The following is a 57531-nucleotide window of genomic DNA, read 5'->3' as shown; positions in this document are numbered from 1 at the left end:
GGCATTGACGTGGACGTACAGGCGCAGGGTCCCGCCGCCGGGCCCGTCCGCGCCGACATCGGTGAACTCCCGCAGGCGACCGTCCAACCCGCCGGACCGGTTACCGAAGATGTTGGCATCGCCCGCGTTGACGTCGGCCACCGTGGTGACGTCGACGTTCGGCGGTACGACAACCGTCGCCTGGCCGAAGTTGATGGCGACGGTGACCTGGGTGTCCCGCTTCGCGAAGTCGATACCGCGTAGGTCGAGCACGGCGTCACCGAAGCTGTTCTCGTACCGGTCGGCGAGGTCGCGATAGTCGGTGGGCGCCCAGGTCACCGCGCCGTCGACCCCTCGGATCCGGTCGTAGGACTCGGCGATCGTCGCCGTGCCCAGTGCCGCGGCGGTCACCAGGCCGAGCGCGATGAGCCAGCGGGCCCGACCGAACCAGGTGCCGACCAGCAACCCCAGCGCGATCGTCGCCAACGCCGCCGCGAAGTACGCCGAGGCGCTGATGGCGAAGACGTCGAGCAGGTCGAGCAGGGCGACCATGCCGAGGACCAGGAAGATCAGGGAGAAGGTCACCGCGCCGAGCGGTGAACGCTCCTTCGGGCGCTTCGGCGGCTTCGGTGGCTTTGGCGGGGGCGGCGTCGGGGTCGGCGAGGCGTACGGGCCGTGCGGAGCGAACGGCTGGCGGTACGCGGACGGCGGCGTGGCGGTCGGATAGCCCGACGGAGCCGTGGGCGCCCCGGTCACCGGCGCGGACGGCCAACCGACGCTCGGTGCGGCGGTGCTCGGCCAACCCGTGGGCGGTGCCGGCCAGCCGGGGTGGACAGCCGTCGTCCCGGCCGGCTGCCCGGACACCGGGCCCGCGCCGGAGACCGGCTGCCCGGTGGTGGGCGGCTGCGGACCACCGGTCGGCGGTACGTCGTACGCCACGGTGGGTGTCCCTCCCGTCGTCGCGGTGGCGTAGGCGGGGTCGCCGCTCGCCCCCGGGGCCGCTGTGGTGGTGAGTGGACCGGTCGACGGGGCCGCGCCGAACGACGGCGCCGGCCAGGTCACCGGTGGGACCGGACCGGGTGGGGTGCCGGTCGGTGCGGCGGGCATCGGCCCGCCCGCGGTGCCGGCCTGCGGGTTGCGGCTGTCCCGGTTGAGCAGGAGCGCGCCGGCGACCAGGATGGCCGCGCCGAGCAGCACCGCGCGGAAGGCGTCGGTGACGATGTAGCCGAAGCTGGCCGCGACCAGGATGCTCAGGATGATCACGGTCACCGGCGACATGCTGGAACGGCCGCGCCCGAGCATCGACTCGACCGGGGAGGCGGTGTCGCCCTCGTTCGGGATGATCAGCCAGGCGGCGACGTACACCAGGATGCCGATGCCCCCGAAGAACCCGAGCACCGCGAGCAACACCCGCCACAGCACCGGGTCGGTGTTGGTGGCCCGTCCGATCGCCGCGCAGACACCGGCGAGATACCGCCCCTCGCGGGGCCGGACCAACCCGTACCGCGAGGTGAAACCGGTGCCACCCAGTGGCGGTGGTGGCGCGGACGGACCGGGACCACCGCCCGGGCCGGGAGGCCCGTAACCGGTGCCGGCCGCGAACTGCGGGCCGTGGCTCGCGCCGCCGGGCGGCGGGTAGCCGCCGGACGGATCGGTAGGCGTGGTGCCCGGGTGCGGGCCGGGCGCGCTGGGTTCGGTCCCGGCGCCGGGCGTCGCGGCCGGTGGGGGCGGTGACGCGCCCTCCGGCGGTGCCGACCCCGGGCGGGGTGGCGGGGCAGCTTCCTCGGTCATGCCTCGATCCTGCTGCCCCGTGCACCCGAACGACCTCAGGACCCGACCCTGACCCCACCCTGAGATCCGAGGGCCGGAATGTCGGGGGCGTCCCCGTGGTCGTGGAAGCCGCAGCGTGTGACGATCGAGTCACCGACCTCGACCCGCCCGCCACCGTGACCAGGGAGCCTCCGATCAGCACCGTGAGCACCCCCCCGCGCCTCTACCGGGCCCCGGAGCACCGGATGGCCGCCGGTGTCGCCGCCGGTATCGCCGACCATCTGGGCATCTCGGTGCTGCGGGTGCGCGTCGCGTTCATGGTGCTGCTCGGGCTGAGCGGGCTCGGCCTGCTGCTCTACGCGGCCTTCTGGGCCGTGGTGCCGCTGCGGCCCGGAGACAACGCGGTGCCGCCCCGGCGCGACGTGGCGCAGCTCCTGCCGTTCGTGGGGATCGGGCTCGGTGTCCTGCTGATCCAGGTGATGGTCTTCGACTCGGTCGGCGCAGCGGGCACCGCCGGCTGGCTGGTGGCCATCATCGCGGTCGGCGCCGGGGTCATCTGGCACCAGTCCGCACCCGAGCGGCGGCGGCAGTGGGGCGAGACGATGCCGGTGCCCTGGCTCGGGGCGGTCGTCGAGGAGAGCGACCGGCGGGCCTTCGTGCTGCGGTTCATCGGCGGGGGAGTGCTGGTCGCGGTCGGCATCATCGGCGTCGCGGCGGTCTACTCGCCGGCCCAGAACTTCGACGCGGTGATCAACGGGGTGATCTTCGCGTTGGTCGGGTTGGCCGGGGTCGGGGTGGTCGCCGCACCGGTGCTCTGGCGGACGTACAGTCAGCTCCGCTCGGAGCGCGAGGGCCGCATCCGCGAGCAGGAGCGGGCCGAGCTGGCCGCGATGGTGCACGACCAGGTGCTGCACACGTTGGCGCTGATCCAGCGCAACGCCGGCGACGTCAAGATGGTGCAGCGGCTGGCCCGGGGGCAGGAGCGTTCCCTGCGCAACTGGCTCTACAAACCCACCGCGTCGCCGAGCGAGCGTTTCGCCGCCGCGCTGGAGCAGGCCGCCGCCGAGGTCGAGGACACCTTCGCGATCACGGTGGAGGCGGTGGTGGTCGGTGACCGGGAGACCGACGAGAAGGTCGGGGCGCTGGTCGCGGCCGCGCGGGAGGCGCTGGTGAACGCGGCTCGGCACGCCGGAGTGCAGACGGTGTCCCTCTACGCGGAGGTGGAGCCCGATCAGGTCAGCGTCTTCGTCCGGGACCGGGGCAAGGGCTTCGATCCGGATACCGTGGAGGATCACCGGCACGGCGTACGCGGCTCGATCATCGGGCGGATGAAGCGGCACGGCGGACGGGCCGAAATCCGGTCCGGTCCGGGGGAGGGGACCGAGGTTCGGTTGATCCTGCCGATCTCCCGGGACTCGTCCGCAGCGGAGAGGAACAGATGACCATGGCCGAGCAGTCGACCGAGCACCTCGACCCGGATGCCCGCCCCGAGCGGCTGCGGGTGTTCCTGGTGGACGATCACGCCATGTTCCGGGCCGGGGTGCGCGCGGAGTTGGGCGCGCACGTCGAGGTGGTGGGCGAGGCGAGCACGGTGGCTGAGGCGGTCACCCGGATCGCCGCCATCGGGCCGGACGTGGTGCTGCTCGACGTGCACATGCCCGACGGAGGTGGTCGTGCGGTGCTGGAGGCGATGCGGCGTACACACCCGCAGGTCAAGTTCCTCGCGTTGAGCGTCTCCGACGCGGCGGAGGACGTGATCGGGTTGATCCGGGCCGGCGCCCGGGGGTATGTCACCAAGACCATCTCCCCGGACGAGCTGGCCGCGGCGATCCGACGGGTGGCCGACGGGGACGCGGTCTTCAGTCCGCGGTTGGCCGGCTTCGTGCTGGACGCCTTCGCGGCCCGACCGGACGCCCCGGTGGCCGATCCCGAGCTGGACCAGCTGACCAACCGTGAGCGCGAGGTGCTGCGGCTGCTGGCCCGGGGGTACGCGTACAAGGAGATCGCCAAGGAGCTGTTCATCTCCATCAAGACGGTGGAGACGCACGTGTCGAACGTGCTCCGCAAGCTGCAGATGTCCAACCGCTACGAACTGTCCCGCTGGGCGGCGGACCGCCGCCTCGTCTGACCCGGTGCCGCACCCGGCGCTGGCGCTGAGGATCAGAGAAACGATCTCGGCGCCCTCGTCCACCCAGCCGATGATCGTGTCCGTGCAGCCGAAGTCGACCTAGTCCGGACGGGTCGAAAAGTGGGTAATGACCGACGTCCTATCGGTCACCGTTCGCTCCGGGCTGGCGCGCGGGCCGGGACCCGATGCGCGGGTGACGCAACGTATTTCCTGCTCAACGCTGCCCGAGCCGACCGTTTTATGATCATTTTTCAAGTATCGGCAACGTGCCGGGCAACTAACGGCTTGATAACGGCACCTTCACGGAAGCGGCCAGTGGGTGTCACAGTGGCAGCACCTCACCATCGGTGTGTGGCACTCCGTACGGCCCACGACCATGTCCTCGCCGCTCGCGGCGGTTCGTGGCTGTGTCTCCTGCGTCGTGTCGCGCCTCGGTGGCGGGGGAGCCCGGCGGATCGGTACATCAGGGGTGTCCCCAACTTCCCTGTGGTCCCGGCGACCCGCGCCCCGGGGTGGTCGGGCGGTGTCACCCCCAAACGTGCGTGAAACCCACGACGGAACCTGGTTAGAAAGAGGAGGCCCCTCGGAATGAGAGTCTCGAAGCGGGCGACGAGCGCGATCGCGCTCAGCGCGGCTGCCGCGCTTGTCGCGAGCGGTTGCTCGAGCAGCGACGGCGACGGCGACGCTGCCGCCAGCAAGGACGGCTCGATCGTTGTCCACGGCGTCCAGCCGGAGAACCCGCTGGTCCCGTCGAACACCACGGAGACCGGCGGCGGAAAGATCATCGACTGGCTGTGGACCGGCCTGGTCGAGTACCCGAACGACGGTGGGGCCCCGCGTAACGCGCTGGCGGAGTCCATCAACACCACGGACTCCAAGGTCTTCACGATCAAGATCAAGGCCGGCACCAAGTTCCACGACGGCACCGAGGTCAAGGCGAAGAACTTCGTCGACGCCTGGAACTGGGCCGCCTACTCGCCGAACGGCGCGCAGAACGGCACCTTCTTCGCGGACATCGCGGGCTTCGACCAGACCTACACCTCGGACCCGGACGGCCCGGACGGCCCGAAGAAGGCCCCGGCGCCGACCGCTGAAAAGATGTCCGGCCTGAAGGTCATCGACGACCAGACCTTCGAGGTCACCCTGTCGGCGCCGACCGCGGTCTTCCCGACCAAGCTCGGCTACAGCGCCTTCATGCCGCTGCCGGACGTCTTCTTCACCATGAAGCCCGAGGAGTTCGGCCGCAAGCCGATCGCCAACGGCCCGGTGAAGTTCGTGTCGTGGGACGACAACGCCCTCATCAAGCTGACGCGCTTCGACGACTACAACCTTCGCGACAAGATGAAGGTCAAGGACGTCGACGTCAAGCTGTACCAGGACGACAACGCCGCCTACGCCGACCTGCTGGCGAACAACCTCGACTTCATGGAGGTCGTTCCCACCTCGGCGCTCGCCGGTGACAAGTGGAAGACCGACCTCGGTGACCGGGGCCGCAACACCGTCACGCCGACGACCGCGTTCATCGCGTTCCCGATGTACGACAAGCGCTTCCAGAACCCGAAGCTGCGTCGTGCCGTGTCGCTCGCCGTCAACCGGCAGGAGATCTCGGACAAGATCTTCTTCGGTACCCGCAAGCCGGCCGACAGCTGGGCGAACCCGCTGACCCCGGGCGCCAAGCCGGGCAACTGCACCGCCTGCAAGTTCGACCCGGAGACGGCCAAGACGCTGCTCGCCGAGGCCGGTGGCTTCACCGGTGAGATGGTCTTCTACTACAACGCGGACTCCGCCCACAAGGACTGGATGGACGCCGTCGCGCAGCAGATCAAGACCAACCTGGGCATCAACGCTCGGGCCGAGGGCGTGCCGACCTTCGCGGTCTTCCGCCAGAACATCAACGCCCACAAGATGACCGGCCCGTACCGTGCTGCCTGGCAGCAGGACTACCCGGACGTGGAGAACTGGGTCAACCCGCTGTTCGTCACGAACGGTTCCTCCAACGACGGTCTGTACAGCAACCCCGAGGTCGACGCTCTGGCCAAGCAGGCCAGCGCCGCGCCGAGCCTGGAGGCCTCGCACGAGGCGTTCGCCAAGGCCGTCGAGAAGGTCGACCAGGACGTTCCGAGCATCCCGGTCTACTTCTACGGCCAGCAGTCCGGCCACTCGGAGAAGATCAAGAAGCTCGAGCTGAACAACGTCGGCGAGATCGACATCACCTCGGTCGAGCTCTGATCCGAACGGTCTGACCCCGGGTCGGGCTCGCCACATCCGGTGAGCCCGACCCGGGGCCGTTCCGCGAGTGGGTGTTACAACACTCCATTCGCACGTTGTCACCACCGTGTCGGCCGTCCGACGCGCCCCCTGTCTGGAGGACCACCCCATGGGCCGTTATCTGTTGAGACGGCTGCTCCAACTCGTGCCGGTCTTCATCGGTACGACGTTCCTGATCTACTGGCTCGTCTGGGCCGTTCCGGGCGACCCGTTCGCCGGCAAGTGCGGTGAGCGCCGCTGCCCGGACCAGTACATCGCCTTCATGACCGAGAAGTACCACCTCGACCAGAACGTCTTCGTGCAGTACGCGAACTACATGAAGAACCTGCTCCAGGGTGACTTCGGTCAGACGTTCTCCCAGCGCGACATCAGCGACATCATCCTGACCTCGTACCCGAACACCCTGAAGCTGGCCGTCGTGGCGCTCGCCATCGAGGCGGTCATCGGCCTCGGTGCCGGCGTGCTGACCGGTCTGCGGCGCAACGGTTTCCTGGACAACCTGGTCCTGGTCTCCACCCTCTTCCTGATCGCGCTGCCGGTGTTCGTCGTCGGCTTCGTGCTGCAGTGGCTGCTGGGCGTGCAGTGGGGCATCATCAAGCCGACCGTCTCCTCCGAGATGCGGTGGTCCGAGCTGATCGTGCCGGGCTTCGTGCTCGGCAGCGCGTCAGTGGCGTACATCGCCCGGGTGGCCAGAACGAGCATCGCGGAGAACCGTCGCGCCGACTACGTGCGTACCGCGATCGCCAAGGGCCTGCCGATGCGCCGGGTGGTGGGTGTGCACCTGCTGCGCAACTCGCTGATCCCGGTGGTGACCCTGCTCGGCACCGACCTCGGCGCCCTGATGGGCGGCGCGATCGTCACCGAGGGGATCTTCGGCATCAACGGAATCGGCCGCCAGGTCTTCCGGGCGATCATCACCAAGGAAAGCGCCACGGTGGTAGGAATCGTGGTCGTCCTGGTGCTGGTCTATCTCGTGATGAACCTGCTGGTTGACCTGCTCTACGCCGCCCTGGACCCGAGGATCCGTTATGAGTGACCCCAGTACCGCATCGATCGTCAGCACCCCTGGCGCACACTCGACCGACTCCGCCGCCCCCGCCACCGCGGGCCAGCCGCAGAGCAACGAAAAGCCGCGCGGTCTGCTCGGTGACGCCTGGCGGGACCTGCGGCGCAAGCCGCTGTTCTGGATCTCGGCCACGCTGATCGTCATCTTCCTGCTGATGGCTGCCTTCCCGCAGCTGTTCGCGCCGGGCGGAGACCCGGTCAACGGCTCGCTGTCCCGCAGCCTCAACAAGCCGGGCGCCGATGGCTGGTTCGGGTACGACGTGCAGGGCCGTGACGTCTACGCCCGGGTCATCTACGGCGCACGGGCCTCCGTCGTGGTCGCCGTGCTGTCCGTGATGGGCACCCTGCTCATCGGCGGGACGATGGGCATCATCTCCGGCTACCGCGGTGGCTGGGTGGACGCGCTGCTCAGCCGGATCGCCGACGTCTTCTTCGGTCTGCCCTTCGTGCTCGGCGCGATCGTCATTCTGACGACCTTCAACGGCTCCGGCTCCGGCAACAGCAAGGCCCAGATCATGGGCCTGGTGATCGCGTCGCTGATCGTGCTGAGCTGGCCGGTCGTGATGCGGCTGATGCGCTCGTCGGTGCTCGCCACCAAGGAGGCCGACTACATCGTGGCGGCCCGCGCGCTGGGCGCCGGCACCGGCCGGATCATCCTCAAGCACCTGCTGCCGAACTGCCTGGCTCCGCTGCTGGTCTACGGCACGATCATGGTCGGCTCCTTCATCGGCGCCGAGGCCACCCTGTCGTTCCTGGGCGTCGGTCTGAAGTCGCCGGTGGTGTCCTGGGGCATCATGATCAGCGACGGGCAGCAGTTCGTCCGGGTCGCGCCGGGGCTGGTCTTCTTCCCCGCCGCGTTCCTCGTCACCGCAGTGCTGAGCTTCGTGATGCTCGGTGAGTCGGTCCGCGAGGCCCTCGATCCGAAACTCCGCTAGGGGATATCCAGTGTCCGACATTCTCGTGTCCGAGCAGTCCGCGCCGGGACCCGGCGGGTCCGGGCGTCCCTCCGGCCGGCTGCTCGAGGTCGACGACCTGCGGGTGGAGTTCCGCACCCGGGACGGCGTCGCAAAGGTCATCAACGGGGTCACGTACCACGTCGACGCGGGGGAGACCCTCGCCGTGCTCGGCGAGTCCGGCTCCGGTAAGAGCGTCACGGCGCAGACCATCATGGGCATCCTCGACACGCCACCCGGTTTCGTGACCGGTGGGCAGGTCCGCTTCCACGGCAAGGACATGCTCCGCATGTCCAACGAGGAGCGCCGTCGCATCCGCGGCGAGGGCATCGCGATGATCTTCCAGGACGCGCTCTCCGCACTGAACCCCGTCTTCACCGTCGGGTTCCAGATCGCCGAACAGTTCCGGGTCCGGCGGGGCATGGGTCGCGCCGAGGCCAAGAAGCGCGCGATCGACATGCTCGACCAGGTCAAGATCCCGAACGCCAAGGGTCGGTTCAACAACTACCCACACCAGTTCTCCGGTGGTATGCGGCAGCGCGCGATGATCGCGATGTCGCTGGCGCTCGACCCGGAGGTGCTGATCGCGGACGAGCCGACCACGGCACTCGACGTGACCGTGCAGGCCCAGATCATGGACCTGCTGGCGGAGCTTCAGCGTGAGCGGCAGATGGGCATGATCCTGATCACCCACGACCTCGGCGTGGTCGCCGACGTCGCGGACCGGATCGCCGTCATGTACGCGGGCCGGATCGTCGAGGAAGCGAATGTGTACGACCTGTACGCCAAGCCGGCGCACCCGTACACGATCGGTCTGATCGACTCGATCCCGCGCATGGACGAGAAGGGGCAGCAGCTCCGGACGATCAAGGGCCTCCCGCCGAACCTGATGAACATCCCGCCGGGCTGCCCGTTCAACCCGCGCTGCCCCATGGCTCAGCCGGTGTGCCGGGAGAAGGTCCCGCCGCTGCTGCAGGTGGGTGCCGGCCGGGCCAGCGCCTGCCACTTCGCCGAGGAGCTGGTGAACCGTGTCTGAGAACATCCTCGAGGTCCGTGACCTGGTCAAGCACTACCCCGTCACCCAGGGCGTGGTGTTCAAGAAGACCGTCGGTCAGGTCAAGGCGGTCGACGGGGTCTCATTCGGTCTGCGCGCCGGTGAGACGCTCGGCGTGGTCGGCGAGTCCGGCTGCGGCAAGTCGACCCTCGCCCGGGTGCTGATGAACCTGGAGAAGCCGACCGCCGGCAGCGTGGTTTACAAGGGCCAGGACATCTCCAAGCTGTCCGGTACGGCGCTGCGACGCCTCCGCCGGCAGATCCAGCTGGTGATGCAGGACCCGTACACCTCGCTGAACCCGCGAATGACGGTCGGTGACCTGCTGGGTGAGCCGTTCGAGATCCACCCGGAGGTGGCGCCCAAGGGCAGCCGCCGGGCCAAGGTCCGCGAGCTGCTCGACCTGGTCGGGCTCAACCCGGAGCACATCAACCGGTACCCGCACCAGTTCTCCGGCGGTCAGCGTCAGCGCATCGGCATCGCCCGGGCGCTCGCGTTGCGGCCCGAGATCATCGTCTGTGACGAGCCGGTGTCGGCGCTGGACGTCTCCATCCAGGCTCAGGTGATGAACCTGCTGGAGCAGCTCCAGGGCGAGTTCGGGCTGTCGTACGTCTTCATCGCGCACGACCTGTCGGTGGTTCGTCACCTCTCGGACCGGGTCGCGGTCATGTACCTCGGCAAGATCGTGGAGATCGGCACCGAGGACGAGATCTACGAGCGTCCGACCCACCCGTACACCCAGGCTCTGCTCTCCGCGGTGCCGGTGCCGGACCCCACCCAGCGGAGCAACAAGACGATCATCCGGTTGACGGGTGACGTGCCGTCGCCGATCAGCCCGCCCTCGGGCTGCCGGTTCCGGACCCGCTGCTGGAAGGCGCAGGACGTCTGCGCCGAGCAGGTCCCGCTGCTGGAGATCCGTCAGGGCTCGGACCACCCGACTGCCTGCCACTTCGCGGAGCGGCGCGAGATCGTCGCCACCCACGAGGCGTGAGTCACCGAAACCGCCTGCCGCCGTCCGCACGACGGCGGCAGGCGGTTTCGTCTGTCCGGTGATCGGACGGACCGGTGGCAGCCTCGGTGCACGCGGGATGGACCACCGACCGGGCGGGCGAAGACGTGCCCGCCCGGCGTCGGCGCGCCGAGTGATCAACCACGGACCGGGGCGCGGGCTACAGCGGCCCGCGACCCGCGCGGAGCAGCAGCAGCGCCAGCTGGGTGCCGTCCGATCCGAGCGCGACGCGGAACCGCTCCAGGATCGCCTGTTCCCGGGAGAGCACCAGGCGGGTCCCGCCGGACGCCATCCGGGTGACCCCGACCTCCTGGGACAACGCGGCCCGCTCCTGCCAGAGCGCGATCAACGCGTGGTCGATCTCGTCGATCCGCTCCCTGATCTGCACGATCCGCGCGGCTGCCGACGGCTCCTCGGTGCCGGTCTGCGCCTCGGCCTGCTCGGTGTTCTCGGCCGTCGACGAGGGCACCGTCGTCTCGTGCCCGTCGACCGCCGGCTGCCCGGCCTCCGGTCGGGTCGGGCCGCCGCTCTGCTCCATCACGTCTGTCATCATCGGGTACCTCTCGCACGGTGGTGCCCGGTGCCCGGAACCCGGGACGGAAAAGCCCCGGACTCCAGGAGCCCGGGGCTTTCGTAGGTCTGAATCGATCAGGCGCGACCTACGGCAGCCGGACTCCCGGTGCCGTAGTAAAAGTAGTAGCGCGCAGCGATCACGCCGTCGAGTATGCCCACGTCGGCGGCGGGTGCGCAAGCATTCGGCGGTGCGCCGGGGAGCTTTCTTCGCCCGGGCGCCCCGTGCGGTGGCAGCACGCGGCCGGGCACGAGCTGCTGAGCGCTACAGGCCACGAGCTGCCGAGCGCCAGAGGCCACGAGCTGCCGAGCGCCAGAGGCCACGAGCTGCCGAGCGCCAGAGGCCACGAGCTGCCGAGCGCCAGAGGCGCGGTGTCCGACCGGCGGCATAGACTTGTCCGGCGATGCATCCTCTCTTCGACATCCCCGCGTCCCCGCCTGCGCCGGAGTCCGCGCCGGCCCGCCCGGACCGGCCCCGGCCCGCCGTCCGCCTCGATCCGCAGGAACTGCTCGACGGGCTCAACGGGCCACAGCGCGACGCGGTCAGCCATGCCGGTTCGCCGCTGCTGATCGTGGCCGGCGCCGGGTCGGGCAAGACCCGGGTGCTCACGCACCGGATCGCCTACCTGCTCGCCGCACGCGACGTGCACCCCGGCGAGATCATCGCGATCACCTTCACCAACAAGGCGGCCGGCGAGATGAAGGAACGCGTCGCCGCGCTGGTGGGCCCCCGGGCCCGGCTGATGTGGGTGTCGACGTTCCACTCCGCGTGTGTCCGGATCCTGCGCGCCGAGCACGAGCACGCCGGCCTCAAGTCGACGTTCTCGATCTACGACGCGGACGACTCGCGCCGCCTGATGCAGCTGGTCACGCGCGAGCTCGATCTCGACCCGAAGCGCTACCCGGCCCGAGGGCTGGCCGCCCAGGTCTCCAACCTCAAGAACGAACTGGTCGACCCGGAGCAGTTCGCCGCTCGAGCGACCGGGCCCAACGAGCGGGCCCTCGCGGAGGCGTACACGCTCTACCAGCGTCGGCTGCGCGAGGCGCACGCACTGGACTTCGACGACCTGATCATGACCACGGTGCACCTGCTCCAGTCCCACCCGCACGTCGCGGAGAGCTACCGGCGGCGTTTCCGGCACGTGTTGGTGGACGAATACCAGGACACCAACCACGCCCAGTACGTGCTGATCAAGGAGCTGGTCTCCGGCACCGACGGGCTGGCGCCGGCCGAGCTGTGCGTGGTCGGCGACGCCGACCAGTCGATCTACGCGTTCCGGGGCGCCACGATCCGCAACATCCTGGAGTTCGAACGGGACTTCACCGATGCGCGCACGATCCTGTTGGAACAGAACTACCGCTCCACCCAGACCATCCTCAACGCGGCCAACGCGGTGATCGACCGCAACACCTCCCGCAAACCCAAGCGGCTGTGGAGCGAGTCCGGTGCCGGCGAGCAGATCGTCGGTTACGTGGCCGACACCGAGCACGCCGAGGCCGACTGGGTGGCCCGGGAGATCGACCGACTGGTCGACGCCGACGAAACCCGCCCCGGCGACGTCGCTGTCTTCTACCGCACCAACGCCCAGTCCCGGGTCTTCGAAGAGGTGTTCATCCGCGTCGGCCTGCCCTACAAGGTCGTCGGCGGGGTGCGCTTCTACGAGCGTAAGGAGGTCCGCGACGCCCTCGCGTACCTGCGTTCGGTGGTCAACGACGACGACACGGTGAGCCTGCGGCGGGTGCTCAACACCCCCCGCCGGGGGATCGGCGACCGCGCCGAGGCGTGCGTCGAGGCGCTCTCCAGCCGCGACCGGATCTCGTTCGGCGCGGCGCTGCGGCGGGCCCGGGAAGCCCCGGGCATCTCCACCCGGGCGGCCAACGGCATCGCCGACTTCGTCGCGTTGCTCGACGGTGCCCGGGAGCTGGCCGAGACCGGCACCCCCGAGGAGGTGCTGGAGGCCCTGTTGACCCGCTCGGGCTACCTCACCGAGCTGGAGGAGAGCCTCGACCCGCAGGACGCCGGCCGGGTGGACAACCTCCAGGAGTTGGTGAGCGTCGCCCGGGAGTACACCGAGCGGATCGAGGCGCTGGGCGAGGAGGGGGAACGCGCCACCCTGGCCGGTTTCCTGGAGCAGGTGGCGCTTGTCGCCGACGCCGACCAGATCCCCTCCGACGACCCCGACCACCAGGGCGTGGTCACCCTGATGACGTTGCACACCGCCAAGGGGCTGGAGTTCCCGGTGGTCTTCCTGACCGGGCTGGAGGACGGCGTCTTCCCGCACCTGCGCTCACTGGGCGACACCCGCGAGCTGGAGGAGGAGCGCCGGCTGGCGTACGTCGGCATCACCCGTGCCCGGCAGCGGCTCTACCTCTCCCGGGCGGTGACCCGCTCGGCCTGGGGGCAGCCGTCCTACAACCCGCCGTCGCGGTTCCTGGAGGAGTTGCCGACGGAGTTGGTGCACTGGGAGCGCACCGAAGGGTCGTACACCTCGTGGGCCGGCGGTGGCGGCGGCGTCGGCGGTCGGGCCGACCGCGCGCCCGGCGGCCGGGGCACCTTCACCGGGGGCACGCCGAAGGCGGCCCAACTGGCCCAGCGGCTCGGCGTGGACGGCAGCCGACTGACCACGGCCAGCGAGCTGCCGCAGGGGCCGAAGGTGGCGGCCGGGGACCGGGTCAACCACCAGCGGTACGGGCTGGGGCGGGTGCTCGCCGTCGAGGGGCACGGCCCGGGCGCCCGCGCGCAGATCGACTTCGGCGACCAGACCATGTGGCTGGTCCTCCGGCACGCGCCGGTCGACAAGCTCTGACCCTTCCGCCGAGTGCTACCGAAAGAGTGGCCCCCGCCAGTGCGGGGGCACTCGTCGTCGTTGGGCGGGCGGCTCAGCAGCCCAGGTCCACGCCGCGGGCCCGCATGAACGGGGCGGGGTCGATCTGGTTCCACATGCCCTGGTGCACCTCGAAGTGCAGGTGCGGCCCGGTGGCATCGCCGGTGGCGCCCTCGTAGCCGATGACCTGGCCGGCTTTGACCGCCTGGCCGACCGTCACCGCGATCCGGCTCTGGTGGGCGTAGTGGGTCAGGTAACCGTTGCCGTGGTCGATGAAGACGGAGTTCCCGTAGCCGTCGGAGGCGTCGCCGGCCTGCGTCACGGTGCCGGCGGCGGCGGCGCGGATCGGCGTACCGGAGGGCAGCGCGAGGTCGATGCCGGCGTGCAGGGTGCCCCAGCGCTGCCCGTAGCAGGAGGTGACCGCCGCGCCCGGCATGGGGTCGACCCAGGCGGGCGTGGGCTTGGTGGTCTTCTTCGGCTTCGGCTTGGCCTTCGCGGAGGCCGTCTTCGTCGGTGTCGGGCTGGCGCTGGCCGCCGACGGGCTCGCCGTGGGGCTGGTCGACGGGGCGACCGGCGTGCTCGACTCGCGGGCCGAGCGGTCCGCCCGGCCGGCGGCCTCGACCCGGGACTGCGCGTCGAGGGAGACGGCAGTCGGCGCCGGGCGGTCGTTGCCGGTGGTGGCGACGGCGATGCCGCCGAGGCCGAGGGCCACCAGGGCGGCGGCGCTGAGCACGATGAGGCGGTTGCGTCGACCGGCCCGCCGCGGCGGTTCGGTCTGGGTGGTGTCCGGGGTGGTCTCGTTCTGGACGGGGCTGTCTTCCTGCACGGCGGACCTTCACAGTCGAGGGGGCACTTGACCTCGAAATACTGGTGTCGGGCCGAGGTGGGGGAGGCGCGGGGACCGGATCACCGGCGATGGACGACGTGATGACTGCCCGGGTATGACCCGGTGTGGGGTGCTGCATCCGGAAAAGTGATCATGCGGGACGGTGTCACCGGTCACAGTCGTGCCAGTGACCCGGCACACATCCGCCGTCGACGGGCAACGAAAAACCGCCCAGATCCTCAGATCCGGGCGGTCATCGGTCGGTACGCAGCGTCAGGACGCGGCTACCTCGCTGTAAATTGCCTCGACTTGCAGCTTGATGTCCACTCCGCGCTCCTGGAGGTAGGGCACCGGGTCGACCGGCTGGCCCTTGACATGGATCTCCAGGTGCAGGTGGGTGCCGTAGGCGTGGCCCGTCTGGCCCACCAGGCCGAGTTGGTCGCCGGCCTTGACCTGCTGGCCTTCCTTCACGCTCACCGCGGAGGAGTGACCGTAGATGGCCTCACTGCCGTCGGCGTGCTGCACGATCACCGCGTTGCCGTACCCGCCGAACCAGCCGGCCTTGGTGACCAGACCGTCGTGGATCGCCACATAGGGAGTGCCCTCGCCGGCGACCAGGTCCACGCCGGTGTGCATCTTGCCCCAGCGGACCCCGTAGGGCGAGTTGAAGTCGTAGCCCTGCAGCGGCAGCAGCCAGACCTCGGGCTCGGCGCTGTCCTTGGTGCGGCTGTCCCGGGAGGCGCGGTCGGCGTTGTCCGCACGGGCCGCGGCGTCCTGGCTGGTGACCGACGCCTGCTTGAGCTCGTCGAGCACCGTCGGGCTGACGTCCTTGGCGTCCGGCAGGGCGCTCGCGCCGAGGGCGACGATGCCGGCGCCGACGAACGCGGTGGTGACGACCGCGGCGTAACGGCTGCGCGGCGGGGTGGGCACACGGCGACGACCGCGATATCGATCGGGCTCAGACGACAGGCGCTGGCGCACGCACACCCTCCGTTGTCGGGGTTCCGAGGCGGCCGGTGGGCGTTCGTGAAGCTCCAGTGAACGTCCGCTGACCGCGTCGTCACCCGTCCATGGACCTGATGACAACCGTGGACACGTTAGCCAACCACCAGGCGAGTCACAAGCTAGAGCGTCAAATTGGCGTGTCGTTCTGTCCGTTTGCGTCCAATATTGTCACGCATCGCGACGCCGAACGGTGCCCTTGATGCTGCCCGTTCGTCGCCGAGCGTGACCGATCCGGCGGACTCGTCCGACTTGACTACGGACGGTGCCGGATCGCCTCCGCACCCTCCGGGCACGGGTCCTCGCGCTGTGACCGGGCAGGCGTCGGCCGGTGGTCGGGGTCGGCTTCCCGGCCCGGATGTCGAGGGGCGGACCGGCCGGGTTACCGTTCGTTAAGGTGAAGGCCCGTGAAGCCGGTGAAAGGTGTGCGCTGATGAGCTCTCGTATTCGGGTCGTCGTCGCCAAGCCCGGCCTGGACGGCCACGACCGGGGCGCGAAGGTCGTCGCGCGCGCCCTGCGGGATGCCGGGATGGAGGTCGTCTACACCGGCCTGCACCAGACCCCCGAGCAGATCGTGGAGACCGCCATCCAGGAGGACGCCGACGCGGTCGGCCTGTCCGTTCTCTCCGGCGCGCACATGACCCTCTTCCGGCGGGTGCTGGAACTGCTCGGTGAGCGGGACGCCCGCGACATCGTGGTGTTCGGCGGCGGCATCATCCCGAACGACGACATCCCCGAGTTGGAGAAGATGGGCGTCGCGAAGATCTTCACGCCGGGCGCCACCACTCAGGCGATTGTCGAGTGGGTCCGGGAGAACGTCGCGCAGCCGGTTTCCTGAAGCGCGCCGGACGTCTTTTCCGAGGCTCGCCGCTCGCCTTTCCTGAAGCTCGCGGAGACGCCGGCGACGGCTCGCGGAGACGCCGGCGACCGGAGTCCGGGCACGGGGGAGGGGCCGGACGCACCCCTCACACGTCCGGCCCCTCTATGCACGATGCCCCGCCGCCACCCCTCGACCGACAGGGCATCGGCCGTCTCCCGTCATCGCGCTGTTCAGCGCTCCGACACCTGACTCAACGACGCCCCCACGGCCGGGTTACGCAAGCTGGGCAACATCGCCCGGACGGAGGATGGCGTCCGCGTCCTGAGCGGAAACCGGCCCCGCCGGATGTCCGCTTGTGCATTACCGCACACCGCGCACCCGCTCGGTTGCCGGTGGTGCCGACCTCGCTAGGCTGCGGCCAATGGCCTGTTTCAAGTGATGACAGGCGTCAAACTGTTTTCTGAACGCTGGTGGCGGCGCGACGGCGCGCCGCGGAGACGGGACGGGACGCGCAAACGTGGACCTGTACGAGTACCAGGGGCGGGACCTGTTCGAGCGGCACGGCTTGCCCGTGCTGGCCGGCGGCGTCGCCACTACCCCGGAAGAGGCCCGTGCGATCGCCGAACGCCTCGGCGGTCGCGTGGTCGTCAAGGCGCAGGTGAAGGTCGGCGGCCGAGGCAAGGCCGGCGGCGTCAAGCTGGCCGAGGGCGCCGAGGAGACGGTGGCCCGCGCCACCGACATCCTCGGCATGGACATCAAGGGTCACACCGTCCACAAGGTCATGATCACGGTGACCGCGGACGTGGCCGAGGAGTACTACTTCTCGTACCTGCTCGACCGGGCGAACCGCACCTTCCTCTGCATCGCCAGCGTCGCCGGTGGCATGGACATCGAGCAGGTCGCCGCCGAGACCCCGGACCGGGTCGTGAAGGCACCGATCGACGCCGTGAAGGGCGTGGACGAGGCCAAGGCCCGCGAGATCGTGACCGCCGCCGGCTTCCCGGCCGAGGTCGCCGACCAGGTGGTCGAGGTGGCGGTCGGCCTGTGGCAGGCGTTCGTCGCCGAGGACGCCACGCTGGTCGAGGTCAACCCGCTGGCCAAGAACGGCGACGGCCGGCTGCTGCTGCTCGACGCCAAGATCAGCCTGGACGAGAACGCGGCGTTCCGGCACCCGGACCACGAGGCGCTCGTCGACCAGGCCGCCGTGGACCCGCTGGAGCAGGCCGCCAAGGCCAAGGACCTCAACTACGTCAAGCTCGACGGCGAGGTCGGCATCATCGGCAACGGCGCGGGTCTGGTCATGTCGACCCTCGACGTGGTCGCGTACGCCGGTGAACGGCACGGCAACGTCAAGCCCGCGAACTTCCTCGACATCGGCGGCGGCGCGAGTGCCGCGGTGATGGCGAACGGGCTGGAGATCGTGCTCTCCGACCCGGCCGTGAAGAGCGTCTTCGTCAACGTCTTCGGCGGCATCACCGCCTGCGACGAGGTGGCGAACGGCATCATCCAGGCGCTGGCCCTGCTGGAGCAGCGTGGCGAGCAGGTCACCAAGCCGCTCGTCGTCCGTCTGGACGGCAACAACGCGGAGGCTGGCCGGGCGATCCTGGACAGCGCGAACAACCCGCTCGTGCAGCGGGTGGACACCATGGACGGTGCGGCCGAGCGGGCCGCCGAGCTGGCAGCTGCGGGGGTCTGATCATGGCTATCTGGCTGACCAAGGACTCGAAGGTCATCGTCCAGGGGATGACCGGTTCCGAGGGTTCCAAGCACACCCGGCGGATGCTCGCCGCCGGCACCAACGTGGTGGGCGGCGTCAACCCGCGCAAGGCGGGTCAGACCGTCGACTTCGACGGCACCGAGCTGCCGGTCTTCGCGTCCGTCGCGGACGCCATGGCCGAGACCGGGGCCGACGTCACGGTCATCTTCGTGCCGCCGCAGTTCACCAAGGCCGCTGTGGTCGAGGCGATCGACGCCGCGATCCCGCTGGCCGTGGTGATCACCGAGGGCGTGCCGGTGCACGACACCGCGTCGTTCTGGGCGTACAACGTCTCGCAGGGCGAGCGGACCCGGATCATCGGGCCGAACTGCCCGGGCATCGCCTCGCCCGGCGCGTCCAACGCCGGCATCATCCCGGCCGACATCACCGGCTCCGGCCGCATCGGCCTGGTCAGCAAGAGCGGCACGCTGACCTACCAGATGATGTACGAGCTGCGCGACATCGGCTTCTCCACCTGCGTCGGCATCGGCGGTGACCCGATCATCGGGACCACCCACATCGACGCCCTGGCGGCGTTCGAGGCCGACCCGGAGACCGACGCCATCGTGATGATCGGTGAGATCGGTGGCGACGCCGAGGAGCGGGCCGCCGAATTCATCAAGGCCAACGTCACCAAGCCGGTCGTCGGCTACATCGCCGGCTTCACCGCGCCTCCCGGCAAGACCATGGGTCACGCTGGGGCGATCATCTCGGGCTCGGCCGGCACCGCCGAGGCGAAGCAGGCGGCGCTGGAGGCGGTTGGCGTCAAGGTCGGCAAGACGCCGACCGAGACCGCGAACCTGATGCGGGAGATCATGTCCGGCAGCTGAGCCGGCAGGACAGGCAGAAGGGGGTCGACCACAACGGTCGGCCCCCTTCTGCGTACGGGAAACTCAGTCGTTCCAGAACGGGTAGTTGCCGGTCAACCGCAGGATCGAACCACCGATGATGTTGATCACGCCGAACACGATGGCGAGGTACCCGAGCACCGGCGACTGCCCGTAACGCCGAGCGTCGCGGATGGACAGATAGCCGAAGATGATGCCGAGGATGCCGCAGCAGATCAGCCCCAGCACGATGCCGAGCACGCCCCACAGCGTCGTCCGGTCCCGTCCCCGGGCCGGTGGGGGCGGGGGTGGCGGATATGCGGTCGTCACAGCTACCTCCGGCGGTCGTGGGCGACGTGCCGACCGGACCGCGACCGGCGGGCCCGACCCGGGCGGCGGCGACTCGCGCCCCTCTGGGCCGAGGCTAGACCGAGCCGGGTGACCTGGACGCCAGTTCGCTGAACAAGCCGCCCCCGGTGCCGCAACGACAGAAGCGCCCGTCGCCACCCGCGCGCGCTCCCGCCCGCGCGCTCCCGCCCGCGCGCTCGGCGCCAAGATCCGCGCAGTATCGGGGATGTTGCTGTCTCCCGCGTGTCTGAGGCACCAACATCCCCGATGTTGTGAGGATCTTGGGCGCGGGGCGCGGGGCGCGGGGCGCGGGGCGCGGGGCGCGGGGCGCGGGGCGCGGGGCGCGGGGCGCGGGGCGCGGGGCGCGGGGCGCGGGGCGCGGGGCGCGGGGCGCGGGGCGCGGGGCGCGGGGCGCGGGGCGCGGGGCGCGGGGCGCGGGGCGCGGGGCGCGGGGCGCAGGGCGCAGGGCGCAGGGCGCAGGGCGCGGCGGTGTGAAGGCCCGGCGCTGTGAAGGCCCGGCGCTGTGAAGGCCCGGGGCGCGGGAGCGTCGGCGGCGGGTAAGGGTGCTCGCCGGACCGCCGTTCGGACTCGGCCTCGACCCGACAGCCCTTATGAAACGCGCCCCAGGTGGGGTTAACGGACTGCCACCGCCCGCCCGACGTGCCAGAGTAGAGCGGATGTCCCCCGTCACCCCTGACCGTCCCAGCCGTCCCGGTGGTGTGAGCGCCGACGACCGGCCGGTCGCCCGTGCCGCGCCGGCGCGGCGGGTGCCCGCGCCCCGCGCGGGCGGGTCGCCGCGCGGACGTGCTCCGCTGCCCGTCGCCGCCGGGGTGGCGGCCGGTTGGGCCGCCCTCACCTCCTACCTGCCGGTCGCCATCGTGCTCGGCCTGGTCCAGCTCGGCACCGACTCGACGACCCTGGCCGGCACCCTGCGTACGGCGTTGGCCGGCTGGCTGCTCGGCCACGGGGTGCCGCTGCACACCGACTCCGGTCCGCTCGGGCTCGCCCCGCTGGCGCTGACCGTGCTCGCGCTCTGGCGGCTCAGCCGAGCCGGCGTGCACGTCAGCCGCGCGATCGGCGCCCGGGACACCCGCTCACCGCGTCGGGCAATGGTCGCCGCAGGTGCGGTCGGCGTCGCGTACGCGCTGTTCGGCGTGCTCGCGGCGGTGCTGATCGGCAGCGGAGGGCCGGAGGTGTCCGCGATCCGGGCGGGTGCCACGTTCGCGGTGGTGGGCACATTCGCCGCCCTGGTCGGCGCCGTCCGGATCACCGCAGTGACCCGGGTGCTCGTCGCCCGGATACCGGGCCCGGTCCGGGACGGCGTTCGCACCGGCCTGGTGGCGGGGTTGCTGTTGCTCGGCGCGGGTGCCGGTGCGGCGGGCCTGGCGGTGGCCACCGGTGGGGGCGACGCGGCGGACATGATCGGGGCGTACCGGACGGGGGTCGCCGGTCAGGCCGGGATCACGCTGGTCAGCGTCGCGTACGCGCCGAACGCGGCGATCTGGTCCACCAGCTACCTCCTCGGGCCGGGCTTCGCGGTCGGCACCGACACCGCGGTCCGTACCAGCGAGGTGTCGGTCGGGGCGTTGCCGGCCGTGCCTCTGCTCGCCGGTCTGCCGCGCGGCCCGGTGGACGGTCTGGGCGCCCTGCTGCTCGCGGTGCCGGTGCTGGTCGGGATGGTCGCGGGCTGGCTGCTCGCCCGCCGGGTGGCCCGACTCGCCGGCCCGGAGCGGGCCCCGCAGCGCTGGGCGGAGGTGCTGACACCGGCGGTGCTGGCCGGGCCGGTGGCCGGTGTGCTGCTCGGTCTGGCCGCGGCGATCTCCGGTGGGCCGTTGGGGGCCGGTCGGCTGGCGCAGGTCGGGCCGGTGGGCTGGCAGGTGGGCGGGGTGGCGACCGCCGTCATCGCGGTCGGTGCGCTGCTCGGCGCTGCCGCCACCCGGGCGCTCACCCGCTCACCCGCCCAGTAGACGAGCCCGGGGCGCCCCGGACGGAATCCGGAACGCCCCGTGGATGCGGGATTCGTCAGGGGTTGGTCGGCAGGCCGACGTTCAGCGCGACGCTCAGGATGATCGAGATGATGCCGAGCGCGACGCCGACGGCACCACAGATCAGGCCGGCCTTGGCCTGCCCGGCGTTGCTCGCCTGCCCCTGCGCCGCCTTCTGCCGACCCAGGTAGCCGGTCACGGCGCCGCCGATGCCGACCGGGATGCCCAGCAGCGGGCAGCAGGCCAGCGGGATCGACGCGATGCCGAGGATCAGCGCCACCAGGCCGAGGGTGTTGTTCTGTCCCTGACCCTGCGGGTAGCCGGCGTTCGGGTACGTCGGACCGCCGCCGTACTGCGGCTGCTGCTGGCCGTACGGGTCCTGGTACGGCTGCTGCTGGCCGTAGGGCTGACCGGACGTCGGCTGCTGACCGTACGGAGCGGCCGGCGGCTGGCCGTACGGGTTCTGCGGCGGCTGGGGCGCGGTCGGGTCGTTGGGCTGCTGGCCGTACGGGTCCTGGCCGGGGTTACCGGGTTGCATGCACAAGCTCCTTGAACTGGTTCCGTCAGTTGCTGCTGTTGTTTCCACCCATGATCGCTGTCACTCCTCGGAATGCACAGCGGAGGATCACGACGACATCGCGGTGACGCTGTCGATCGACGTCTGGCGTTGGCCGATCGGTGCGGGCGCGGACCGGCGCGGCTTTCGGCCGAGCGAGCGGCAGCGTACCGGGTCGATGCACGTCGACGCTGTCAAAGATCGGCGCGCCGCCCAGCCGAAGGGCGTCCTGACCTGCCCGATAGGGTGGCCCGGTGACCGAGCCCGCGCCTGTCGCCCGCATCGTCGTCCTCGTCTCCGGCTCCGGCAGCAACCTCCAGTCGTTGCTGGACGCCGCCGCCGACCCCGCGTACGGCGCGCAGGTCGTCGCGGTCGGCGCGGACCGGGACGGCATCGCGGGCCTGGACCGGGCCGAGGCCGCCGGGGTGCCGACCTTCGTGGAGCGGGTCCGTGACCACGACACGCGGGAGGACTGGGACCGGGCGCTCACCGCGCACGTCGCGAAGCACCAGCCCGACCTGGTCATCTCCGCCGGTTTCCTCAAGCTGGTCGGGCCGCACTTCCTCGCCGCCTTCGGCGACCGCTACCTGAACACCCACAACACCCTGCTGCCGGCGTTCCCCGGCATCCACGGCCCGCGTGACGCGCTCGCCTACGGCGTGAAGCTCACCGGGGCCACCCTCTTCTTCGTCGACGCCGGCATGGACACCGGGCCGATCGTCGCGCAGGTCGCGGTGCCGGTGCTCGACGACGACGACGTGGACACGCTCACCGAGCGCATCAAGGAAGCCGAGCGGCGCCAGCTCGTCGAGCAGGTCGGCCGCCTGGTCCGCGAAGGCTGGACCATCACCGGAAGGAAGGTCACGGTTCCGTGAGTCCCACTCAGGACGGGCGTCGCCCGATCAGGCGGGCGCTGGTCAGCGTCTACGACAAGACCGGGTTGGCCGAGCTGGCCCAGGCCCTGCACGCCGCCGGTGTGGAGATCGTGTCCACCGGCAGCACGGCGGGCGCCATCGCCGCCGCGGGTGTGCCGGTGACGCCGGTGGAGACGGTGACCGGGTTCCCCGAGGTGCTCGACGGCCGGGTGAAGACCCTGCACCCGAAGGTGCACGCTGGTCTCCTCGCCGACCTCCGCAAGGACACCCACGTCACGCAGCTCGACGAGCTGGGGGTGGCGGCGTTCGACCTGCTGGTCTCCAACCTCTACCCGTTCCAGGCGACGGTCGCCTCCGGCGCCGGTGTCGAGGAGTGCGTGGAGCAGATCGACATCGGCGGCCCGGCGATGGTGCGGGCCGCGGCCAAGAACCACGCCTCGGTCGCCGTGCTCACCGACCCGTCCGGTTACCCGGCTCTTCTCGGCGCGCTCGACGAGGGCGGTTTCACCCTGGCCCAGCGTCGCGCGCTGGCCGCCCGGGCGTTCGCCGACATCGCCGAGTACGACGTGGCGGTGGCCCAGTGGTGTGCCCGGGAGTTGGCCCCGGCCGACGACACCTGGCCGGCGTTCGCCGGTTCGGCGCTGCGCAAGTCGACTGTGCTGCGGTACGGGGAGAACCCGCACCAGCCCGCCGCGCTCTACACCGACCCGGACGCCCCGGCGGGGTTGGCCCAGGCCGAGCAGTTGCACGGCAAGGAGATGTCGTACAACAACTATGTCGACGCGGACGCCGCCTGGCGGGCCGCGAACGACTTCGCCGACCAGCCGGCGGTGGCGATCATCAAGCACGCGAACCCGTGCGGCATCGCGGTCGGCGCGGACGTGGCCGAGGCGCACCGCCGGGCGCACGCCTGTGACCCGGTGTCGGCGTTCGGCGGTGTCATCGCGGTCAACCGGCCGGTCTCGGTCGAGATGGCCCGGCAGGTGGCGGACATCTTCACCGAGGTGGTGGTCGCCCCCGGCTTCGACGAGGGTGCGGTCGAGGTGCTGCAGGGCAAGAAGAACATCCGGCTGCTGCGCGCACCGGCCTGGACCCCGGCGACCGTCGAGTGGCGGCCGGTGACCGGTGGCGTCCTGACCCAGGTCGCCGACCGGGTGGACGCCCCCGGCGACGACCCGTCCAACTGGCAGTTGGCGACCGGCGAGGCTGCCGACGAGGAGTTGCTGCGCGACCTGGCGTTCGCGTGGCGGGCGGTCCGGGCGGTGAAGAGCAACGCGATCCTGCTCGCCAAGGACGGTGCCACCGTCGGCGTCGGCATGGGTCAGGTCAACCGGGTGGATTCGGCGCAGCTCGCGGTGAGCCGGGCCGGCGCCGACCGGGCCCGGGGTTCGGTGGCCGCCTCGGACGCCTTCTTCCCGTTCGCCGACGGTCCGCAGATCCTCATCGAGGCGGGCGTGCGCGCCATCGTCCAGCCCGGCGGCTCCATCCGCGACGAAGAGGTCATCGAAGCGGCGCGCAAGGCCAACGTCACGATGTACCTGACGGGAACCCGCCACTTCTTCCACTGACCGCTCCGCACTCCGTCGATCATGAAGTTATCGCCCTGACACGCCCGTGCAGGGCGATAACTTCATGATCAACGCAACGGAGGGTCAGGGGGTGGCCGGGCGGAGTTCGGCGAAGTGGCAGGCGGACGGGTGCGGGTCCGCAGCCCTCGGCACCGTTGCCGGGTCCTCCACGGCGCAGATGTCCTGAGCCTTCCAGCAGCGGGTCCGGAAGTGGCATCCGCTCGGCGGGTCGGCCGGGCTGGGCACGTCACCGACCAGCCGGATCATGGTGCGCTGGTCGCGGGCCTCCGGGTCGGGCACCGGCACGGCGGAGAGCAGAGCCTGGGTGTACGGGTGGGTGGCCCGCTCGTAGATCTCGTCCTCGGTGCCGATCTCCACGATCCGACCGAGGTACATCACTGCGACCCGGTCGGCGATGTGCCGCACCACGGACAGGTCGTGGGCGATGAAGATGTACGACAACCCCAACTCGTCCTGCAACTGCTTGAGCAGGTTGATCACCTGGGCCTGGATGGAGACGTCCAGCGCCGACACCGGCTCGTCGCAGACGATCACGTCGGGCCGCAGCGCCAGCGCCCGAGCGATGCCGATGCGCTGGCGCTGACCGCCGGAGAACTGGTGCGGGTACCGGTTGATGTGTTCCGGGTTGAGCCCGACCAGGTCCAACAGCTCCTGGACGCGCCGCTGCTTGCTGCCCTTGGGTGCGGCATCCGGGTGGATCTCGAACGGCTCGCCGATGATGTCGCCGACCGTCATCCGCGGGTTCAGCGAGGTGTACGGGTCCTGCATCACCATCTGCATGTTGCGACGCACCCGGCGCAGCTCGCCGCCGGATGCCTTGAACAGGTCCCGGCCCTCCAGCGTGGCGCTGCCCGAGGTGGGCGTCTCCAACCGCATCAGCAGCCGGGCGAGGGTGGACTTTCCGCAGCCGGACTCGCCGACGACACCCAGCGTCTCGCCCCGACGCAGCTCGAAGCTCACCCCGTCGACGGCCTTGACCGCGCCGACCTGCCGCTGGAACAGCACGCCCTGGGTGATCGGGAAGTGCTTCACCAGGTTGTCGACGGAGAGGATCGCCTCGCCGCGGACCTTGGTGGGGTTAGCGGGCGACGCTGTCATCACGGACCTCCTGCGCGAAGTGGCAAGCGCTGGTCCGGCCGTCGCCGAGGACCAGGTCGTGCGGCACGACGTCCACGCAGACCTGCTGGACGTACGGGCACCGGGGGTGGAACGGGCAGCCGGACGGGATGCGCATCAGGTTCGGCGGCAACCCCTTGATCGTCGACAGCTCCTCGCCACGGACGTCCAGGCGCGGGATCGACTCCAACAACCCCTTGGTGTACGGGTGGGCCGGCGCCTTGTAGAGCGAGTGGACGTCGGCGTGCTCGACGATCCGACCGGCGTACATGACGGCGATCCGGTCCGCGACACCGGCGACCACACCCAGGTCGTGGGTGATCAGGATCATCGCCATGTTGAGTTCGCGGCGCAGGTCGGCCAGCAGGTCCATGATCTGGGCCTGGACTGTCACGTCGAGCGCCGTGGTGGGCTCGTCGGCGATCAACACCTTCGGGTCCAGCGCCAGCGCCATGGCGATCATGACGCGCTGCCGCATGCCACCGGAGAACTGGTGCGGGTAGTCGCCGATCCGCTTGGCGGCGCCGGGGATCTTGACCAGGTCCATCAACTCGATGGCGCGCCGCCGGGCGTCGGCCCGGGACATGCCGGCCCGCTGGCGCAGCGTCTCGCCGATCTGCCAGCCGACCGGGAACACCGGGTTCAGGGCGGAGAGCGCGTCCTGGAAGATCATCGCGATCTCCTTGCCGCGTACCTGCCGACGCTGCTCCTCGGAGCGGGTGAGCAGGTCCTGACCCTGGTAGAGGATCTGGCCGGAGCGGACGAACGCGGGCGGGGTGTCCAGGATGCCCATGATCGCCTGGGCGGTGACCGACTTGCCCGAGCCGGACTCGCCGAGCACGGCGAGTGTCTCGCCGGCGTCCAGGTGGTACGACACGCCGTTGATCACCCGGGCCACACCCTCGTTGGTGCGGAACTCGACGTGCAGGTCCCGCAACTCCAGCAGGTGGCCGCCCTCGGGCGTGGTGGAGGCGGGCGTGGGTTGGACGGTCATGACAGTGCCTGCCTTTCGCTCGCGGCTGCGGGGCTCGCTTCGCTCACTCCTCGCGCTCGCATGTGAATCACCGCAGCTTCGGGTCGAAGGCGTCACGGATCGCGTCGCCGAGCATGATGAACGCCAGCACGGTCAGCGCGAGGAACGCCGACGGGACGATCAACGGGGTGGCCGCCTCCCGCATGTGGATCCGGCCGGTGTCGATGTCCTGACCCCAGGAGATGGTCGGTGCCTTCAGGCCGATGCCCAGGAAGGAGAGCGTCGCCTCGGCGGCGATGAACGAGCCGAGCGCGATGGTCAGCACCACGATGACCGGTGCCAGCGAGTTGGGCAGGATGTGCCGCCACATGATCCGGCTGTTGCCGGCACCGAGCATCCGGGCCGCCGCGACGTAGTCCTGCTCCTTGGCGGTGATCACCGAGGAACGGACCACCCGGGCGGCGGTGGTCCAGCCGAGGAGGGCCAGCACGAAGACGACCGCGCCGATCCGCGCCCACTGGCTGTCGCTGGACACCCGCTTGAGCAGCACGATCGCGGCCAGCAGCAGCGGGATGCCGAGCACGATGTCGATCACCCGGGAGAGCACGGCGTCGACCCACCGGCCGAAGTAACCGGCCAACATGCCGATGACCAGGGCGATGATCCCGGTGCCGAGCGCGGCGAGCGCGCCGACCAGCAGCGAGGCCCGGGTGCCGTAGACCGCCCGGGAGTACGTGTCGCACCCCTGGAAGTCGTACCCGAAGATCGCCCCGCCGGACGGCCCGGCGTGCTGCCGGGACAGCAGGCAGTCGTTCGGGTTGTTGGCGGTGAACACACCGGGGATCAGCGCCATCAGCGTGAAGATGACGACCAGCGCCAGCGAGATCCAGAAGATCGGGTTGCGGCGCAGGTCGCGCCAGGCGTCTCCGGCCAGGCTGCGGGGCTTGTTCGGGGCGCCGACCTGGTTGGGTGTGCCCGGCTCCCCCGAGGGGCCACGCCGTGCGGCCTGGTTCTCGCTGGCCGCCACGGTTTCGAAATCGCTCATGCCGGCACCTCGCTGCGCTCACTCATAGCGGATCCTCGGGTCGAGTACGGCGTACAGGACGTCAACCACCAGGTTCGAGACCAGGTAGACCACGACGAGCACACTGACGATGCCCACCACCAGGGGGCCGTCCTCGGTGCGGATGCCGCGGAAGAGGTTGAACCCCACGCCGGGGATGTTGAAGACGCCCTCGGTGATGATCGCGCCGCTCATCAGGTTGCCCAGTTCGACACCGAGGAAGGTGACGACCGGGATGAGCGAGTTGCGCAGCACGTGGACGATGACGATGCGGCGCTTGACCAGGCCCTTCGACCGGGCGGTCCGGACGTAGTCGGCACGCAGGTTCTCCGCCACCGAGGCGCGGGTGAGCCGCAACGCGGTGGCCAGCGACAACGAGCCGAGCACGATGCCCGGCAGCAGGAGCGCGTAGAACGAGGGGTCGGAACCGGCGGTGGGCGGGAAGAGCTGCCACTTGACGCCCAGGAAGAACTGCGCCAACGGTGCCAGCACGATGGTCGGGATGCCCAGGACCAGCAGGGTCAGCACCAGCGTCGAGTTGTCGAAGATGCTGGCCCGGCGGATACCGGCGATCACCCCGGCGCTGACCCCGAAGATGATCGCCACGGCGAGCGCGATGAGCGCGAGCCGTACGGTGACCGGCCAGGCCTGTTCGAGGATGTCGCCGATGCTCCGACCGGTGAGCGACTCGCCCAGGTTGCCCTGGAGCAGGTTCTTCACGTAGTCGAAGTAGCGGTAGAAGAAGCCGCCGACGCCCGTGGCGTCCAGGTGGTACTTCTCGGTCAGGTAGGCCCGTTGGGCCGGCGTCACCGGTCGTTCGCCGGCGAGCGCCTGGATCGGGTCACCCTGCCCGGCGAATGTCAGCGCGTAGACGATCAGGGTGGTCCCGAAGAACGCCAGGACCATCTGCAGTAGGCGCCGCAAGATGTAGCGGAACATGCTTAGCAGTCTCTCCGGAAATGTGCGAAAGGGTCGCAGGACGGCATCTCTGGTCGTACCCGAAATATCGGAGACGTGCCGTCCGGCCCGGGGGAGCCGGCACCACCGGGCCGGGCTCGCTGCTGCGGCCCGGCCCCCGGTGGTGCGGTCCGGGCCACCCGGGCATCGTCGCCCGGGTGGCCCGCACCATGGTCAGCTCAGCTGGCCGCTTCGATCTTGACGAGGTTGACCCGCTGGAACAGGTCCATCTCCACGTTCTTGACCTTGGACGAGTGGCCGAACACGTTCTCGCCGAAGCGGAGCGGGATCACCGGCATGTCCTTGGCCAGGATGTCCTCCGCCTGCTGGTACTTGGCGATCGCCTCGTCCTGCGTCTTGGCGGCGGAACCCTCCTTGACCAGCTTGTCGAACTCCGGGTTGCTGTAGCCGTAGTAGTTCGACGAGCCGTTCGTGCTGTACAGCGGGCCGAGGTAGTCCTCCATGGTCGGGTAGTCCATGACCCAACCCATCCGGAACGCACCCACCGGCGTCTTCTTCTCGACCTTGGTCAGCAGGTCGGCGAACTTCGGCTCGGCCACGCCGACGGCGTCCACGCCCAGGTTGGTCTTGAGCTGGTTGACCGTGGCGTCGACCCAGTCCTTGTGCCCGCCGTCGCCGTTGTACGAGATGACGATCTTCGAGGGGCCACCGGCGGCCTGGTAGAGCTTCTTGGCCTCGGTCGGGTTGAACTCGCCGGCCTTGCCCGCGGTGTTCTCCCGGTAGCCCGGCAGGACCGGCGAGACGAAGGAGCGCGCCGACTGCTGCGAGCCCTTGAAGACCGACTTGGTGATCTCGTCACGGTCGATCGCCATCGAGATGGCCTTGCGGACGTCCGGGTTGCTGTAGTCCTTGTCGAACGTCGGGAACGCCAGGAACTGGAACGACGACATCGGGCTGGTCTGGTACCGGTCGCCCAGGTCGCTCGGCGCGGTGCTCAGGCTCTCGGTCGGGATCGTCGGCAGCACGTCCAGGTTGTCCGCCAGGACGTCCGCGTACGCCGCGGTGAGCTGCTGGTAGATCCGGAACTCGATGTTCTTGACCTTGGGCTTCTCGCCCGGGAAGGCGTCGTACCGCTCGACCTCGATCTTGCTGTCGTGCTGCCAGGTGCCCTTCATCTTGAAGGGGCCCTGCCCGATCGGGGCCTGCTCGTAGGAGTCCTTGAGCACGCCCGGGGCCGAGAACGCGGCGTCCGGCATCGGGTAGAACGAGGTGTAACCGAGCACCGTCTTGAAGTCGATGTACGGCTCGGAGAGGGTCACGGTGAAGGTGAGGTCGTCGACCTTCTTCAGACCGGACATCTCCTTGGCCTTGGGCGTCTTGCCCTGCAGGTCCGCGTAGCCGGCGATCTTCTCGAAGAAGTAGTTGCTGTCCTGGCCGTTGGGGGCGTACGCGCCGTAGTTCCAGGCGTTGATGTAGTCCTCGGCCGTGACCTTCTCACCGTTGTGGAAGGTGAAGCCGTCCTTGAGCTTGATCGTCCAGACCTTGTTGTCGGACGAGGTGACCGACTGGGCGGCGACCTCGTACGGCTTGTTCTGGGCGTCGTAGTCCACGAGCGGGCTGAACAGGCCGGTGAGCACCTGCGCGCCGGACACCTCGGTGGTGTTCGTGGGAACCAGGTGCTTCGGCTCGGCGATCTGGATGCTGACCACCGAACTGTCGCTGCCGCCGGAACCACCGTCGCCGCCGCTGCCGCAGGCCGCGAGGCCCAGCGTCACCGCGAGCGGGAGGGCGGTCCAGGCGGCGAGTCTACGAACTCGCATTGAGCCTCCTCATCTCCTCACGCTGCGCAGTCAGGCCCGACGCTGGGTTTACGCTGCGCAACAAGCGGTAACGGTAGGTCGGCGGCGAGGCTTCGGCAACGACGCGGTTGCGGGTGGGTAACGGTCTGAGGTCGGATCTCTTGTCGAGCCGTCCTCGGCCTGCTACGCCAAACCGCACGAAACGTCATCTGCCTGCGAATAGGCGGTTGCTTTCGAGGCCGGTCGTGACGGTCTGGATCGCGCTGGCACTCGCCGGGGCGTCCATCCGGTCTCGGCTGGCCGTGCACACGATGTCTGGTTCGATGGTGACCGAATGAACATCTGCTCACAGAGAGTGACTAGCAACACGTCACGGATGGTCACATTTGCTGATGGTGATCAAGGGCATGGTTGGGGCGCCCGATCGAGGTCGTCGGAACCGCGGGCGGCGGCCGTGAGACGATCGGGTCGTGACGGCGACGCTTCTGGACGGCAAGGCAACCGCGGCAGAGATCAAGGACGAGCTGCGAATTCGGGTGAAGGCACTCGCGGAACGCGGCATCACCCCCGGGCTGGGCACCGTCCTGGTCGGGGCGGACCCGGGCAGTCAGGCGTACGTCAACGGCAAGCACCGTGACTGCGCCGAGGTGGGCATCGCCTCGATCCGCCGGGAACTGCCGGCCGACGCCACCCAGCAGCAGGTCGACGACGTGCTGGCCGAGCTGAACGCCGACCCGGCGTGCCACGGCTACATCGTCCAGCTGCCGCTGCCCGCCCACCTCGACACCCAGCGCGTGCTGGAGCTGATCGACCCGGACAAGGACGCCGACGGCCTGCACCCGGTCAACCTGGGTCGGCTCGTCCTCGGCTACGACGGCCCGCTGCCCTGCACCCCGCGCGGCATCGTCGAACTGCTCCGCCGTCACGACGTGGCGCTGCGCGGCGCCACCGTCGCCGTCGTCGGCCGGGGCAACACCGTCGGACGACCGCTCGGCCTGCTGCTCACCCGTCGCTCCGAGAACGCCACCGTCACCCTGTGCCACACCGGCACCCTCGATCTCGCCTCGCACACCCGCGCCGCCGACATCGTCATCGTCGCGGCCGGCGTACCGGGGCTGCTCACCCCCGACATGATCAACCCGGGGGCGGTGGTGGTGGACGTCGGCATCACGCGGGTGATCGGTGCGGACGGCAAGGGCCGCTACACCGGCGACGTGGACCCGGAGGTGGCCGAGACGGCCGGCGCGCTGGTCCCGATGCCCGGTGGTGTCGGGCCGATGACCCGGGCCATGCTGCTCACCAACGTGGTGGAGCGCGCGGAGCGCGGCTGACCGGTACGCCGGTGACGCCGGTGACGTTCGCCCCATCCCGGCGATGCCCGCCGCCCCTGGCCTGATCGGTGCCAGGATGACTGATACGGTCCGGAAAACCGACTGGTATCAGGGAGTGGGACGACCATGGGTAAGAAGGTCACTGTCGTCGGGGCTGGCTTCTACGGCTCTACCACCGCACAGCGCCTGGCCGAGTACGACGTCTTCGACACCGTAGTGATCACCGACATCGTGGAGGGCAAGCCCGCGGGCCTCGCGCTCGACCTCAACCAGTCGCGGGCCATCGAGGGCTTCGAGACCAAGGTCGTCGGCGTGACCACCGGCCCCAACGGCGAGGGCTACGAGGCGATCGAGGGCTCCGACGTCGTCGTGATCACCGCCGGCCTGCCGCGCAAGCCCGGCATGAGCCGGATGGACCTGCTGGAGACCAACGCCAAGATCGTTCGCCAGGTCGCCGAGAACGTCGCCAAGTACGCCCCGAACGCCGTCGTCATCGTCGTCTCCAACCCGCTGGACGAGATGACCGCGCTGGCGCAGATCGCCACCCAGTTCCCCAAGAACCGGGTGCTCGGCCAGGCCGGCATGCTCGACACCGCCCGGTTCAGCAACTTCGTCGCCGAGGCGCTGAACGTGCCGGTGGCGTCGGTACGCACGCTGACCCTCGGCTCGCACGGCGACACCATGGTCCCGGTGCCGTCGAAGAGCACCGTCAACGGCAAGCCGCTGCGTGACGCGATGCCGGCCGAGCAGATCGAGGAGCTGGTCGTCAAGACCCGCAACGGTGGCGCCGAGGTGGTCGCGCTGCTCAAGACCGGCTCGGCGTACTACGCCCCGTCGGCCGCCGCGGCCCGGATGGCGAAGGCTGTCGCCGAGGACTCCGGCGAGGTCATGCCGGTCTGCGCCTGGGTCGACGGCGAGTACGGCATCTCCGGCGTCTACCTGGGTGTCGAGGCGGAGATCGGTGCCGAGGGCGTCAAGCGGGTCGTCGAGACCGACCTGGACGCTGACGAGCGCGCCAGCCTCCTGGAGGCCGCCGAAGCCGTCCGCGCCAAGCAGGGCGACATCTCCAGCATGTAGCTCCTCGAACCAGACCACGTGAAGGGCCCGCCGGCTGCGCCGGCGGGCCCTTCACCGTCCCCACCCGCCCTGCCCCTCCCGCCTTCGGTGATCAAGAGGTTTCCGTCACCGCGCCCCCGATTTCTGACGCAAACCTCTTGATCAACAGATGTCAGCGGCAGGAGACCTTCGCGCGGCCCTGTTGATCATGAAGTTATTGCCCTCCCGCACGGCGTGTCGGGGCAATAACTCCATGATCAACGGCGGTCAGGGGGTGGGGGTCGGGGGGAGGTGGGTCAGCGGGGTCGGGGGGTGGGGGTGAAGGGGGTTCCTAGGTGGGGGGTGGCCAGGAGGGTGGGGGAGTGGGTGCGGAGGGTGGTCAGGCGGGAGGCGCGGGCTTGCTCCGGGTCCTCCTCGTGGGCGTACGCCAGGTCGGGGTCGACGAGCTGCACCATGTGCACCAGCAGGTCACCGGTGAGCAGCATCCGTTCGTCGGCCCAGGTCAGGAGCACCGACTGGTGGCCTGGGGTGTGACCGGGAGTGGGCAGGAGGCGTACCGCCGGGGTGAGGCTCGTCTCGCCGTCGACCACCCGGAGCCGGCCGGCGGCGCGCAACGGCGCGATCAGGCCGGTCGGCAGTCCCGGGTTGAGGGTTTCGGCCGCGTCCACCTCGGCGCGCTGCACCAGGTAGCTCGCGTTCGGGAAGTACGGCCGGCCGGGCGTGCCGGTGACGGCCCAGCCGATGTGGTCGCTGTGCAGGTGGGTCAGCACGACAGTCTCGACGTCGGTCGGGTCGATGCCGGCGGCGGCCAGTTCGGCGGGCATCCGGCCGGGCACCGGCGCCCAACTCGCGGCGGGCGCGTCGGCCGGGCCGATCCCCGCGTCGACCAGGGTGACCGGCCCGTCGCCGGAGCGGATCGCGAAGCTGCGGAACGGCAGCCACCACTGCCCGTCGGCGGTGACCGAGGCGGGGTCGCGCCGGTCGGCCTCCGCCCAGTGCGCCGCCGTGGCGTGCGGAAACGCCTCGGCGCGGGGTTGGAAGAAGGCACCCTCGCCGTCGGTGAGGGCGGTGACCGTGATAGACCCGAGGGTGCGGCTCAGTGGCATCGCGTCATGATCCAGGGAGTTCCTGCGCCGCGCAGCCCGGTTTCCGCCGGTCGGTCGAGGCCGGCTGGGGGTCGCCACCCCAATTGCAGTACGCTCGTACTGCTTGAGCACGTGTCCCCCGAGAGGAGCGCCGGCCGATGGCGAAGATCAAGGTAAACAACCCGGTCGTGGAGCTCGACGGCGACGAGATGACCCGGATCATCTGGAAGCAGATCCGGGAGCAGCTGATCCTGCCCTACCTCGACGTCGACCTGCACTACTACGACCTGTCGATCCAGTACCGCGACGAGACCGACGACCAGGTCACCATCGACGCCGCCAACGCCATCAAGGAGCACGGCGTCGGCGTCAAGTGCGCGACCATCACCCCGGACGAGGCCCGGGTGGAGGAGTTCGGCCTGAAGAAGATGTGGCGGTCGCCCAACGGCACCATCCGCAACATCCTCGGCGGCGTCGTCTTCCGCGAGCCGATCATCATGTCCAACGTGCCGCGGCTGGTGCCCGGCTGGACCAAGCCGATCATCATCGGCCGGCACGCCCACGGTGACCAGTACAAGGCCACCGACTTCGTCGTCCCCGGCCCGGGCACGGTGACCATCACCTACACCCCGGCCGACGGCGGCGCGCCGATGGAGATGGAGGTCGCCGACTTCCCGGGCGGCGGCATCGCCATGGGCATGTACAACTACGACGAGTCGATCCGGGACTTCGCCCGGGCGTCCTTCCGGTACGGCCTGGACCGCAACTACCCGGTCTACATGTCGACCAAGAACACCATCCTCAAGGCGTACGACGGCCGGTTCAAGGACATCTTCGCCGAGGTGTTCGAGGCCGAGTTCAAGGCCGATTTCGACGCCGCCGGCCTCACCTACGAGCACCGGCTCATCGACGACATGGTCGCCGCCGCGCTCAAGTGGGAGGGTGGCTACGTCTGGGCCTGCAAGAACTACGACGGTGACGTGCAGTCCGACACCGTCGCGCAGGGCTTCGGCTCGCTGGGTCTGATGACCTCGGTGCTGCTCTCCCCGGACGGCCGGACCGTCGAGGCCGAGGCCGCGCACGGCACTGTCACCCGGCACTACCGGCAGTACCAGAAGGGCGAGAAGACCTCGACCAACCCGATCGCGTCGATCTACGCCTGGACTCGGGGCCTGGCCCACCGGGGCAAGCTGGACGGCACCCCGGCGGTCACCGAGTTCGCCAACACCCTGGAGCAGGTCATCGTCGACACCGTCGAGGGCGGCCAGATGACCAAGGACCTCGCGCTGCTCATCTCGCGCGACGCCCCGTGGCTGACCACCGACGAGTTCATGAACGCGCTCGACGAGAACCTGGCCCGTAAGCTCTCCGCCTGATCCAGGCGTACCGCGTCATCGGAGCCCGCCGGCCACCCGCCGGCGGGCTCCGGCGTGTCCGGCGGTGCCACGCCGATCGGCGTCACCGCCGTCGGCGCGCCTCGTTGACCAGGATGGACGAGATGCCAGTCGCGTCCAGGAAGGTTGACCTCGGTCGACCCGCGGCACCCGTGCGCCGATCAGCCAGCCTTCCCGGCTGTGCCGTGCACAGCCAGCCGTCCCTTCCCTGCGGGGGGCCCTGTCCCGGGCCCCCCGCGCCCTGTTCCCGCCCGCCCTGTCCCGGCCCGCGCAGGGTCGCGCAGGGTCGCGCAGGCTCAGGCCGCGCGGAGCATCTCGGCGGCCCGCTCCGGGGCGATGTCGTTGATGAAGACACCCATCCCGGACTCGGAGCCCGCCAGGTACTTCAGCTTGTCCTTGGCGCGCCGGATGCTGAACAGCTGTAGGTGCAGGTGGCCGAGGCCCCGGTCGATCCGCACCGGTGCCTGGTGCCACGCCGAGATGTAGGGCATCGGCATGTCGAACAGGCCGTCGAAGCGGCGCAGCAGATCCAGGTAGAGCGGCCCGAAGGCGTCCCGCTCGCTGTCACTGAGCGCCGGGATGTCCGGTACCACCCGGCGAGGCGCGACGTGCACCTCGAACGGCCAGCGGGCAGCCGCCGGGACGAACGCCGTCCAGTGCTCGTTCTCGGCCACCACCCGTTCGCCGGCGGCGCGTTCGGCGGCCAGCACGTCCGCGTACAGGTTGCCCCCGCCGGTCCGCTCCGCGTGTCGGCGGGAGGCGGCCAGCAGCGCGCGGGTGCGCGGCGTCACGAAGGGGTACGCGTAGATCTGCCCGTGCGGGTGGTGCAGCGTGACGCCGATCTCGACGCCGCGGTTCTCGAAGCAGAAGACCTGCTCCACGCCGGGCAGTTCGCCGAGCACCTCGGTGCGGTCGGCGAGCGCGTCCAGCACCGTACGCACCCGGCGCGGCGGCAGGCCGGCGAAGGAGGCGTTGTGGTCCGAGGTGAAGCACACCACCTCGCAGCGACCCAGGCCCGGCCGGACCGACGTGAACGGGGTGATCGCCCCGGGCTCGTCGGCGACCCGGCCGCTCAGCGACGGGAATCGGTTCTCGAAGACCACCACGTCGTAGTCGGGGGCGGGGATCTCGGTCAACCGGTCGCCCACCGACGGGTCGAGCGGGCACTCGTTCGCCGGTGGCAGGAAGATCCGGGTCTGCCGGTGGACGGCGACGGCCACCCACTCGTCGGTCAGCGGGTCGTAGCGCAGCTGGGACGCGGGAGGCGGTGGTGGCAGGTCACGGCGGTCGGGCTGGTCGCGGACGGCGTCGTCGCGCTCGTCGAAGTAGATCAGCTCCCGGCCGTCGGCCAGGTCGATCGCGGTGCGCTTCACTACGCCGTCCCCTCATTCGTCGGCGTGCGCGTCGCGCGGCCCGCCCCTGTCGCCTTCACCATGATCAATTCGCCCACCTGTTCGCCGAGTACCCGTCGAGCGGGTGGAGGCAACCGGTCGTCGCTGACCAGTACGTGTGCCGCGGCCAGCTCGACGATCGAGGAGATGCCCACGGTGCCCCACTTGGTGTGGTCGGCGAGCACCACCAGCCGGTCCGCCGCGGCCACGAGCGCCCGGTCGGTCTCGGCCTCCATCAGGTTCGGGGTGGTGAAGCCGGCCCGCTCGGAGATCCCGTGGACGCCCAGGAAGAGCAGGTCCAGGTGCAGCGACCGGACCGCCCCGACCGCGAGGGGGCCGACCAGCGCGTCCGACGGTGTGCGTACGCCTCCGGTGAGCACCACCGTCTGGTCCGGCCGACCTCCGGCGTGCAGGATCTCGGCCACCGGCAACGAGTTGGTCACCACGGTCAGGCCGGGCACGTCCACCAGCCTGCGGGCCAGTTCGGCGGTGGTGGTGCCGGCGGAGAGGGCGACCGCCGCACCGGGGCGGACCAGGTGGGCGGCGTGCTCGGCGATGGCGGCCTTCTCCGGCGACTGACGGACCGACTTGGCGTGGAAGCCCGGCTCGTCGGTCGAGCCCGGCCCGGCTGTCGTGGCGCCGCCGTGCACCTTGGCCAGCAGGCCGCGTTCGTGCAGCGCCTCCAGGTCGCGCCGGATGGTCATGTCGGAGACGCCGAACTCGGTGGCCAGCTCGCTCACCCGAACGCCGCCGGTCGACCGGACCCGCTCCAGGATGGCCGCCTGCCGCTGCTGAGCGAGCATCGCCGTGCCTCCCGAGAACCCCGTACTCTCACGCGGTCAAACGTGTTCCAACAAGAATGAACACTAGCGCGTAGCGGGCAGCGGTGGAAGGAACGGGGTACCGCGACGCCTCAGGAGGACGCAATCTTCAACTCCACCCAGCCGGTCTCGGTCAGGTGGTGAAGCACCGCCTGCACCGCGTCCGCCACGCTCAGGTCGGTGGTGTCGAGTACCAGGTCGGCGTCGGTCGGCTCCTCGTACGGGTCGTCGATCCCGGTCATCCCGGTGAGCAGGCCGGCGCGCGCCCGCGCGTACAGGCCCTTGCGGTCCCGGCGTTCGCACACCTCCAGCGGGGTGGCCACGTGCACCAGCACGAAACCCGCCCCGGCGGCCAGGGCCATCTCCCGGGCCGTGGCGCGAGCCGCCGCGTACGGGGCGATCGGGCAGCAGATGCCCACCCCACGGTGCCGGGCGACCTCGGCGGCCACCCAACCGATCCGCCGGACGTTGAGATCCCGGTCGGTCTTGCTGAAGCCCAGCCCGGCGGAGAGTTCCCGGCGCACCACGTCCCCGTCGAGCAGGGTCACCGTGCGGTCGCCGCTCTCCCGCAGAGCGTCCGCCAGCCCTCGGGCGATCGTCGACTTGCCCGAACCGGAGAGGCCGGTCAGGAAGACCACCAACCCCCGGTGCCGGCGCGGCGGTCGGGCCCGGGCCAACTCCCTCGCCACGGCCGGCGGGGTGTGCCACTCGGGCAGCGGGAAGCCCCGGTCGAGCAGGTCGTCGATCTCCTGCTGGGTGAGGGCGAGCCGGCGGTTACGCGGTGGGATGTCCTCCCGCCAACGCCACTGCCCGTCCCGGTTGTCGTACGCGAGTTCCCGCGGCACCAGCACCCGCAACCCGGCACCGGAGAGCATCTCCCCGGTGGAGAGCAGGTGGGTCACCCCGTACGCGGCGGAGACCCGGGCACGCAGCAGGGCGTCGCTGATCTCCTCGCGTCGGTGCGACAGGGGCACCGCGACCAGGGTCGCCGGCGGCATCCGGTCCCGGGCGGCGAAGATGGCGCGGACCAGCGCCTCCGGCGGGAGCCCACCGGCACCGCCCTCACCCACCGGGATCATCACCAGCAGGTGCGCGGCCAGGGTGCGGGCGGCATGGGCGATCTGGGCGAGCTGTGGACGATGCAGTGGCCGGTCGGCGATGACCCCGAGCACCCGGCCCGGAGGCAGCAGCGCACGGACCTCCTCCGGGTCGCGGCGCAGCCGCTGGAACGGGCCGTGGCCACCGTCGCCCAGTCGCCGGACCGGGCCACCGACCCCGGCGATGCCGTCGCGCACCTGCCAGACGTCCGCCACGTCCAGAGCGGCCGCCGGTGCACCCTCGCCGTCGGTCAGCACCAACGCCCGACGGGCCGGGTCACGGGGATCGAAGCTCTGCGCCAGGGCGGCCGGCACCTGGAGTGTCACCGCGACCTGCCACGGCGCGCCGTCGGCCAAGCGGCCGCGTCGACTGACCGAGACCAGGTCGGCGCGGGTCATGAAGCCGTTCAGCGGGGCGTACGCGCCGGTCAGCAGCAGCTCAAGATCCGCGAGTTCACCCGGACGCGGCGTGTACGCCGGTGCGTCCCGCAGCACCTCGTCGGGCAGCACCCAACCGTTGCTCATCCACACCCCCCACTCGCTGACCGGCACACAGTTTCGCAGCCCACCGCCGATCGGTCGAGAGCGCCACTCCACGACGCCGGGGGACAGGATCGACGCCGATCCGTCGCCACCCGCGCGCACCCTCGCCCGTCCGCCCGTCCGCCCGTCCGTGACCTCGTGCCGTGGCGACCAACCGCCGGATTGCTGCCCACTGAACGGAAGATGAATCGTCCCACCCGCGACGGGCTTTTTCGAAGCGGGGTCGCGGGTGGACACGGGACCGGAGAGAACCTTCCCACCAGCCGGGTGGCGGACCTTAGGGGTCCGCTGCGCCGAGGATCAGGGAAGCGCCGGGGGCGCGCCGGTGTCTGCGCCGGGCATCCACTCCCTACGCTGGGCGACGTGACACTGATCGCGACCCAGTCGCTCACCAAGACGTACGGAGGTCGGGTCACCGCGCTCGCCGACCTCACCGTCGCCGTCGAGCCCGGGATCATCGGCCTGGTGGGCGCGAACGGCGCCGGCAAATCCACGTTGATCAAGATCCTGCTCGGCCTGATCCCACCGAGCAGCGGTCAGGTCTCGGTGCTCGGCATCGACCCGACCGCGGACCCGGCGCAGGTCCGCGCCCGGGTCGGCTACATGCCCGAGCACGACTGTCTCCCGCCGGACCTGTCCGCCGCCGAGCTGGTCACCCACCTCGGCCGGATGAGCGGCCTGCCTCGCACCGCCGCCCGCGAACGGGCGTCGGAGGCGCTGCGGCACGTCGGTCTCTACGAGGAGCGTTACCGCCCGGTCGGTGGCTACTCGACCGGCATGAAGCAACGCGTCAAGCTGGCCCAGGCGCTGGTGCACGACCCCGACCTGCTGCTGCTCGACGAGCCGACCAACGGCCTGGACCCGGCCGGCCGCGACGCCATGCTGGCCCTGGTGCACCGGATCGGCACCGAGTTCGGCATCTCCGTGCTGGTCTGCTCGCACCTGCTCGGCGAGGTGGAGCGGATCTGCGACACGCTGATCGCCATCGACGGCGGCCGGTTGCTGCGCGCCGACAACATCTCCGCGATGACCTCGGCGACCGACGTGCTCGCCGTGGAGGTGAGCGAGGGCACCGAGGAACTCGCCGCCCGGCTGGCCGAGTTGAAGCTGCCGGTCGCGCGGGAAGGTCGGCTGCTCCTCGTCGAACTCGCCGACGACAACACCTACGACCTGATCCTCGGCGCGGTCGCCGAGCTGGACCTGCCACTGCACCGACTGGACCAGCGCCGGCACCGGGTGGCCGAACTCTTCGCCACGAGGGAGCTCACCCATGCCTGAGCCGTCTTCCACCGCGCTGCGGTCCACGCCCACCGGCGTCATCCACGACATCGGCTACCAGCGGTACGCGGGCCCGAGGCTGGGCCGCTGGAACGTCTTCGGCGCGCTCTACGTGCACGGGCTGCGTACCACCTTCGGCTTCGGGCGCAGCGCCAAGGCCAAGATCTTCCCGTGGTTGGTGATCGGCATCGTCACCCTGGTCGCGGCGGCGCTGACCGCGATCCGCAGCCAGATCGGCGAGCCGGTCGCCACGTACGCCCAGTTCGCCGACTCGATGAGCTGGCTGGTCCTCTTCTTCGTCGCGGTGGCCGCGCCGGAGCTGGTCTCGCGGGACCTGCGCAGCGGCGTCCTGCCGCTCTACTTCTCCCGGCCGCTGCCGCGCGGCGACTACGCGCTGGCCAAGCTGCTGGCCCTGGTCACGGGGCTCTGGCTGCTGCTCGGCGGCCCGCAGGTGCTGATGTTCCTGGGTGCCGCGTTCACCACCGAGCAGGGTCTTCGCGGGGTCTGGAACGAGCTGCTCGACCTGCTGCCCGGCCTGCTCTACGCCGGGCTGTGGGCGGTGGTCTTCGCCTCGGTCGGGCTGCTGATCGCGTCGCTGACCGGCAAGCGCGCTTTCGCCGCCGGTGGGGTGGTCGCCGTCTTCCTGATGACCACACCGATCGTCGGGGTGCTGAGCATCCTGCCGTCGCGCAGCGCCAACGAACTGGCCGGCCTCGCCTCGCCCTCCACCCTGGTGCAGGGCGTGGGCATCTGGTCGCTCGGCGACCTGCTGGTGGAGGACGGGCAGGAAGGTCTCGGTGTCGGCGGCTTCGGCCCGGTCTACGCCCTGGCCGCGGTCCTGCTGGTCGCCGGTGCCACCGCCCTCCTGCTGGCCCGCTACCGGAAGGTCGCCTCCTGATGAGCATGCTGAGCCTGACCGGGGTGTCCCGGTGGTACGGCAACGTGGTCGCGGTCAACGACATCAGCATGGCCCTCGGGCCGGGCGTGACCGGGCTGCTCGGCCCGAACGGCGCCGGCAAGACCACGCTGCTGCACATGATGGCCGGGTTCCTCGCCCCGTCGCGGGGCACGGTCACCCTGGACGACGAGCCGACCTGGCGCAACCCCGACGTCTACCGGCGGCTGGGGCTGGTCAGCGAGCGGGAGGCGGTGCAGAGCTACCTCACCGCCTACGAGTTCGTGCTGGCCAGCGCGAAGCTGCACCGGCTGGCCGACCCCGCGGCGGCGGCCCGGCGGGCGATCGAGCTGGTCGAGTTGGAGTCGGCGCAGAACCGGCGGATCGGCACGTACTCCAAGGGCATGCGGCAGCGGGCCCGGGTGGCCGCCGCGCTGGTGCACGAACCGCAGGTGCTGCTGCTCGACGAGCCGTTCAACGGGATGGATCCACGCCAGCGGCTGCACATGATGGACCTGCTGCACTCCCTCGGCGACTCCGGCCGGACGATCCTGTTCAGCTCGCACATCCTGGAGGAGGTCGAGCAGGTCTCCGGGACGGTGCAGGTGATGGTGGCCGGCAGGTTGGCCGCCTCCGGCGACTTCCGGACCATCCGGCGGCTGATGACCAACCGCCCGCACGTCTTCGCGGTGCGCTCCACCGACGACCGGGCGTTGGCCGTCGCGTTGATCGCCGAGTCGTCGGTGACCGGGGTCGAGTTGGACCCCACCGGCCTGACCGTGCGCGCCGGTGACTACGGCGCCTTCACCCGGGCGCTACCCCGGATCGCGCTCGACCAAGGCATCCGGGTGCGCCAGCTGGTGCCGTCCGACGAGTCCCTGGAGAGCGTCTTCTCCTACCTCGTGGAGGCCTGACATGTCGACGATCACCTGGATCACCGCCCGTGGGCTGTTCGGCCGCCGTCGGTTCCTGCTGCTGCTCCCGCTGCCGTTGGTCCTGCTCGGGCTGGCCGTGCTGTGCCGGTCCCTGGGCGTGGACCCCCGTCAGTGGGGGCCTCCGGTGCTGGTCGGCCTCGGGCTGGCCGTGGTGCTGCCGGTGGTTGCGCTGATCATCGGAACCGGTGTGCTGGGCGCCGAGATCGACGACGGCACGGTGGTGCACATCCTGACCAAACCGCTTCCGCGTTGGCAGATCGTGCTGCCGAAACTCGCGGTGGCCGCCGGGATCACCGCGCTCACCGTCGCGGTGCCGCTCTACGTCGCGGGCGTGCTGGCCGCTTCGGTACGCCTCGGACTGGCGTTGGCGGTCGCGGCGGCGCTCGGCGCGCTGGCGTACTCGGCGCTGTTCCTCGCGCTCAGCCTGGTCACCCGGCGGCCGGTGCTGCTCGGCCTGGTCTACGTGCTGATCTGGGAGGGCCTGCTGGGCAACTTCGTCAGCGGCACCAAGGTGCTCTCCATCCAGCAGTACGTGATCGCGCTCGCCGACCGGCTCGCCCCCACCGGGCTGCTGGAGACCAGCGTGTCGGTGCCGGTGGCGTCGGTGATGACCGTGTTGGTCAGCGTCGGCTTCACGGTGTTGGCCATCGACCGCCTGCGCTCGTTCAGCGTGGCCGGCGAGACGAGCTGACACCGGTGCGAATCGCCGTTCCGGCCAGCCCCCTCCTCGCGGTAGGGCTGGCCGGATGGACCGAGCGGGCCACGACGAGCCAGGCTGTCGGGTGTGAGCGTCGAAGCGGAGCAGACGTCGTTGGCTGAGCCGTACTCCCGGAGCAGTCGGCCGTGGCTGACCAGCCTGGCCGTCGCCGGGCTGGCCTGCGCCACGGTCGCCACGGCAGCCCAGGGCAGCGGCCGGTTCCACTGGTGGGCCGTGTTCATCCTGATCCCGACCGCGTTGCTCGCGGCCAGCGGTGGGCCGTTGCTGGCCCGGGGCGGCGGCCGGGCCTTCGCCGGGTACATGCTCGCCTGCGTCGGCGCGATGGGGTTCGCGGTGGGCGCGCTGCTGATGTTCGGCGTGATGGGGCGGGGCTGGCCGCTGATGGTGGTACTGCCCTGCCTGGCGGTCGCCGGCACCTACGGCTGGCGGGCGGCCCACCCCCTGGTTCGTGGCCTGCACCGGGCGGTGGCCCTGCTCGCCCTGACCGGCGCGTTGCTCGGCCTGACCCTGCAACTGATCCGGGTGGACCTGATCCACCTCAGGGCCGGCTGGTGGGGTGCGTTCCTGATGCTGGCCGGGGTCATCGTGCTCGGCAACGCGGGTGAACTGACCCGGCACCGGATGCCCTACCGCCTCCAGGCGATCACCCTGCTGGTCGGGCCCTCGGTGGTCGCGTTCCTGCTCGGGCTGCGTTTCCTGCGCGGCTGGTGACACCGCGCGTCCGCCGCCGCGCGAGGGGGGCGGCGGCGGACGCGGGTCAGAACGCGCAGGCGATGACGAGTTCCGGGGTGCGGTCGGGGAGCAGGTCGAGTTTGGCGATCCGGCCGGCCGCCCGCAGGTCGTCGGCGACCAGTGTGAGCTGCTCCAGGAGCGCCGCCGGGCCAAGCGCCTCGGCCAGCGGCACCTCCGCCCTCATCGACAGCTTGCGCTCCGACTTGGCCCGCCGGACCTGGCTCAACGCGTCACCGGCCAGCCGCAGCAGCGCCGGGTCACCCGACCCTTCGATGGTCCGGGCCACCTCGTGGGTGGTCGGCCACGGAGCACGGTGCACCGAGCCGTACCGCCACCACGACCAGATCTCCTCGGTCACGTACGGCAGCACCGGGGCGAACAGCCGTAGCTGCACCGAGAGCGCCGTGGCGAGCGCCGCCCGCGCCGAGTCGGCCGCCGCGTCGGTGCCGTACGCGCGTTCCTTGACCAACTCGATGTAGTCGTCGCAGAACCGCCAGAAGAACGCCTCGGTCGCCTGCAACGCGGCAGTGTGGTCGTACGCGTCGAAGGCGGCGCCCGCGGTGTCGACCACGGTCGCCAGTTCGGCGAGCATCGCCCGGTCCAGTGGGGCGGTGGTCGGCAGCTCCAGGTCGCGGCGTGGCGTCGGACGCGCCGAGCTGGAGTTGCCGTACGGGGCACGCAACGCGTCCGCCGCGCCCAGCCCGAGCGCGAACTTGGACGCGTTGAGCAGTTTGGTCGCCAACCGCCGACCGATCTTGATCTGCGCGGGGTCGAAGGCCAGGTCGGTGCCGGGTTTGCCGCTGGCCGCCCAGTAGCGCACCGCGTCCGAGCCGTGCTGCTCCAACAGCGCCGACGGCGTGACCACGTTGCCCTTGGACTTGGCCATCTTCTTCCGGTCCGGGTCGAGGATCCACCCCGAGAGCACGGTGTCCCGCCAGGGCAGCACCCCGTGCTCGAAGTGCGAACGGACCACGGTGTCGAACAGCCAGGTCCGGATGATCTCCTGCCCCTGTGGCCGGAGGTCCATCGGGAAGATCTGGGCGAACAGGTCCGGGTCCGTCTCCCACCCGCCGACGATCTGCGGGGTCAACGAGGACGTGGCCCAGGTGTCCAGCACGTCCGGGTCACCGATGAAGCCACCCGGATAGCCGCGCTGCGACTCGTCGTAGCCGGGCGCCGGATCACTGGACGGGTCAACCGGCAGCGCGGACTCGTCCGGCGTGAGAGGGTGGGACCAGTCCGGCTCGCCAGCGTCGTCGAGCCGGTACCACACCGGCACCGGCACGCCGAAGAAGCGCTGCCGGCTGACCAGCCAGTCACCGGTCAGGCCGCCGACCCAGTTGTCGTAGCGGTGCTTCATGTGCGCCGGCACCCAGTGCAGCTCACCGCCCCGGGCCAGCAGCGTCGCCCGCAGCTCGGCATCCCGGCCACCGTTGCGCAGATACCACTGTCGAGTCGACACGATCTCCAGTGGCCGGTCGCCGCGCTCGTAGAACTTCACCGGGTGGGTGATCGGGCGCGGCTCGCCGATCAGGTCACCCGCGTCGGCCAGCATGCTCACGATCTCCCGGCGGGCGCCGTTGACGGTCTGCCCGGCCAGCGCCGCGTACGGCTGCGCCGGCACCCCCGCCGGTGGCTCGGGGAGCAGCCGACCGTCCCGGCCCATCACCACCCGCGTGGCCAGCCCCAGCTCACGCCACCACGTCACGTCGGTCAGGTCGCCGAACGTGCAGACCATCGCCACACCGGTGCCCTTGCCGGGATCGGCGAGCGGGTGCGCGTACACCGGCACCTCGACGTCGAACAACGGGCTGCGCGCGGTGCCGCCCACCAGGTCGGCGTACCGCTCGTCGTCCGGGTGGCAGACCAGCGCCACGCAGGCCGGCAACAGCTCGGGACGGGTGGTGTCGATGAGCACCTCACGCCCGCCGGGCGCGGTGAACCGCAGCCGGTGGTAGGCGCCGGGACGCTCCCGGTCCTCCAACTCGGCCTGAGCGACGGCGGTGGCGAAGCCGACGTCCCACAGCGTCGGCGCCTCCGCCTGGTACGCCTCACCGCGGAGCACGTTGCGCACGAACGCCCGCTGGCTGGTGGCCCGGGCGATCCGGCCGATCGTCGTGTACGTCAACGACCAGTCCACCGAGAGCCCCAGCCGCCGCCACAGCGCCTCGAAGACCTGCTCGTCGGTGACCGTCAGCCGTTCGCACAGCTCGATGAAGTTGCGCCGGGAGATCGGGGTCGGGTCCCGGCGGGCCGCGTCGTCGACCGGGGCCGCCGGTGGCCGCCACACCGGGTCGTACGCCAGCGCCGGATCGCAGCGCACCCCGTAGACGTTCTGCACGCGACGCTCGGTGGGCAGACCGTTGTCGTCCCAGCCCATCGGGTAGAAGACGGCCTTGCCGCGCATCCGCTGGTAACGCGCCACGGTGTCGGTGTGCGTGTACGAGAAGACGTGCCCCATGTGGAGTTCGCCCGATACGGTCGGCGGAGGCGTGTCGATGGAGTACACGTCGGCCCTGCGGCCATTCCCGCTCGGCGCGTCTGATGCCGCGCCGCGACCGGGAACAGCCGTCCTGCTGCGGTCGAACGCGTACGTGCCCTCCTCCTGCCAGCGGCGTGCCCAGCGCTCCTCGAGCCCGTCCAGGGTGGGACGCTCGGGAACGCCGGCGCGGGCCGTCCTCGCCGTATCGGTCATCCTGTGATCGTAGGCACCTGCCGGGTGCCGGGCGACGTAGTTAGGGCTAGATCAGCGAGTCGCGCCACTGTCGGTGCAGGGCCGCGTACCGGCCGTCGGACTCGGCCAGCACGTCGGGTGGGCCGTCCTCGACGACGGTGCCGTCGTCGAGGACGAGCACCCGGTCGGCGGTCTCCACGGTGGAGAGTCGGTGCGCGATCACCAGGGCGGTGCGGTCGCGCAGGATGGTCCCGAGTGCCTGCTGGACCAACCGCTCGGTCGGTACGTCCAGGGACGACGTCGCCTCGTCCAGGATGAGCACCGTCGGGTCGGCGAGGAAGGCCCGGGCGAACGCGACGAGCTGCCGCTGCCCGGCGGAGAGCCGGCCGCCGCGTCGGTGCACCTGGGTGGCGTACCCCTCGGGGAGGGCGGCGATGAAGTCGTGCGCGCCGATCGCCCGGGCGGCGGCCTGGACCTCGGCGTCGTCGGCGCCGGGACGGCCGAAGCGGATGTTCTCCGCGACGGTCCCGCTGAAGAGGTGGTTCTCCTGCGTCACCAGCACCACCGCCCGGCGCAGGTCGGCGTCGCTCACGTCGCGCAGGTCCACCCCATCGAGCCGGACCGTGCCGGTGTCCGGGTCGTGGAATCGGGCGACCAGTTTGGCGATCGTCGACTTGCCCGCGCCGGTCGGTCCGATCAGCGCCACGGTCTGCCCGGCCGGCACGGTCAGCTCCAGCCCGCCGAGGATCGGGGTGTCCGCCCGGTAGCCGAAGGAGACCGCCCGGAAGGTCACCTCGCCGCACCCGGGCCCGGTCGGCAACGGTGTGGGTCGAGCCGGCTCGGCGACGGCCGGTCGTTCGTCGAGCACACCGGCCAGCTTCTCCAGGGCGGCGGTGGCAGATTGGAGCGAGTTGTAGAACTGGCTCAGCTCCTGCATCGGCTCGAAGAAGCGGCGCAGGTAGAGCAGGAACGCGGCGAGCACGCCGATCTCGGTCTGCCCACCGAGCACCCGCCAACCGCCGTAGCCGAGCACCACCGCCACGGTCACGTTGCCGATCAGCTTGATCGCGGGCGAGTAGGTGGCGATCAGCCGGAACGCGTGCAGGCTGGAGCGCCGGTAGTCGTCACCGAGCGCCACGAAGATCCGCTGGTTGCGCGGTTCCCGGCGGAACGCCTGCACCGCCCGGATGCCCCGCATGGATTCGACGAAGTGCACGATGACGAGCGCGACCGCGTCCCGGGTCCGCCGGTACGCGCTGGCCGACGACCGGGCGAACCAGCGGGAGAGCCAGAACAGGAACGGGAAGGCGAAGAGCGTCACGGCGGCCAGCGGCAGGTCCAGCCAGAGCAGGATGGCGGCCACCGACAGGATCGACAGCCCGGCCAGCACCAGGCTGTCGATGCCGCCGTCGACCAGTTCGGCGATGGAGTCCAGGTCACTGGTGAGCCGGGAGACCATCCGGCCGGAGGTGTACCGCTCGTGGAAACCCACCGACAGGCGCAGGAAGTGCCCGAACACCCGCTGCCGCAGCTCCAGCAGGACGGCCTGGCCGATCCGCGAGGAGAGGGTGAGGAATCCCCGGCGGGCCGCGTACTCGGTCACCGATGCCACCGCGAACGCCCCGGCGACGGCCGTCAGCGGGCCCGCGTCGCCGGCGCGCAGCGGCGTGATCGCCCGGTCGATCCCGATCATGACCAGGTACGGGCCGGCCATCGCCGCGGCGTTCTGGACCAGCAGCAGGCCGACCGCGGCGGCGAGTCGCCCCCGGTGCGGGCGCAGCAGGTCGGCCAGCAGGGCCCGGCTCAGCCCGCGCAGTCGAGCCACCGCCTCGGGTGAGGTGTCCTCGGCGCGACTCCGGTCGGCCTCCGGGTCGGTGGCGGTGCCCCGCCAGCGGGTCAGCTCCGGCTCCTCCTCCGGGGGGTCGGCCTGCGTCGGCACTGTCACGAGTGCACCAACCCCCAGCCGTCCGAAGCGGGCGGGCTCGACCCGGCGGCGCCGGACGGCGGCGCGTGCCCGGCGCGCGGCTCGGCGGCGAGCAGCGCTCGGTACGCCGGCACCCGGGTGAGCAACTCGGAGTGCCGCCCGATCGCCGTGATCCGCCCGTCTTCGAGCAGGGCGACCCGGTCGGCCAGCGCGATGGTCGACGGCCGGTGCACCACCAGCAGCGCGGTGCTGTCCCGCAGGACCCGGCGTAGCGCCGCCTCGACCAGCGCCTCGGTGTGCACGTCGAGCGCGGACAACGGGTCGTCCAACACCAGTACCGCCGGCCGGCCGAGCACCGCCCGCGCCAACGCGAGCCGTTGCCGTTGCCCGCCGGAGAGGGACAGCCCCTGCTCGCCCACGCGGGTGGCCAACCCCCACGGCAGGTCGTACGCGAAGTCCGCCTGGGCCAGCGCCAGGGCCGCCCGGACGTCGTGGTCGCCGGCGTCCGGGCGACCCAGGGTGAGGTTCTCCCGGACCGACATGGAGAAGAGCGTGGGCTCCTCGAACGCCACGCCGACCAGCCGGCGCAGCGATGCCAGCCGAAGCTCGCGCAGGTCGTGCCCGTCCAGGGTGATCCGTCCGGCGGTCACCTCGTGCAGCCGGGGCACCAGGGACAGCAGGGTGCTCTTGCCGCAGCCGGTGGCGCCCACCAGGGCCAGCGTCTCGCCCGGTTCGATGGTCAGGTCGATCTCGCGGAGCACCGGTGTGGTGGCGCCCGGGTAGCTGAACGCGACCCGTTCGAAGCGGAGTCGACCGTGGACCGCGTCGCGGGGCAGCGCGAGCGCGCCGGGTCGGTCCACGATCTGCGGTGGGGTGTCCAGCACCTCCTGGATCCGGTCGGCGGCGGTGGCGGCCTCCTGACCGTTGGCGATGATCCAACCCAGGGACTGCACCGGCCAGATGAGCATCAGCTGGAGGCTGACGAACGCGACCAGCTCACCGATGGTGAGGGCGCCCTCCGCGGCGGCGGCCGCCCCGGCCACCAGCACCACGCCCAGGGTCACGTTGGGCACCAGGTCGAGCAGCGCCGACGTGTTGGCCAGCAGCCGCCCCTTGCCGACGCCGGTGTCGTGCAGCCGCCGGGCGGCGCCGGCGAAGCGGGTGGCCTGTTCGGGCCCCCGGCCGTACGCCTTCATGGTGCGCAGGCCCTGGGCGGTCTCCTCGACCAGGGTCGCCACGTCGCCCTGCTGGTCCTGCATCCGCCGGGACGCGGCGTGGTAGTGCCGACCGAACCGGCGGCTGATCAGTAGCAGCGGCACGGCACTGGCCGCCACCAGCACCCCGAGCAGGGGGTGCAGATTGATCAGCAGCACGACCACGACCACGTAGGTGGTCAGGTTGAGCACCAGGAAGAACACGCCGAAGGAGAGGAACCGGCGGATCACCGACAGGTCGCTGGTGATCCGGGAGAGCAACTGGCCGGACTGCCAGCGGTCGTGGAAGCTCGTCGGCAACCGTTGCAGGTGGGCGTAGACGTCGGCGCGCAGCGCCGCCTCCATGCCGACCGCCGAGGAGGACTGCACCCACCGGCGGATGAAGATGAGCACCGCCTCGACCACGCCGAGCAGCAGTGCCAGGCCGCCGAGCTGGAGGAGCCCGCCGGGTTCGTGCCGGGCCACCGGGCCGTCCACCACCCGCTGCACCACGAGTGGTACGGCGATCCCGGCCGCCGTGCCGGCCAGCCCGGCGAGGAGCAGCCAGGCGAACTCGAGCGCGTACGGGCGCAGGTAGGGGCGCAGCCGCCAGAGGTTGTGCACGGGGTGGGTGCCCGCGGCGGCCCGGGCGGCCGGGTCGCCGTCGCTCTCCACAGGCACTACCAGACGGTAGCGTCTAACAGGTGTCGATGCCTCTGTCAGCTTGCTGTCAAGCGCCGTTCGTGGCCGAGGAGCCACCTCTTCACGTCCAGCCCCCAGCGGTAGCCACCGAGCGACCCGTCGGTGCGGAGCACCCGGTGGCAGGGCACGAACAGCGCCGCCGCGTTGCGGGCGCAGGCCGCCGCGGCGGCTCGCACCGCCGGTGGTCGACCGGCCAGTGCCGCGTACCCGGTGTAGGTGACCGGGGTGCCCGGCGGGACCGCACGCAGCACCTGCCAGGCGTGCGCCATGAACTCGCCGCCGGTGACCTGACGGACCGGCACCGCGTCGATCGCGGCGAGGTCACCGTCCAGGTAGGACCGCACGGCGACGCTCACCGGGCCGAGGTCGGCGCGCTGTCGTAGCGGCGCTCGCAGGGTCGGGTGGACCAGGGGCAGCAGCGTCGCCGGGTCCGCCGTGAAGCCGGCGGCCCGGACGTCGCCGTCCGGGCCGGCGAGGATGCTCAACGGGCCGGTCGGTGTGGTCAGGACGGTGCTGTCGATGCTCATGCGGCTCTCCAGAGTCTGATCGTGGCGTAGGACCGCCAGGGACGCCATCGCTCGGCGTACCCGTCGAGGGTCTTTCGGGTGTCGGGCAGGCCGAGCGCGGCGGCGCCGCGCCGGACCGCGAGGTCGGTGCTGAGCAGGATGTCCGGGTCGCCGAGGGCGCGCATGGCCAGGTAGTCGGCGGTCCACGGGCCGACGCCGGGCAGCGCGAGCAGCCGCCGCACGGCCTCCTCGCGATCCACGCCCGGCGCGAGGTCCAGAGCCCCGTCCACGACGGCCCGAGCCAACCCCCGCAGGGTCTCCCGCCGCGCCGCGGGCATCCCGAACGCCGCGTCCGGCAGACCCAACAGCTCCTCCGCGCTCAAAAACCCCCGCAGCGGCCCCGTCCCGGCCGCCCCACCCGGTTGATCATGGGGATGGCCTGGAATTCGATCTCCATTGGCCTCGTCAACCTCATGATCGACCTGGTGGGTCAGGAGGAGGCGGGTGAGGGTCTTCTTTGCCGCTCTCACCGAGACCTGTTGGCCGACGATGGCGCGCACGGCCATCTCGAAGCCGTCCACCGCGCGGGGGACCCGGACGCCGGGTTCGGCGGCGACCGCCGGAGCGAATGCCGGGTCCGGGGCCACTGTCGCGTCGATCGCGGTCGGGTCCGCGTCCAGGTCGAGCAGCCGACGGCACCTGGCCACCGCGGGCGCCAGGTCGCGCAGGTCGGTCAGCCGCAACGTCGCCGCCACGTGCCCGTCCGCGGGGGTCAGCGCCACCTCGCCGGTGCCGTGCGGCAACCGCAGACCCCGGTGGTACGTCCCGTCGCGAACCTCGTCCACCCCGGGCAGCGCCCGCACCGCGAGGAAGTCCAGCAGCGCCTGGGCGTGCAGCGGCGGGCGGTACGCGAGCCGCAGCGCGATGGTCCCCGCCCCGATCGCCGCCTGCTGGCGACCACGGGCCGCCCGCAGGTCCGACGGTGCGCTCGCGTACACCTCGCGGAGCGTGTCGTTGAACTGCCGCACGCTGCCGAAGCCCGCGGCGAACGCGATCTCGGCCATCCCGAGGTCGGTCGTCTCGATCAGGATGCGGGCGGTCTGCGCCCGTTGGGCCCGGGCCAGCGCGAGCGGACCGGCGCCCATCTCGGCGCTCAGCATCCGGTGCAGGTGCCGCTCGGTGTAGCCGAGGCGCGAGGCCAGCCCCGGTACGCCCGCCCGGTCGACCACCCCGTCGGCGATCAACCGCATCGCCCGGCCGACCACGTCCGCGCGGATGTCCCACTGCGGTGAGCCGGGTGCGGCGTCCGGTCGGCAGCGGCGGCAGGCGCGCAATCCGGCGCCCTGCGCGGCGGCGGCCGACGGGAAGAACCGGACGTTCTGTCGCTTCGGGGTGATCGCTGGGCAGGACGGTCGGCAGTAGATGCCGGTGGACGTCACGCCGGTGTAGAACCAGCCGTCGAACCGCTGGTCACGGCTGTCCACGGCTCGGTAGCACCGCTCGAAGTCCATCTCCATGCTCCCGATGATGCCCCGCCCGATGGACCGTCGGCTGGCGGGAATCGGACCTGGGTGTGTCGCTGTGCGGGGCCGCTGTCAACGGGGGCGTCGACGGCGGCGGTGCGGCTGGCCGGACCCGGTGGGCTGGGCGGACCGGGCCGACCGGGTGGCGCGTTGCGGCTGGCCGGTCAGCAGGGCCGGGCGGAACACGCCGTCCGGGTCGTACCGTTTCCACAGCCGCCGCACCCGGGCCCCGGTCTCGCCCGGGTAGATCCGGGCGAACGCGGCCGGGCCGGGTCGGCTCTCGAAGTTGACGTACGCCCCGTCGGCGCGGGCGCCGATCGCCCGCCAGGCGGCGTCCAACGCCCCGGCGCCCTGCGGGGGGAACACCGAGGCGACCACCATCGTGTCCTGGTGGCGATGCGGGTACGCGGTCGCGTCGGAGGGGACGTCGTTGACCGCCCCGCCCAGCGAGCGGAGTTGCACCACCGCCCGTCCCGGCCCGGTCACCGCTCGCATCACGGCCCGCGCGCCCGCGTCGTCCAGGTCGCGGAACAGACCGTTGGTCGTCGTGCCGCGCTGCTGCCCGACGTTCGGGTGCAGGTGTGCGGTCGGCACCAGTGTCGGGTAGGGCAGCAGGTCGGTCCGGTGTTCGAGCACCCGGCCGATGGCGAGCAGCGGCTCCACCGCGGGTCGGGCCCGACGCAGGCTCTCGGCGGCCACCACGGCGGTGATGGACATGAGGGCCGAGCGGCCCTCGGCGTACACCACGGCGGCTGCGGACAGCTCCCGTGGAGCCTGCGCGAGGTAGCTCGTCCACTCCCGGACGGTGCCCCCGTCCGGGCGCGCCTCGACGACCAGTTGCGCCACGCCGACATTGCGCTGCTCGACGGCCTCGATCTCGAAGGCCACCACGATCCCGGCTCCCGCTCCCGCGCCCCGGACCAGCCAGAACAGCTCCGGTTCGTGGTCGGCGTCGGCGCGTACCAGCGTCCCGTCGGCGAGGACCACCTCGACCGCGCGGACGCGGTCGACGGTGAGGCCGTGGGCGCGGACCAGCCAGCCGACACCACCGCCGGTGGCCAGGCCGCCGACACCGACACCGCCGTGGTCGCCCGAGCTGATCACCAGGCCGTACGGGGCCAGCGCCTTCGCCACGTTCGCCCAGCGGGCACCGGCCTCGACCCGGACCAGCCCGGCCCGCTCGTCCAGCACCCGCACCTGATTGAGCATGGACAGGTCGATGACCACGCCGCCGTTGTTGGAGGAGGCGCCGGAGAAGCCGTGCCCGCCGCTGCGTACGGCGATGGGCAGCCGCTGCTCCCGCGCGTAGCGCAGTGCGTCGACCACCTGCGCGGTGGTCTTCGGCAGCAGGACGGCGGCCGGCGACGCCGAGGTGGTGTACGTCGAGCGCAGCTGCGCGTACCGGCGGTCGCCGGGTGTGACGATCTGCCCCCGCAGCGAGTCGGGCACCCGGGCCATGGCGGTGGTCATCGGTGTCCCCGCCGCTCGGGCCTCGGGTGTCCGGGATCGGTCATGGCCCAAGGATGAGCGGGCACACCGCCCCCGACAAATCCCGTGGACCGGTACGTCCTGTTCGTGGCTCCCCGTACGGAAGCGCGGGCGGGAAGGTGACTGGGATCTCCCGACCGGAAGTGTCGGTCGTGGCGGGTACCGTCCGGCCACCAACTCAAGAAGGGGTGCGGCGGATGGCGAGCGTGGCGGGTTGGGCGGCGGCGTCGACATCGGGTGCGTTCCCGCCGTTGCCCCGCGCTGTGGTGCAGTCCTTCTATCGACGGATGCGGGCGGTCGCGCCGGCCGCCGTGGGCGCCATCGAACGGGACCGGGCGGGCGACCCCGAGCGGGCCTTCTCCGACACCGCGTGCGGCCGGTTGGCTGGTTCGCTCGACGATGCGGGCCTACGGGCGCTCGGGATGTGGACGCATCACTGGTGCATGCGCTTCTACGACGACGACACCCGCGTCGGCCGACGGCTGGTTCGGGAGATCGCCGACCGGCCGGGGTTGGGCTGGACGGCCGACGAGGTGCGGTGGATGCTGCGCGAGTCGGCCTCGGCGGGCCCGGCCGCCGCCGACCGGTTCACCCTTCCCCACGCCGCCGCTGGGCAACTACCCCCGGCGGACCGACCGGCCCTCACCTGCTGGCCCGAGGTCGAGGTGCCCCGCCAACGCCGACCGGAGGGGTCCCGGTGACCGTCGGGGCACGGTCGCGGCCTGCGGGGTGTGCCGGCTGAGGCAGGATGGACGCCGCACCGCCCCGACGGAAGGACGTCCCGATGCCCGCCAGCGAGCCGACCATCATCGCCACCAGCATGGGCTTCTTCCGGGGTGACCGGGGCCCCTACGACATGCGCCCCGGCCCGGTCTTCGACCTGGCGGCCGAGCTGGCCGAGGCGGGTCCGCAACCGCGGGTGTGCTACCTCGGGCAGGCCGTCGGCGACCAGCCCACCTCGCTGACCGCTGTCTACGGCGCCTTCGCCGACACCCGGTTCCGGCTGTCGCACCTCGCCCTGTTCCCGATGCCGAACGTCGAGGACATCCGCGCCCACCTGCTCGCTCAGGACGTGATCTGGGTCGGCGGCGGCAGCGTGGCGAACCTGGTCGCCGTCTGGCGGGTGCACGGGCTCGACGAGATCCTGCACGAGTGCTGGCAGGCCGGCGTGGTGCTGGCCGGTGTCTCCGCCGGCTCGATCTGCTGGCACGTCGGCGGTGCCACCGACAGCTTCGGCCCCCGGCTGCGCGGCTTCACCGAGGGCCTGGGCTGGCTGCCGTACGGCAACGGGGTGCACTACGACAGCGAGGGCCAGCGCCGCCCACTCATGCACGAGCTGGTCGGTGACGAGACGCTGCCGACCAGCCACTGCACCGACGACGGAGTCGGCCTGGTCTACCGGGGCACCCGGCTGGTCGAGGCGATCGCGGACCGCGAGGGTGTCTCGGCGTACGAGGTCAGCCGCGGTGCGGACGGCAGCGTCCGGGAGGCGGTCATCGCCCCCCGCCTGCTCGGCTGAGCGGCGGCGGTCGGGCCGAGTCGGAGGCGCGTGGGTCGACCCGACCGGCACCCGCGTAAGCTGGCTGGTCGTGAGTCTCTCCATCGGCATCGTCGGCCTGCCCAACGTCGGCAAGAGCACGCTTTTCAACGCGTTGACCAAGAACGACGTGCTGGCGGCGAACTACCCGTTCGCCACCATCGAGCCCAACGTCGGCGTGGTCGGTCTTCCCGACGAACGACTGGGCAAGCTGGCCGAGATCTTCTCCTCGCAGAAGGTGCTGCCCGCCCCGGTGTCGTTCGTCGACATCGCCGGCCTGGTCCGCGGCGCATCGAAGGGGCAGGGCCGGGGCAACGCCTTCCTGGCGAACATCCGGGACGCCTCGGCGATCTGCCAGGTCGTCCGGGCCTTCTCCGACCCGAACGTGGTGCACGTCGACGGCAAGATCTCCCCGGCCGACGACATCGAGACGATCAACACCGAGCTGATCCTCGCCGACCTGCAGACCCTGGACAAGGCGCTGCCCCGGCTGGAGAAGGAAGCCAAGCTCCGCAAGGACCGGGCCGTCGCGGTCGCCGCCGCGAAGGCCGCCATCGAGGTGCTCGACGGCGGCACCACGCTCTACTCCGGGGCCGCCGCCGCCAAGATCGAGCTGGAGCACCTGCGCGAGCTGCACCTGCTCACCACCAAGCCCTTCCTGTACGTCTTCAACGTCGACGAGGCCGAACTGGCCAACGAGGCGTTCCTCGACGAACTGCGTGCCCTGGTCGCGCCCGCCGAGGCCGTCTTCATGGACGCCAAGATCGAGTCCGAGCTGGTGGACCTGCCCGAAGAGGAGGCCCGCGAGCTGCTGGAGTCGATCGGCCAGAACGAGCCCGGCCTCAACCAACTCGTCCGCGTCGGCTTCCGCACCCTCGGTCTCCAGACGTACCTCACGGCCGGCCCCAAGGAGGCACGCGCCTGGACCGTCCCGATCGGCGCCACCGCGCCGGAGGCCGCGGGTGTCATCCACAGCGACTTCCAGCGCGGCTTCATCAAGGCCGAGGTGGTCTCGTACCACGACCTGGTCGAGCACGGCTCGATGGCGTCGGCCAAGGCGGCGGGCAAGGTCCGCATCGAGGGCAAGGAGTACGTCATGCAGGACGGCGACGTCGTGGAGTTCCGCTTCAACGTCTGAAACCAGCCTGTTCCCGCAGGTCAGCCGGTTGGTCCGCTTCGACGTCCGACTCTGAACACCCGACGAGTCATCCGGCGTGTGGTCGGGGTGGCTGGTCAGCGGCGGCTCGGCTTGTGCTTCGTCACGCCTCCGCCGTTGCGGAACTGTCGTCGGCGCTGTTCTCGTTGCTGCGACTGCCAGTCGCGTCGTCGGCGGTCCCGTCGTCGCCCGAGGAAGCGGCCGACGGCGGCGGCCAGCATCGTGCCGGACAGGGCCAGACCTGCCGCCCCGACCACGCCCTGCAGTCGGCCGCGATGCCCGCTCAACGTCCCGAAATCGGTCACGAAGTCCTCCGGGTCATCGGGGTCGACCCAGATCCGCACTGACGTGTCGGCCGGGAGGCAGACCTCCCAGCAGCCGACCTCGGCCCGATGCGGCACCCCGGCGACCTGGTAGCGCAGATGCATCGTGCGGCTGTTGCGGGCCTTGTACACGGTCTCGTGGATGACCGCCTGGACGGGCACGCCGTCGGCCCGCAGCCGGGTCGCCCAGGCTTCCTGGTCATCGAAGGTCTTCAGGGGCAGCCACATCATGGCCATCCCGGTCACGATGCCGAGCAGGTAGGCGGGGTAGCGCCTTCGCCACCAGCTCCGCACGATCTTCACGACGGTCATCGTCGCAGTCGACGTCCAGTGACCGGGGGTAGGTTGAGCCCATGACGGGACAGCTGCTGCGATCGTCGTTCGGCACGGCGGCTGCCGCGTACGCCGAGCACCGCCCGGACTACGCGCAGGCCGCGGTGCGATGGGCGCTTGAGGTCGCGCCCGGCCAGCGCGTGCTCGACCTCGGCGCCGGTACCGGCAAGCTGTCCGCCACACTGCTCGCGGTGGGCGTGGACGTCGTCGCGGTCGAGCCCGACCCGGCGATGCTCACCGAGCTGCGCCGCGCACTGCCGACCGTTCGTGCGCTACCGGGTAGCGCCGAGGCCATCCCGTTGCCGGACGCGTCAGTCGACGCCGTGTTGGCCGGCAACGCCCTGCACTGGTTCGACATGGCCGTCGCGGGGCCGGAGATCACCCGGGTCCTCGCCCCCGGAGGCGTCCTGGCCGGCCTGTGGAACGTCATGGACGACCGGGTCGACTGGGTTGCCGACCTCGAACGGGTCAGCGGAAGCGCGGCCATCGGCCCGCGTGACACGTTGAGTGCCTGGCCGACGGCGACAGCGGACCTGCTCGGTCCGGTCGCCCGGCTCGGGGCGTCGGAGCAGGCCGAGTTTCCGCACGTGCAGCGCCGCACCGCCGATTCTCTCGTCGCCACGCTCGCGACCCGGGCGGGGATGCTGGTCATGCCGGATCCGGACCGGGAGGCCGTGCTCGGCCGCGTTCGCGCCTTCCTCGGGAGCAGGCCGGAAACCGCCGAGGGCGAGTTCGCCCTGCCGATGCTGACCGGTGTGCTGCGCGCTCGGCGGCAGTGACGGCCGCTGGGAACCCGCCTGCGGGCTCAGGTCACTGCCGCTCTGC

49 protein-coding genes (2 of these 49 only partly in view) are annotated in these 57531 nt (G+C 71.1%); 26 read left to right on the top strand and 23 right to left on the bottom strand.

The genetic code is table 11. The annotated features are described in order from the left end of the window. Positions 1-1770, bottom strand: partial view of a PspC domain-containing protein gene (locus O7616_RS01035; RefSeq protein ID WP_282305268.1) — the 5' portion only. Its footprint begins 24 nt before the window's first position; the window shows 1770 of its 1794 coding nt (coding positions 1-1770); the start codon lies at positions 1768-1770; its stop codon lies beyond the left edge, outside the window. 155 nt (positions 1771-1925) lie between these two features. Between O7616_RS01035 and O7616_RS01030 the strand changes: the two genes are divergently transcribed. From O7616_RS01030 to O7616_RS01000, 7 genes are all read left to right on the top strand, one after another. Beyond that, on the top strand, positions 1926-3191 hold the full coding sequence (locus O7616_RS01030) for an ATP-binding protein (protein ID WP_282305267.1): 1266 nt from the start codon (positions 1926-1928) through the stop codon (positions 3189-3191). 2 nt (positions 3192-3193) lie between these two features. Further along, complete coding sequence (locus tag O7616_RS01025) at positions 3194-3877, top strand: response regulator transcription factor (RefSeq protein ID WP_282264759.1); 684 nt, start codon at positions 3194-3196, stop codon at positions 3875-3877. 588 nt (positions 3878-4465) lie between these two features. Further along, positions 4466-6106, top strand: coding sequence for an ABC transporter substrate-binding protein (locus O7616_RS01020; protein WP_282305266.1), 1641 nt, complete (start codon positions 4466-4468; stop codon positions 6104-6106). Positions 6107-6254: 148 nt separating this feature from the next. Next, a complete protein-coding gene (locus O7616_RS01015) occupies positions 6255-7181 on the top strand; it encodes an ABC transporter permease (RefSeq protein WP_282264549.1) in 927 nt (308 codons plus the stop codon). Beyond that, entirely contained in the window at positions 7174-8145 is a 972-nt protein-coding gene (locus tag O7616_RS01010) for an ABC transporter permease (protein WP_282264550.1), read from the top strand. Before O7616_RS01015 ends, O7616_RS01010 begins: the two co-directional genes overlap by 8 nt. 25 nt (positions 8146-8170) lie before the next feature. Beyond that, positions 8171-9199: an ABC transporter ATP-binding protein gene (locus tag O7616_RS01005; protein WP_282264760.1), complete on the top strand. Its 1029-nt coding sequence runs from the start codon at positions 8171-8173 to the stop codon at positions 9197-9199. Continuing rightward, positions 9192-10205 (top strand): dipeptide ABC transporter ATP-binding protein, encoded by a 1014-nt coding sequence (locus O7616_RS01000; RefSeq protein ID WP_282264551.1) that lies wholly within the window; start codon positions 9192-9194, stop codon positions 10203-10205. The genes O7616_RS01005 and O7616_RS01000 overlap by 8 nt, the downstream gene beginning before the upstream one ends. A gap of 178 nt (positions 10206-10383) precedes the next feature. On the opposite strand, the gene O7616_RS00995 is transcribed toward O7616_RS01000, so the two are convergent. Then, complete coding sequence (locus tag O7616_RS00995) at positions 10384-10776, bottom strand: chorismate mutase (protein WP_348773846.1); 393 nt, start codon at positions 10774-10776, stop codon at positions 10384-10386. A gap of 421 nt (positions 10777-11197) precedes the next feature. Between O7616_RS00995 and pcrA the strand changes: the two genes are divergently transcribed. Beyond that, entirely contained in the window at positions 11198-13600 is a 2403-nt protein-coding gene (pcrA, locus tag O7616_RS00990) for a DNA helicase PcrA (protein ID WP_282305265.1), read from the top strand. A 73-nt stretch (positions 13601-13673) separates the two neighbouring features. Here pcrA and O7616_RS00985 read toward each other — a convergent pair whose 3' ends face one another. Beyond that, positions 13674-14444 carry a M23 family metallopeptidase gene (locus O7616_RS00985; RefSeq protein WP_282305264.1) on the bottom strand — a complete coding sequence of 257 codons (771 nt, stop codon included), beginning with the start codon at positions 14442-14444 and terminating at the stop codon, positions 13674-13676. A 273-nt stretch (positions 14445-14717) separates the two neighbouring features. Continuing rightward, the gene (locus tag O7616_RS00980) at positions 14718-15425 is read right to left on the bottom strand and encodes a M23 family metallopeptidase (RefSeq protein ID WP_282264554.1); all 708 of its coding nucleotides are present in this window, start codon (positions 15423-15425) and stop codon (positions 14718-14720) included. 454 nt (positions 15426-15879) lie between these two features. Here O7616_RS00980 and O7616_RS00975 point away from each other — a divergent pair, with 454 nt between their 5' ends. From O7616_RS00975 to sucD, 3 genes are all read left to right on the top strand, one after another. Beyond that, entirely contained in the window at positions 15880-16284 is a 405-nt protein-coding gene (locus O7616_RS00975; protein WP_282305263.1) for a cobalamin B12-binding domain-containing protein, read from the top strand. Between the two features lie 499 nt (positions 16285-16783). Continuing rightward, entirely contained in the window at positions 16784-17962 is a 1179-nt protein-coding gene (sucC, locus tag O7616_RS00970; protein WP_282264556.1) for an ADP-forming succinate--CoA ligase subunit beta, read from the top strand. 2 nt (positions 17963-17964) lie between these two features. Continuing rightward, a complete protein-coding gene (gene sucD / locus O7616_RS00965; protein WP_282264557.1) occupies positions 17965-18852 on the top strand; it encodes a succinate--CoA ligase subunit alpha in 888 nt (295 codons plus the stop codon). Positions 18853-18915: 63 nt separating this feature from the next. Here sucD and O7616_RS00960 read toward each other — a convergent pair whose 3' ends face one another. Further along, on the bottom strand, positions 18916-19179 hold the full coding sequence (locus O7616_RS00960) for a DUF4190 domain-containing protein (protein ID WP_282264558.1): 264 nt from the start codon (positions 19177-19179) through the stop codon (positions 18916-18918). 695 nt (positions 19180-19874) lie between these two features. On the opposite strand from O7616_RS00960, the gene O7616_RS00955 reads away from it, so the two are divergent. Then, positions 19875-21164, top strand: a complete 1290-nt coding sequence (locus tag O7616_RS00955; protein WP_282305262.1) for a DUF6350 family protein — start codon at positions 19875-19877, stop codon at positions 21162-21164. A gap of 55 nt (positions 21165-21219) precedes the next feature. Here O7616_RS00955 and O7616_RS00950 read toward each other — a convergent pair whose 3' ends face one another. After that, positions 21220-21720 (bottom strand): DUF4190 domain-containing protein, encoded by a 501-nt coding sequence (locus tag O7616_RS00950; protein WP_269682387.1) that lies wholly within the window; start codon positions 21718-21720, stop codon positions 21220-21222. Between the two features lie 272 nt (positions 21721-21992). Between O7616_RS00950 and purN the strand changes: the two genes are divergently transcribed. After that, positions 21993-22613, top strand: a complete 621-nt coding sequence (gene purN, locus O7616_RS00945; protein ID WP_145778993.1) for a phosphoribosylglycinamide formyltransferase — start codon at positions 21993-21995, stop codon at positions 22611-22613. Then, entirely contained in the window at positions 22610-24181 is a 1572-nt protein-coding gene (purH, locus tag O7616_RS00940) for a bifunctional phosphoribosylaminoimidazolecarboxamide formyltransferase/IMP cyclohydrolase (RefSeq protein ID WP_282305261.1), read from the top strand. Before purN ends, purH begins: the two co-directional genes overlap by 4 nt. 84 nt (positions 24182-24265) lie before the next feature. Here purH and O7616_RS00935 read toward each other — a convergent pair whose 3' ends face one another. From O7616_RS00935 to O7616_RS00915, 5 genes are all read right to left on the bottom strand, one after another. Then, entirely contained in the window at positions 24266-25300 is a 1035-nt protein-coding gene (locus O7616_RS00935) for a dipeptide ABC transporter ATP-binding protein (RefSeq protein WP_282305260.1), read from the bottom strand. Then, entirely contained in the window at positions 25281-26312 is a 1032-nt protein-coding gene (locus O7616_RS00930; protein ID WP_282264564.1) for an ABC transporter ATP-binding protein, read from the bottom strand. Before O7616_RS00930 ends, O7616_RS00935 begins: the two co-directional genes overlap by 20 nt. A gap of 67 nt (positions 26313-26379) precedes the next feature. Next, on the bottom strand, positions 26380-27336 hold the full coding sequence (locus O7616_RS00925) for an ABC transporter permease (RefSeq protein WP_282305259.1): 957 nt from the start codon (positions 27334-27336) through the stop codon (positions 26380-26382). Between the two features lie 18 nt (positions 27337-27354). Continuing rightward, the gene (locus O7616_RS00920; protein ID WP_282305258.1) at positions 27355-28293 is read right to left on the bottom strand and encodes an ABC transporter permease; all 939 of its coding nucleotides are present in this window, start codon (positions 28291-28293) and stop codon (positions 27355-27357) included. 197 nt (positions 28294-28490) lie between these two features. Continuing rightward, positions 28491-30092, bottom strand: coding sequence for an ABC transporter substrate-binding protein (locus tag O7616_RS00915; protein ID WP_282305257.1), 1602 nt, complete (start codon positions 30090-30092; stop codon positions 28491-28493). A 449-nt stretch (positions 30093-30541) separates the two neighbouring features. Between O7616_RS00915 and O7616_RS00910 the strand changes: the two genes are divergently transcribed. Both O7616_RS00910 and O7616_RS00905 read left to right on the top strand, forming a co-directional pair. Next, on the top strand, positions 30542-31402 hold the full coding sequence (locus tag O7616_RS00910) for a bifunctional methylenetetrahydrofolate dehydrogenase/methenyltetrahydrofolate cyclohydrolase (protein WP_282305255.1): 861 nt from the start codon (positions 30542-30544) through the stop codon (positions 31400-31402). 126 nt (positions 31403-31528) lie between these two features. Further along, positions 31529-32479, top strand: a complete 951-nt coding sequence (locus O7616_RS00905) for a malate dehydrogenase (RefSeq protein WP_282264569.1) — start codon at positions 31529-31531, stop codon at positions 32477-32479. Between the two features lie 275 nt (positions 32480-32754). Here the strand turns inward: O7616_RS00905 and O7616_RS00900 are convergent, their stop codons facing one another. Continuing rightward, a complete protein-coding gene (locus O7616_RS00900) occupies positions 32755-33564 on the bottom strand; it encodes an MBL fold metallo-hydrolase (protein WP_282305254.1) in 810 nt (269 codons plus the stop codon). Positions 33565-33701: 137 nt separating this feature from the next. Here O7616_RS00900 and O7616_RS00895 point away from each other — a divergent pair, with 137 nt between their 5' ends. After that, a complete protein-coding gene (locus O7616_RS00895; protein ID WP_282305253.1) occupies positions 33702-34919 on the top strand; it encodes an NADP-dependent isocitrate dehydrogenase in 1218 nt (405 codons plus the stop codon). Positions 34920-35233: 314 nt separating this feature from the next. Here O7616_RS00895 and galT read toward each other — a convergent pair whose 3' ends face one another. The 3 genes from galT to cysC form a co-directional block, all read right to left on the bottom strand. Beyond that, positions 35234-36310: a galactose-1-phosphate uridylyltransferase gene (galT, locus tag O7616_RS00890; RefSeq protein WP_282305252.1), complete on the bottom strand. Its 1077-nt coding sequence runs from the start codon at positions 36308-36310 to the stop codon at positions 35234-35236. Further along, entirely contained in the window at positions 36310-37131 is an 822-nt protein-coding gene (locus O7616_RS00885) for a DeoR/GlpR family DNA-binding transcription regulator (protein WP_282305251.1), read from the bottom strand. The genes galT and O7616_RS00885 overlap by 1 nt, the downstream gene beginning before the upstream one ends. A gap of 110 nt (positions 37132-37241) precedes the next feature. Then, the gene (gene cysC / locus O7616_RS00880) at positions 37242-38771 is read right to left on the bottom strand and encodes an adenylyl-sulfate kinase (protein ID WP_282305250.1); all 1530 of its coding nucleotides are present in this window, start codon (positions 38769-38771) and stop codon (positions 37242-37244) included. A 381-nt stretch (positions 38772-39152) separates the two neighbouring features. On the opposite strand from cysC, the gene O7616_RS00875 reads away from it, so the two are divergent. The 5 genes from O7616_RS00875 to O7616_RS00855 all read left to right on the top strand — a co-directional run bounded on the left by O7616_RS00875 (position 39153) and on the right by O7616_RS00855 (position 43326). After that, positions 39153-40067 (top strand): ABC transporter ATP-binding protein, encoded by a 915-nt coding sequence (locus tag O7616_RS00875; RefSeq protein WP_282305249.1) that lies wholly within the window; start codon positions 39153-39155, stop codon positions 40065-40067. Then, a complete protein-coding gene (locus O7616_RS00870; RefSeq protein WP_282305248.1) occupies positions 40060-40965 on the top strand; it encodes an ABC transporter permease in 906 nt (301 codons plus the stop codon). Before O7616_RS00875 ends, O7616_RS00870 begins: the two co-directional genes overlap by 8 nt. Next, positions 40965-41876, top strand: coding sequence for an ABC transporter ATP-binding protein (locus O7616_RS00865; RefSeq protein ID WP_282264577.1), 912 nt, complete (start codon positions 40965-40967; stop codon positions 41874-41876). The genes O7616_RS00870 and O7616_RS00865 overlap by 1 nt, the downstream gene beginning before the upstream one ends. A 1-nt stretch (position 41877) precedes the next feature. Continuing rightward, on the top strand, positions 41878-42588 hold the full coding sequence (locus O7616_RS00860; protein WP_282264578.1) for an ABC transporter permease subunit: 711 nt from the start codon (positions 41878-41880) through the stop codon (positions 42586-42588). A gap of 93 nt (positions 42589-42681) precedes the next feature. Then, the gene (locus O7616_RS00855) at positions 42682-43326 is read left to right on the top strand and encodes a hypothetical protein (protein WP_282264579.1); all 645 of its coding nucleotides are present in this window, start codon (positions 42682-42684) and stop codon (positions 43324-43326) included. 46 nt (positions 43327-43372) lie between these two features. Here O7616_RS00855 and valS read toward each other — a convergent pair whose 3' ends face one another. The 6 genes from valS to O7616_RS00825 form a co-directional block, all read right to left on the bottom strand. Beyond that, on the bottom strand, positions 43373-46042 hold the full coding sequence (gene valS / locus O7616_RS00850; RefSeq protein ID WP_282305246.1) for a valine--tRNA ligase: 2670 nt from the start codon (positions 46040-46042) through the stop codon (positions 43373-43375). 46 nt (positions 46043-46088) lie between these two features. Further along, positions 46089-47966 (bottom strand): ABC transporter ATP-binding protein, encoded by a 1878-nt coding sequence (locus tag O7616_RS00845; RefSeq protein ID WP_282305245.1) that lies wholly within the window; start codon positions 47964-47966, stop codon positions 46089-46091. Beyond that, positions 47963-49819, bottom strand: coding sequence for an ABC transporter ATP-binding protein (locus O7616_RS00840; RefSeq protein ID WP_282305244.1), 1857 nt, complete (start codon positions 49817-49819; stop codon positions 47963-47965). The genes O7616_RS00845 and O7616_RS00840 overlap by 4 nt, the downstream gene beginning before the upstream one ends. Positions 49820-49857: 38 nt before the next feature. Then, complete coding sequence (locus O7616_RS00835) at positions 49858-50367, bottom strand: methylated-DNA--[protein]-cysteine S-methyltransferase (protein ID WP_282264583.1); 510 nt, start codon at positions 50365-50367, stop codon at positions 49858-49860. Beyond that, on the bottom strand, positions 50364-51863 hold the full coding sequence (locus O7616_RS00830; protein WP_282305243.1) for a DNA-3-methyladenine glycosylase 2: 1500 nt from the start codon (positions 51861-51863) through the stop codon (positions 50364-50366). Before O7616_RS00830 ends, O7616_RS00835 begins: the two co-directional genes overlap by 4 nt. A 78-nt stretch (positions 51864-51941) precedes the next feature. Further along, complete coding sequence (locus O7616_RS00825; RefSeq protein ID WP_282305241.1) at positions 51942-53339, bottom strand: FAD-dependent oxidoreductase; 1398 nt, start codon at positions 53337-53339, stop codon at positions 51942-51944. Between the two features lie 215 nt (positions 53340-53554). Here O7616_RS00825 and O7616_RS00820 point away from each other — a divergent pair, with 215 nt between their 5' ends. From O7616_RS00820 to ychF, 3 genes are all read left to right on the top strand, one after another. Then, the gene (locus O7616_RS00820) at positions 53555-54058 is read left to right on the top strand and encodes a hypothetical protein (protein ID WP_282305240.1); all 504 of its coding nucleotides are present in this window, start codon (positions 53555-53557) and stop codon (positions 54056-54058) included. 83 nt (positions 54059-54141) lie between these two features. Continuing rightward, positions 54142-54876, top strand: a complete 735-nt coding sequence (locus O7616_RS00815) for a peptidase E (RefSeq protein WP_282305239.1) — start codon at positions 54142-54144, stop codon at positions 54874-54876. 70 nt (positions 54877-54946) lie between these two features. Next, positions 54947-56032 (top strand): redox-regulated ATPase YchF, encoded by a 1086-nt coding sequence (gene ychF, locus O7616_RS00810; RefSeq protein WP_282264588.1) that lies wholly within the window; start codon positions 54947-54949, stop codon positions 56030-56032. A 95-nt stretch (positions 56033-56127) separates the two neighbouring features. On the opposite strand, the gene O7616_RS00805 is transcribed toward ychF, so the two are convergent. Next, positions 56128-56685: a DUF3592 domain-containing protein gene (locus O7616_RS00805; protein ID WP_282305238.1), complete on the bottom strand. Its 558-nt coding sequence runs from the start codon at positions 56683-56685 to the stop codon at positions 56128-56130. A 41-nt stretch (positions 56686-56726) separates the two neighbouring features. Here O7616_RS00805 and O7616_RS00800 point away from each other — a divergent pair, with 41 nt between their 5' ends. Continuing rightward, positions 56727-57485 carry a class I SAM-dependent methyltransferase gene (locus tag O7616_RS00800; RefSeq protein ID WP_282305237.1) on the top strand — a complete coding sequence of 253 codons (759 nt, stop codon included), beginning with the start codon at positions 56727-56729 and terminating at the stop codon, positions 57483-57485. Positions 57486-57511: 26 nt separating this feature from the next. On the opposite strand, the gene O7616_RS00795 is transcribed toward O7616_RS00800, so the two are convergent. After that, positions 57512-57531, bottom strand: the 3' end of a protein-coding gene (locus tag O7616_RS00795; RefSeq protein WP_282305236.1) for a hypothetical protein. 1453 nt of this gene lie beyond the right edge of the window; only the last 20 of its 1473 coding nucleotides appear in the window; its start codon lies off the right edge, out of view — the gene reads right to left on this strand; the stop codon is at positions 57512-57514.

This window comes from Micromonospora sp. WMMD964 (assembly GCF_029581455.1).
In the GTDB taxonomy this organism is placed as follows: Bacteria; Actinomycetota; Actinomycetes; order Mycobacteriales; family Micromonosporaceae; genus Micromonospora.
The sequence above is the reverse complement of the archived record's forward strand: the minus strand, read 5'-3'. Positions and strand labels throughout refer to the sequence as shown.

Excerpts from the sequence above, each read along its gene's own strand:
- sucD (WP_282264557.1), top strand. The coding sequence starts at position 17,965 with ATGGCTATCTGGCTGACCAAGGACTCGAAGGTCATCGTCCAGGGGATG.
- O7616_RS00860 (WP_282264578.1), top strand. The coding sequence starts at position 41,878 with ATGTCGACGATCACCTGGATCACCGCCCGTGGGCTGTTCGGCCGCCGT.
- O7616_RS01020 (WP_282305266.1), top strand. The coding sequence starts at position 4,466 with ATGAGAGTCTCGAAGCGGGCGACGAGCGCGATCGCGCTCAGCGCGGCT.
- O7616_RS00800 (WP_282305237.1), top strand. The coding sequence starts at position 56,727 with ATGACGGGACAGCTGCTGCGATCGTCGTTCGGCACGGCGGCTGCCGCG.
- O7616_RS00930 (WP_282264564.1), bottom strand. The coding sequence starts at position 26,312 with ATGACCGTCCAACCCACGCCCGCCTCCACCACGCCCGAGGGCGGCCAC.
- O7616_RS00995 (WP_348773846.1), bottom strand. The coding sequence starts at position 10,776 with ATGATGACAGACGTGATGGAGCAGAGCGGCGGCCCGACCCGACCGGAG.
- O7616_RS00925 (WP_282305259.1), bottom strand. The coding sequence starts at position 27,336 with ATGAGCGATTTCGAAACCGTGGCGGCCAGCGAGAACCAGGCCGCACGG.
- O7616_RS00830 (WP_282305243.1), bottom strand. The coding sequence starts at position 51,863 with ATGGAGATGGACTTCGAGCGGTGCTACCGAGCCGTGGACAGCCGTGAC.
- pcrA (WP_282305265.1), top strand. The coding sequence starts at position 11,198 with ATGCATCCTCTCTTCGACATCCCCGCGTCCCCGCCTGCGCCGGAGTCC.
- O7616_RS00835 (WP_282264583.1), bottom strand. The coding sequence starts at position 50,367 with ATGAGCATCGACAGCACCGTCCTGACCACACCGACCGGCCCGTTGAGC.
- O7616_RS00900 (WP_282305254.1), bottom strand. The coding sequence starts at position 33,564 with ATGCCACTGAGCCGCACCCTCGGGTCTATCACGGTCACCGCCCTCACC.
- O7616_RS01025 (WP_282264759.1), top strand. The coding sequence starts at position 3,194 with ATGGCCGAGCAGTCGACCGAGCACCTCGACCCGGATGCCCGCCCCGAG.
- O7616_RS00975 (WP_282305263.1), top strand. The coding sequence starts at position 15,880 with ATGAGCTCTCGTATTCGGGTCGTCGTCGCCAAGCCCGGCCTGGACGGC.
- O7616_RS00870 (WP_282305248.1), top strand. The coding sequence starts at position 40,060 with ATGCCTGAGCCGTCTTCCACCGCGCTGCGGTCCACGCCCACCGGCGTC.
- O7616_RS01010 (WP_282264550.1), top strand. The coding sequence starts at position 7,174 with ATGAGTGACCCCAGTACCGCATCGATCGTCAGCACCCCTGGCGCACAC.
- O7616_RS00935 (WP_282305260.1), bottom strand. The coding sequence starts at position 25,300 with ATGACAGCGTCGCCCGCTAACCCCACCAAGGTCCGCGGCGAGGCGATC.
- O7616_RS00885 (WP_282305251.1), bottom strand. The coding sequence starts at position 37,131 with ATGCTCGCTCAGCAGCGGCAGGCGGCCATCCTGGAGCGGGTCCGGTCG.
- valS (WP_282305246.1), bottom strand. The coding sequence starts at position 46,042 with ATGACCGATACGGCGAGGACGGCCCGCGCCGGCGTTCCCGAGCGTCCC.
- O7616_RS00895 (WP_282305253.1), top strand. The coding sequence starts at position 33,702 with ATGGCGAAGATCAAGGTAAACAACCCGGTCGTGGAGCTCGACGGCGAC.
- O7616_RS00905 (WP_282264569.1), top strand. The coding sequence starts at position 31,529 with ATGGGTAAGAAGGTCACTGTCGTCGGGGCTGGCTTCTACGGCTCTACC.
- O7616_RS00920 (WP_282305258.1), bottom strand. The coding sequence starts at position 28,293 with ATGTTCCGCTACATCTTGCGGCGCCTACTGCAGATGGTCCTGGCGTTC.
- cysC (WP_282305250.1), bottom strand. The coding sequence starts at position 38,771 with ATGAGCAACGGTTGGGTGCTGCCCGACGAGGTGCTGCGGGACGCACCG.
- O7616_RS00820 (WP_282305240.1), top strand. The coding sequence starts at position 53,555 with ATGGCGAGCGTGGCGGGTTGGGCGGCGGCGTCGACATCGGGTGCGTTC.
- O7616_RS00805 (WP_282305238.1), bottom strand. The coding sequence starts at position 56,685 with ATGACCGTCGTGAAGATCGTGCGGAGCTGGTGGCGAAGGCGCTACCCC.
- O7616_RS00815 (WP_282305239.1), top strand. The coding sequence starts at position 54,142 with ATGCCCGCCAGCGAGCCGACCATCATCGCCACCAGCATGGGCTTCTTC.
- O7616_RS00955 (WP_282305262.1), top strand. The coding sequence starts at position 19,875 with ATGTCCCCCGTCACCCCTGACCGTCCCAGCCGTCCCGGTGGTGTGAGC.
- O7616_RS00825 (WP_282305241.1), bottom strand. The coding sequence starts at position 53,339 with ATGACCACCGCCATGGCCCGGGTGCCCGACTCGCTGCGGGGGCAGATC.
- O7616_RS00950 (WP_269682387.1), bottom strand. The coding sequence starts at position 21,720 with ATGCAACCCGGTAACCCCGGCCAGGACCCGTACGGCCAGCAGCCCAAC.
- O7616_RS01015 (WP_282264549.1), top strand. The coding sequence starts at position 6,255 with ATGGGCCGTTATCTGTTGAGACGGCTGCTCCAACTCGTGCCGGTCTTC.
- O7616_RS00915 (WP_282305257.1), bottom strand. The coding sequence starts at position 30,092 with ATGCGAGTTCGTAGACTCGCCGCCTGGACCGCCCTCCCGCTCGCGGTG.
- O7616_RS00865 (WP_282264577.1), top strand. The coding sequence starts at position 40,965 with ATGAGCATGCTGAGCCTGACCGGGGTGTCCCGGTGGTACGGCAACGTG.